Origin of the sequence: Methylobacterium sp. (assembly GCF_028290105.1) — a bacterium.
Lineage (GTDB): Bacteria > Pseudomonadota > Alphaproteobacteria > Rhizobiales > Beijerinckiaceae > Methylobacterium.
In genome coordinates, this window is the sequence record NZ_JAQGKL010000224.1 from 1 (window position 1) to 41,083 (window position 41,083).

The following is a 41,083-nucleotide window of genomic DNA, read 5'->3' on the forward strand; positions in this document are numbered from 1 at the left end:
GCCTTTTCCATGCGCTGCTCGGTCTCCCCGGCCAGTGCCTGCAGGCCCTGGCGCTGGGGCATCTGCATCACCGGATCGAGGGCACGGATCGCGCGGTACAGGCTTGCGGCGGCCGTGGCCCCGAGCAGGGGCGCGACGATGAACAGCCACAGCTGGCCGATCGCCGCCCAGCCCGCGAACAGGGCCGGGCCGATGCTGCGGGCGGGATTGACCGAGGTGTTCGTCACCGGGATCGACACGAGGTGGATCACCACCAGTACGATGCCGATGGCGAGCCCCGCGAAGCCTACCGGCGCCTTGAGGTCGGTCGAACCCAGGATGGTGAGGACCAGAAGGCCTGTCAGTACGAACTCGGCGATGAAGGCCGCCGTCAGGTTGTAGTGCCCCGGCGAGCGCAGGTCGTAGCCGTTCGAGGCGAAGCCCGTCGCAGCGGCGTCGAAACCGGGGTGCCCCTGGGCGATTAGGTACAGGATGGCGGAGGCGACGATGGCGCCGAGGATCTGGGCGGCGACGTAGGCCGGAAGCCGCCCGGCCTCGAACTTCCCGCTCAGCGTCAGGCCGAGGGTGACGGCCGGATTCAGGTGGCATCCCGAGATCGGGCCGAGGGTGTAGACCATCGCCACCAGGACGAAGCCGAACGAGAGGGCGACGCCGGCATAGCCGATGTGGTCGCCCGCAAGCACCGCGCTTCCGCAGCCGCAGAAGACCAGGATGAAGGTGCCGACGAACTCGGCGATATACGGGCGCATCAGCGGTCTTTCCTCGTTGTGGGTCGCGGGGCGATGTCGGTTCGAGCGGTCGGCTCCCGCCTGTGCAGAAGCGTCTCGACGGCGAGCAGGATCAGGCCGACGGAGAAGGGATTGCGGCGGACGGCATCGCGGGCGGCCATGACGACGGCATCCACGACTCTGCTCCGGTCGGCCGGCGGAAAAACAGGGTCCGGCATGAAGTCGTCCTCGGTCTTGAGGCACATTCCAAGGTGCGAAGGCGTCAGCGATCGCAGCTATCCGTCATCGCCCGACCCTTAAGACTTTCGGCTACAGTCTACGATCGAACGACGTTCATAAAAAATCTTCCGAATGACTCTGCTTTGGAAGGACTCGGCTATGGAGGGACTTGGCGATGGGAGCATTTGGCTATCGTGCCTGCCGAGTAAGTGGCCAAAGTCCCGTCTTCCGCAATGATGCAGACATACCAGGCGGACGATTTTTTTGACCTAGCGCTTCGCAGGCCAATCGGCAGCCGACGCGGATGGTATCGGCAAGACTGGCGGCGCGGACATACGAGGGTCTCTAGGACACGCGCAGCATCGGCCCGCGCTTCATGGAGGCGACCGCGACGGACCTGCCCAGCGGACCGCCGGACCTGCCCTTGCACAACCGGAACCGAGCGCGCATCCCCATGGCGTGCCGCGCACGAGGACGTGGCACATCCGTGTCGCCGGTCGCAGATCCGCGACCGGACGCGATGCCGCCGGAGGGACGACCGTGACGACGCTGTACGTGAGCCATCCCTCCGCCCTCGACCATGCGATGCCCGAGGGGCATCCGGAGCGCGCGGACCGGATCCGCGCCGTCGAGCGGGCGCTGGAGGACGAGCGCTTCGCCGGCCTCGTGCGCGGCCTCGCCCCGAAGGCGGGACCGGAGGTTCCGACCCTCGTCCATCCGGTGCCCTACGTGCAGGCGATCATCGCGGCGGCGCCCCGCGAGGGCTATGTCCAGATCGATGGCGATACGCTGCTCTCGCCGGGAACCCTCGAGGCGGCGTTCCGCGGTGTCGGTGGCGCGGTGCATGCCGTCGACGCGGTGATGGCGGGCGAATGCACCAACGCGTTCGTGGCGATGCGTCCCCCCGGCCACCACGCCGAGCGCATGACCGCGATGGGCTTCTGCGTCTTCAACAACGCGGCGATCGCCGCGCGCCACGCCCGCGAGGTGCACGGGGCGACCCGCGTCGCCGTGGTCGACTGGGACGTCCACCACGGCAACGGCACCCAGGACATCTTCTGGGACGACAAGTCCGTGATGTATGCCTCGACCCACGAGATGCCGCTGTTTCCCGGCACCGGCGCGGCCTCGGAACGCGGCAACCACGACACCATCGTGAACCTGCCGCTCCACGCGGGCGACGACGGCGCCACCTTCCGCGAGGTCTTCACCGCCGGCATCCTGCGCCGCCTCGACGCCTTCGCCCCGGACCTCGTCATCATCTCGGCGGGCTTCGACGCGCACCACCTCGACCCGCTCGCCCATCTCGAACTCACCGAGGCGGATTTCGGCTGGGCGACCCGCCGGCTGATGGAGGTCGCCGACAAGCATGCGGGGGGCCGCATCGTCTCGGTGCTGGAGGGCGGCTACAGCCTGAAGGGGCTCGGGCTCTCCGTCTCCGCGCACGTGGATGCGCTGATGGGGCGGTGAGGGTGTCCCTGGTTCACAACGAGCAGACGAAGCTGACGGCGACCTGGCTCAACGGGATCGCGATCGCGTCGATCGCTGTGGGCGGCATCGCCCCGTTCGTCGCGGCGATCCTGGGCACCTCGGGGTTCGTGCCGGCTTTCGTCACGGGGGTGACTTGGTTGACGATCGGAGCGGGCCTACATTGGATGGCGAGACGGATCTTGCGGAGGTTGATCGAATGACGGGCACGGAGATCTATGCCTTCTTCATCTCGCCGCTGCTCGTCGGAGCCGTGTGCCTGCTGATGATCTGGCTGACCGGCCGCGAGGATCGGCGCAACGCGCCGAAGCCCTGACCGGCTCGCCTCACCCCTCCAGCCGCTCGTCCCCCAGGAACTCGATCCCGAAGCCCGACAGGCCGACATAGGCCCGCGACGAGGTCGCGAGGTTGCGGATCGAACTGATGCCGAGGTCGCGCAGGATCTGCGCGCCGAGGCCGACCTCGCGCCACTGCGCCACGCGCTGGGCCTCCGAGCCCTCCTCCGGGAAGGGCTTGAGCGGCACGCCGGCCGTCCCGTCGCGCAGGTAGACCAGCACCCCCCGGCCTTCCTCGGCGAAGCGGCGCATCACCGCCTCGATCTGGCGCCCGCCCTCGATGACGTCGGCCACCACGTTGGACCGGTGCAGCCGCACAAGCACGTCGGTGCCGTCGCCAATGCGGCCATGCACGAAGGCGAATTGCTGCACGGTCTCGAACGGCGTGGTGTAGGCGTAGCCCGTCATCTCGCCGAACTCGGTCTTGACCGGGAAGCTGCCGACCCGCTCGACCAGCGTTTCGCGGGCCTGCCGGTAGGCGATGAGATCGGCCACCGAGACGCGCTTCAGGTTGTGCAGCTCCGCAAAGGCCGTGATCTGCGGCCCCTTCATCACGGTACCGTCGTCGTTGGCGAGCTCGCAGATGACGCCCACCGGGGGGAGGCCCGCGAGCTTGCACAGGTCGACCGCCGCCTCCGTGTGGCCGGAGCGCATGAGCACGCCGCCATCCTTGGCGATCAGGGGGAAGACGTGGCCGGGCCGGACGAAATCGTCCTCGCCCATGTTGCCGTTGGCCAGTGCCCGGACGGTGTTGCAGCGCTGCTCGGCGGAGATGCCGGTGGTCAGCCCGTGCTTCACGTCCACCGTGACGGTGAAGGCGGTGCCGAGCGGCGCGTCGTTGGAGGCCACCATCGGGTCGAGGCGCAGGCGCCGGGCCTCCGCGCGGGTCAGGGGCGCGCAGACGATGCCGCAGGTGTTGCGGACGATGAAGGCCATCTTCTCCGGCGTGCAGAGCGAGGCGGCGACGACGAGGTCGCCCTCGTTCTCGCGGTCGTCGTCATCGGTGACGACGACGATCTCGCCGCGGGCGTAGGCCTCGATGGCCTGCGTGACATGGGTGTGTGGCACTGGACGTCTCTGGGATGAGCGGCTCGGGAAGCGACGGGCGCGCGTGGGTTCAGACCCGCGCGCCGACCTGCCCCCGATGGCGCAGATAGTGATCGGCGAGCACGCACGCCATCATGGCCTCGGCCACCGGCACGGCGCGGATGCCGACGCAGGGGTCGTGGCGGCCCTTGGTGACGAGGTCGACGTCGCGGTTGTCGCGCGTCACGCTCATGCGGGGCGTGAGGATGGACGAGGTCGGCTTCACGGCGAATCGGCAGACGATGGGCTGGCCGGTGGAGATGCCGCCGAGCACGCCGCCGGCGTGATTGGCGAGGAAGGTCGGGCCCTCGGCGTTGCCGGAGCGCATCTCGTCGGCGTTCTCCTCGCCGCGCAAAGCGGCGGAGGCGAAGCCGTCGCCGATTTCGACGCCCTTGACCGCGTTGATCGACATCATCGCGGCGGCGAGGTCCGCGTCGAGCTTGCCGTAGATCGGCGCGCCGAGGCCGGGGGGCACGCCCTCCGCCACCACCTCGATCACCGCCCCCACCGACGAGCCGCTCTTTCGGATTTCGTCGAGGTAGGTTTCGTAGAACGTCGCGCTCTCGGGGTCGGGGCAGAAGAACGGGTTGGCGTTCACGGCCTCCCAATCCCAGCGCGACCGATCGACCGCGTGCGGCCCCATCTGCACCAGGGCGGCGCGGATGATCACGCCTTCGGGAAGGACCTTGCGGGCCACCGCCCCGGCGGCGACCCGGGCGGCGGTCTCGCGGGCCGAGGAGCGCCCGCCGCCGCGATAATCGCGGATGCCGTACTTGGCCTCGTAGGCGTAATCGGCGTGGCCCGGCCGGTAGCTGTCGCGGATCTCGGAATAATCCTTCGAGCGCTGGTCGGTGTTCTCGATCTCCAGCGCGATCGGCGTGCCGGTGGTGAGCTGGACGCCCCCCGTGCGGTCGTCGGCGAACACCCCCGACAGGATGCGCACGCTGTCGGGTTCGCGCCGCTGCGTGGTGAAGCGCGACTGGCCGGGCTTACGCCGGTCGAGTTCCGCCTGGATGTCCTCGGCCGAGAGGGCGAGCCCGGGCGGGCATCCGTCGACGACGCAGCCGAGGGCCACCCCGTGGCTTTCGCCGAAGGTGGTGACGCGAAAAAGGTGACCGAACGTGTTGTGCGACATGGCGCCTCCGCTCTAGCGCGGGTTGGCCCGGAGGGCCAGCGCGGGCGCATGCCGCGCCCGGAGCGCGCTCGTGCGCCAGGACACGCCGCGTCCCTCAGGCATCGGGCCGGGCCAGGACGCCGCCGGTGGTCGGTTCGCGGACCCCCGTGGTCGACGGGAACGTGATGGGCAGGCCCTTCAGGGAGCGCACGGCCAGATGCGCGAAGGCCTGCGCTTCGAGGTAGGCCGAGGACCAGCCGATGGCGTCGGCGGTCGTGATCTCCGCGCGCAGGTGGTAGTTCAGCAGCCGCACGAGTTCGCCGTTGCGGGCTCCGCCCCCAGCCACGATCCAGCGCGCCGGAATCTCGGGGGCGTGGTCCAGGGCGCGGGCCACCGCGCGGGCCGTGAAGGCGGTGAGCGTCGCCGCTCCGTCCTCGGTGGAGAGCTGGCCCGCGAGCTTGTGCGAGAACCAGTTGCGATCCAGCGACTTCGGTGGGCGACGCGCGAAGAACGGGTGGATCAGCAGCCAGGCCAGGAGCGGCTCGTCCGGGCGCCCGCGCGCGGCGGTGCGCCCGCCATCGTCGAGGGGGCGGCCGGTGCGCTCGCGCATCCAGTCGTCGATGAGCGCGTTGCCGGGCCCCGTGTCGAAGGCGATGACGTCGCCGTTGGCCGAGATGATGGTGGCGTTGGCGACCCCGCCGATGTTCAGGATGCCGAGCGCCCCCTCGAAGCCCGACGCGCGCGCGAGCGCCTGGTGGAACACCGGCACCAGTGGCGCGCCCTGCCCGCCGGCCAGCACGTCGGCGTGGCGCAGGTCCGAGACCACGGCGATGCCGAGGCGGCGGGCCAGGGCCGCGCCGTCGCCGATCTGAACGCTCATGCGCTGGTCCGGCCGGTGAACCACCGTCTGTCCGTGGAAGCCGATCACGTCGATGTCGGCCGGCGACAGCCCGTTGTCGGCGAGAAAGCTCTCCACCGCCTCCGCATGGGCCTGCGTGACGAAATCCTCGGCCTGCGCGAGGCAGCCCGGCCGGTCCTCGCGGGCGCTGACGCCTTCGGAATCGATCAGCGCCTGGCGCAGCAGCGCGCGGTCCTCGTCGGTGTAGCCGCGATAGCCCGTGGGCCCGAGGGGCTCGAGATAGCCGTTGTGGCTCTGGACCACCCGCACGGTCTCGCCGTCGGTCTCGATCAGGGCGACGTCGACGCCGTCGAGGGACGTGCCGCTCATCAATCCGATCGCGCGCATCATCGTCATGCCGTGCCGCCCCCGTGCCTTTCGGTGCGCGGGATGCTACGAGCCGCCACCGATGCGATTGTGTTCCGCGAGCTAGCACGCGGGCGCGGCCCTTGTCCCGCAAGGCGCCCTGCCCGCCGGCCCGCCAGACGAGACGGCTTTGCCCTCCATGTCCGCCCAGACCGACGAGACTGCCCCCGCCACCGCGCCCGCCCTGGCGTCGGACTTCCTGCGCATCCTGCAGGAGCGCGGCTTCATCCATCAATGCTCGGATCTTAGCGGGCTCGACGCGGCGCTAAAGGGCGACCGGATCACCGCCTATATCGGGTTCGACTGTACCGCCGCCTCGCTGCATGTGGGCTCGCTGGTGCAGATCATGATGCTGCACTGGCTCCAGGCCAGCGGCCATCGGCCGATCGTGCTCATGGGGGGCGGCACCACCCGCATCGGCGATCCGACGGGCCGCGACGAGGGCCGCAAGGTGCTCAGCGCCGCCGACATCGAGACCAACAAGGCCGGCATCGCGCAGGTCTTCGCCAAGTTCCTGACCTTCGGGGACGATGCCGCCCTGATGGTCGACAACGCCGAGTGGCTGTCGAACATCAACTACCTCGACTTCCTGCGGGATGTCGGGCGCCACTTTTCGATCAACCGGATGATGTCGTTCGACAGCGTGCGCCTGCGCCTGGAGCGGGAGCAGGAGCTCTCGTTCCTCGAATTCAACTACATGCTGCTGCAGGCCTACGACTACGTCGAGCTCAACCGGCGCTACGACGTCACCCTGCAGATGGGCGGCTCCGACCAGTGGGGCAACATCGTCAACGGCCTCGACCTCGGCCGCCGCATGGGCACGAAGCAGCTCTTCGCCCTGACCACGCCGCTGCTGACCACGGCGTCCGGCACCAAGATGGGCAAGACCGCCGCTGGCGCGATCTGGCTCAACGCCGAGATGCTGAGCCCCTACGATTACTGGCAGTTCTGGCGCAACACGGAGGACGCCGATGTCGGCCGCTTCCTCAAGCTGTTCACGCTGCTTCCGATGGACGAGATCGCCCGGCTCGAATCCCTGGCCGGCGCCGAGATCAACGAGGCCAAGAAGGTGCTTGCGACGCAAGCCACCGCCCTGATGCACGGCCGCGAGGCGGCCGAGGCCGCCGCCGAGACTGCGCGGAAGACCTTCGTGGAGGGCACGGTGGCGCAGGACCTGCCGAGCATCACGGTCTCGGCCGACCTGCTCGAGGACGGCCTCGGCGTGCTCTCGGCCTTCGGCCCCGATTACGCCAAGCTCCTGCCCTCCACCAGCGAAGGGCGCCGCCAGATTAAGAGCGGGGGCCTGCGCGTCAACGACGTGGCGATCACCGACGAGCGGATGGTGCTGCGCACGACCGATCTCACGGCGGACGGGGTGATCAAGCTGTCGTTCGGGCGCAAGAAGCACGTTCTGGTGCGGGTCGGCTGACGGGCCGCTCTCACGACCGCGCCTCCTACGGGAGGGGCGCCGTGGCTCGGTTCAGCGTTCCGTCTCGCCGACCGGTGCGGCGCCCACCACCCCGTCGTTTCCGCCGCCCGCGCTGAAGAGCTTGCGCAGGATGCCGGGGGCGAGCGCCGAGAGCGGGTTCACGCTGACGTCGGGCTTCGAGAGCCGGCCGGCCACGCGAAAGTTCAGGGCGAACAGGCCCTCGTTGCGCCCGCCGCCGAGCAATTGCCCGAGGATCGGCAGTTGCGAGACGACGTTGTTCAGGCCGTAGAGCGGCACGAAGGTGCCGTTGATGTCGGCGCGCTCCTTAGCCGTGTCCAGGAAGCCGTTCATCGTGAAGCCCATGGCGGCGTTTGAGATGGAGGCATCGCTGATATCGATGCGGCTCCCCGTGCGGGTGAAGATGGCCCGCAGGCGGTCGAATTCGACGTCGTTGCCGGCATTCTGCACCACGACCTTCCGGCCCTTGGCATCCGTGACCTCGCTCGTCGCCGGCCCCTGGGCGACGATGCTCGACAGCGCGGGCTCGTTGCGCAGGGCGAAGTTGCGGATCTGCACCGAGCCCGCCTGGGGGCCGTCGTTCAGCGCGCTCGTCATGATGAGCTTGCCGCCGTACATGCGCTTGTAGATGTCGGCGAACCGCAGGGTGGACCCGGCGTCCTGGGTCTCGATGGTGATGCCAGGGCCTCCGCGCTCCCCGTGCGTCACCTGGGCGTTGAAGCTCGCGCCCGTGAACTTGCCCTGCAGGCGGCCGCTGCGGATGTCGCGCCCGCGCAGGCTGACCTTCGCGCTGGCATTGGTCAGGGCCTCGCCGTTGAAGCCCGTGAGGATGCCGAGGCTGACGTCGGCCTCGATGTCCTTCGGGCTCGAATCGCGCGCCCCCTTGCCCTCCGGCCCCGTGAGGCCGCGCAGGAACGGCCGCGCATCCGCGACCGCGCCCTTCACCGTCAGGCGGTAGCCGTTGCCGTTGCGCTCGGCCTGAACGCGCATGTCGTCGCCCGCCGAGAGCTTGAGGCTGGTCAGGTCGGCGCGCTCGAAGCCGCCCTCGCCGTTCAGGCTGGCGCTGCCGCGCACCACCACCGGCGCGGCGTCCAGGGTGAGGTCGCGCAGGTCGAGCCCGCCATTCGCGCCGTCGACCAGGGTGAAGCTCATGCGCCCGGGCTTGCCGGCGGCCTTCGAGACGCCCGGTAGCAGGCCCTCGCTCGCCGCCCGGGCGAGATCCGCCTCGACGCGGATCGGCGGTTTGCCGCCGCTCGCGCGGCCGATGGGCACGTTGATGCGAACGGGAATCGTGCCCGACAACTGGGGCGCCACCGGCAGGCCCTTGCGGGCCCGCAGGGCCTCGTCGACGGCGAGCGCGACGTTGACCTCGCCGGGCTGCCCGGCCTTCGGCTGGCGCAGGTCCAGCGTGAGGGCCGAGCCCATCACCCGGCCGTCGCCCTTCATGACGAAGGCGCCCCGGTCGTAGGAGACCGTGAAGCGTCCTGCCTCCAGGCGTTCCTTTCCGAAGGCCTTGTCCACGGCGATGTCCGAGAGCGACCCGGAAATCGTCACCGGCAGGTCGGGCAGGTCGGGGATGTGCTTCAGGTTGAGCGGGAAATCGATGCGCAGGTCGGCATTGCCCTTCACCGTCGCGGGGTCGATGTCGACGCCGGTCAGGCTCTTGAACATCTTCGTCTGGAGCAGCGAGACCAGGGCGTCGGCGCCCCCGCCGAGGCGCAGGCCGATCTGCGCCGTGACGTTGTCCGGAGTGATCTTCGGGATGACGAAGGAGCCGTCCGCGATCGCCAGGGTCCGGTTGTCCGGCATCCGCAGGTCGGCGGTGACGTTACGGATGGTGGTGGTCTGGCCCGTGATGGTGCCCGTGACCCGCCCGCGCGTCAGGGGCGGCGCATCGGGCGCCACCGTCAGCGCCGCGTCCGAGACCGCGAAGTCGATGTGGACCGCGTTGTCGGGCATCGGCTCGCCGCGCGTCGCCGCGGCGAGTTCGGTCCCGCTCATGTCCACGGTGATGTCGACGCCCGTGACCTTGCCGCCGCGCAGGTTGTCCACGAGGTAGTTGCGGGCGGGCGGCGCCACGTGTTCCGGCCAGAGGCGCAGCGCCATGCGCGCCTCGGTGTCGGCGGCGACGATGCGCAGGGTCAGGCCGTCGTCGTCGGCGTTCGTGCCGAGCGTCCCGGTGATCCGCCCGTTCGCGGGGCCCGCCTTGACGGTGAAGTCGTCGATGACGACGCCGCCGGCCTTGCCGGTGAGGTGGGCCGAGACCGTATCGAGGGTGACCGGCTTGTCGGCGGGGTTGGCGCCGCGCAGCACCGCGTCTTTCCCCGCGAGCACCAGCGTCCAGGCGGAATCCGCGCCCGCCGGCGCCGAGGTCCAGGCACCGGTGAGATGGACCGCGTTTCCCGCGCCCCGATAGTCGAGGGCGTCGAGGTTCATCGCGCGGGTGGCCTCGTCCCAGCTCACCTCGGCGCTGAGGCTGTCGATGGTGACGGGGTTGAAATCCTTCTCCTCGACCAGGAAATTCCCGCCGCCGGTGCGGATCTCGGCCTTCATGGTCTCGATGCGCCCCGCATCGATGGCGACGTCGGCCTTGGCGGAGAGCTTCAGGTCGGTCTCCACCGGCAGCTTGGACTGGCCGGAGAGCAGCAGGAGATCGTTGATCGGCAGGTCGTCGAGGGTGATCGTGCCGGTGCGGCGGGTGCCGCCCGCCTCGTGCAGGTCGCCCCCGAAGCGCCACTCGCCGTGTGGACCGTCGATGCGCAGTTCGAACACGCGGGCATCGCGCACCGCATCGCGACGGAACAGGCCGTTGACGTGCTCGAACACCGCCCGCTGGCGCGCGTCGTCGTCGATCAGGGTGAGGCGCCCGTTGGTGATCCGGGCCCGGTCGAGGGCGCCGACGATGCCGGCGGAATCGAGCACCACGCCGAAGATCGATCCCACGGCGGCGGAGATCGGCGAGACGCGGCCCAGCGCCGCGTCGACGCTCGGGAGCGTATGGGGCTCGACGGCGCCGGGCTGCACCGCGTCGGAGGCCGCGAAGGCGATGCTGCCGTCGCGGTGGACGAGGGCCGTCATCTGCAGGTCGCGGAACTCGATGGCGCGGGGCTGCACCGAGAGCCGGAGGAGGTTCCAGGTGTCGAGGCTGACCAGCGCGTGCGGCGCGCGCACCACCAGCGCGCCCTCGGGGTTGCGGATATCGAGGCCCGAGACCCGCAGCGCCAGGGATTGCTCGGAATCGAGCTCGACGGCGCTGTCGCTGAGCGCGACCCGCCAGCCCGGGCCGATGCTGGCGGCGATGGCGGAGGCCACCCGCTCGGACATGCCGTCGATGCGCAGCGGACCCATGGACAGGCGGGCGACGAGGCCCCCGACGGCGAGCACGAACACGACGAGGACGGCCGCCACCAGCCAGAGCAGCGGGCGCCGCCGCCCGGCCGACCGCGCGGGTCGCGAACCTGTGGCCGTTTCCTGGTCCATCAATCCTTGTGCCGCTGGATCGGAACGTCCCCTCGGGCTATCGAGCGGCTGTCCTACGGGTTTCAGCTATCGACGCCGGTCGTTCGCCTCGGGCTGCCGGCTCCGCCTCGACGCAACTCTATTGGCACACCATCAATCGGCCGAAAGGAAGGCGATGCCCCTCGATACCGGAGATCTGGCGCCCGCGTTCACCCTGGCGGGTGCCGGCGGTGAAACAATCAGCTTGGAGGGCCTCAAGGGCCGCAAGGCCGTCCTCTACTTCTATCCCAAGGATGACACGAGCGGTTGTACCCTGGAGGCGCAGGGCTTCAACGCCCTGGCATCCGAGTTCGCGGCGGCTGACGCCATCGTGATCGGGATCTCGCCGGATTCGGTGAAGAGCCACGACAAGTTCCGGGCGAAGTACGGCCTCACCTTTCCGCTCGGCTCCGACGAGGGCAAGGCCATGCTGGAGGCCTACGGGGTCTGGGCCGAGAAGAGCATGTACGGCCGCAAGTACATGGGCGTGGAGCGCACCACGATGCTCATCGACCGCGAGGGACGCATCGCGCGGATCTGGCCCAAGGTGAAGGTGCCGGGGCACGCGGAGGAGGTGCTCGCCGCCGCGCGGGCTCTGGCCTAGGCGCGCGGACCCGGCTCGGGGCTCGGGGTGCCTTGGCGGTTCATTAACCGTGATTCGTGCAGGGTGGGTGCGTGGATCAGGTCACGCGTCCCATGCCAACTCCCCATCGTCCCCAGGCCCACAAGGCCACCCGCCCCACCGTCCCAGAGGTCTCTCGCTCGCCCCTGCGGCAGCGCCTGCTCGCCGGCGCGCTCGCGCTGGCGACACTCTGGGCCGGCGGGGCGACCTACTACCTCGTCTTCCACGACGAGGTCCTGGCGCGCTTCGTCTCGCAACAGAGCGCGATCCAGTACGATTACGAGGAGCGGATCGGCGCCCTGCGCCTGCAGCTCGACCGCGCCGCCACGGAACAGGCCGCGGCACGCGACGGCATCGCCCAGCGCATGGCCGAACTCGGCCGCCGCCAGGCCGCGATGGAAGCCCGCCAAGCGCTCCTCGCCACCCTGACGGGCGAATCCGGAGCGCTGCCGGCGCCGACGCCGACGTCCGAGGAGGCGCCAGCCGCCGAGACGCCGACCCGCGCCCTCGGCGCAAAGCCCTTCCCCACCCCATTCCCCACTCAAGACGCTCTCGAACTGCGCACCCGCGACGAGGCCCTGCCCGGCCGCCAATCGGCGCGTCTCGTCGAGACCCGCGTGGCGGCGCTGGAACGGCGCCTCGACGGCCTCGCGGAGGCGCAGACCCGTCTCCTCGACGGCATCGGCCTTCGCGCGGGTCGCGGCGTGCAGCGCCTGCGCGGCCTCGTCGCCCGCCTCGGCCTCGATCCCACGCGCTTCGAGCGGAGCCGGGAACCCGGCATCGGCGGCCCCCTCGTGCCCCTGAGCAGTGACGCCTTCGGCTTCGCGCTCCTGCAGACGCAGCGTTCTATCGCCGAGGAGACGCGGCTGCGGCACATGGCCGGGACGCTGCCCCTGCGGCGGCCCCTCTCCGGCACCATGAGCCTGTCGAGCAATTTCGGCGCCCGCCTCGATCCGTTCACGCGCGGCTACGCCATGCATACGGGCATGGACATGCGGGCGGAGACCGGCGAACCGGCCCGCGCCACGGCCGCCGGCCGGGTCACGCTCGCCGATTACAGCGGCGGCTACGGGAACATGGTCGAGGTCGATCACGGCCACGGGCTCGTCACCCGCTATGCCCATCTCTCGGCCTTCGACGTCTCGGCCGGCCAATGGGTCGAGGCCGGCGCCATCGTGGGCCGCGTCGGATCGACGGGCCGCTCGACGGGCAGCCACCTGCACTACGAGACCCGGATCGACGGCGAACCCGTCGACCCCATGCGCTTCCTGCGGGCCGCCGACGCGCTCTAGGCGCCTCGGCGATTCCGACTCTACTCGATGTCCTCGACGACGTCGGCGCCGCCATAGACGCGCTGCGCCAGGGAGGCTTCCATGAACGGGTCGAGGGCGCCGTCGAGCACCGCGTCCGGATCGGTGGACTGGGTGCCCGTGCGCAGGTCCTTCACCAGCTGGTACGGCTGCAGCACGTAGCTTCGGATCTGGTGACCCCAGCCGATGTCGGTCTTCGCGGCGGCCTCGGCGCTGGCCTTCTCTTCCCGCTTCTTCAGCTCGGCCTCGTACATGCGGGCGCGCAGCATGTTCCAGGCGGTGGCCCGGTTCTTGTGCTGCGAGCGCTCCTGCTGGCAGGCCACCACGATCCCCGTGGGAATGTGGGTGATGCGCACGGCCGAATCGGTGGTGTTGACGTGCTGGCCGCCGGCACCCGACGAGCGGTAGGTGTCGATCCGGCAGTCGGATTCCTTGATCTCGATCTCGATCCGGTCGTCGATCACCGGATAGACCCAGACGCTGGCGAAGCTCGTGTGCCGCCGGGCGCTCGAATCGTAGGGCGAGATCCGGACCAGCCGGTGCACGCCGGATTCGGTCTTGAGCCAGCCATAGGCGTTATGGCCCTTGATCAGGAGCGTGGCGCCCTTGATGCCGGCCTCGTCGCCGTTCGACCACTCGACGATCTCGACCTTGTACTTCCGGCGCTCGGCCCAGCGGCCATACATGCGCTGGAGCATGTTGGCCCAGTCCTGGCTCTCGGTGCCACCGGCGCCCGAATGGACTTCCAGATAGGTGTCGAAGCCGTCGGCCTCGCCGGAGAGCAGCGTCTCGATCTGGCGGCGCGCGGCCTCCTTCTCGACGGCGCGCACGCCCGCCTCGCCCTCCTGGATGGTGGCCTCGTCGCCCTCCATCTCACCGAGTTCGATGAGCGTGTGGGAATCCTCGAGGTCCTGGCTCAGCTTGCGGATCGCGCCGACGGCGTCGTCGAGCTGCGTGCGCTCGCGCATCACCTTCTGGGCCGCGTCGGCGTCGTTCCAGAGCTCGGGGTTCTCGGACGCCGCGTTCAGTTCCGCGAGGCGTTTTTCGACGGTATGCCAGTCAAAGATGCCTCCTCAGCAGTCCGATCGACTGCTTGGCGGCATCCGAGAGTTGTTCGATCTCGGCGCGCATCTGGTGTTTCGGGCTCGTGTGTGGGGATCTGTGGGACGGGGTGATACCGGCCAGCCCGGACGGTGTAAACGGCTGGCGCCCGCTGCCTTGCGCCGCCATACCGAACGCGCGGGGCTTCCGGCATCCCGTGCCGCGGCCTCAGCCGCGCATGACAGCGTTCGACCGAAAACACCCGGTTCGTCCTCACGCCGCGACGCGAGGCCTTTTGCCTTGGGCGTGGTTCAGCGGGAAACGAGCGTCCTACTGGATCGCCGGACGCACGAAATCCTGCGGGCCGATCCGGGCCGGGGCGAGGACGAATTCGCGCGGGCGATGACGCTTGTTCAGCGGGCCTTCCGTGACGCCGTCGCTGTAATAATCGGTCCCGGTCAGGCCGAAGCCGCCGCCGTTCATCACGTGCGGCACCGGCACGGCACGCGGATCATCCGGGATCGGGCGGCCGCTGCTCGGGCTGGTCGGCAGCACCACGGGGCCGTGGGCGCCGAGATAGAGCATCTGCGCGCTCGCCGTGGAGACGATCCCGAATCCGAGAAGGCCGGCGGCGAGGGCGATTCGCAAAGTCAGCAGCACGAAGGAACTCCGGCGGGCAGCCTGGGTCGGTAATGACGCGCCCGGTGCGACCATGGCCGAACACGGCCGTGATGTCCGTGTCCGAAGTGCCGCAATCGCCGGGTAAGCGCGCGCTGTCCCCGGTCCACTTGAGTTACACTTGAGTCTTGGAACGACGCGCCCGGCCTCAGCCCTTCGCGCGCACCACCACGGTGGGCTCGCGCAGGAGCGGCTCGCAGGTGGTGTAGAACCCGTTCAGCACGGTCGGGCGCGAATCGCAGGCGTAGCCGACACCCGGCGCGGGCGCGGGCACCGGGTCGCGGGCGACGATGGGCTTGGGCGCGCAGGCACCGGCGGCTCCGGTCAGCGCCAGCGCGACGGCAAGGGTCAAACGACGCATACGATCCTCGGAACTCGACGTAGCGGCCGCATGTCGAGGCGCGGCGCCGCACGACCCTGCGGACGGCGCGCCGCCCTGACAAGCACATCGGGCCGATCCGGGCCGCTTTGCCGGAGCCTGTCTCCCGGCCGCAACAACCGGCCGGGGCTCGCATCAGCCCGCTTTCGAGAGCGACGCCTCGGGCAGCGTCACGACGTTGTGCAGCGTCTTGTCCGCGCTGTCGAAGAAGCGGCGGATGTTGCGCGCCGCCTGGCGAATCCGCTGCTCGTTCTCGACCAGCGCGATGCGCACGTAATTGTCGCCGTGCTCGCCGAACCCGATGCCGGGCGCCACCGCCACGTCCGACTTCTCCAGGAGGAGCTTGGAGAATTCGAGGCTGCCCAGCGCCTGGTACTTCTCCGGGATCGGCACCCAGGCGAACATCGAGGCGGAGGGCGTCGGGATCTTCCAGCCGTTCTTGCCAAAGGATTCGATCAACGCGTCGCGGCGCTTCTTGTAGATGGCGCGCATCTCGACGATGCAATCCTCCGGCCCGTTGAGGGCGGCGGTGGCCGCCACCTGGATCGGCGTGAAGGCGCCGTAATCGAGGTAGGACTTCACGCGGGTCAGCGCCGCCAGAAGGCGCTCGTTGCCCACCGCGAAGCCCATGCGCCAGCCGGCCATGGAGAAGGTCTTCGAGAGCGACGAGAACTCCACCGTGCAGTCGATGGCGCCCGGGACCTCGAGAACGGAGGGCGGCGGCTCGCCGTCGAAATAGACCTCCGCGTAGGCGAGGTCGGAGAGGATGATGATCTCGTGGCGCTTGGCGAAGGCGACGAGGTCCCGATAGAAATCGAGGCTCGCCACGTAGGCCGTCGGGTTCGAGGGATAGCAGACCACGATCGCCACGGGCTTCGGGATCGAGTGCTGCATCGCCTTCTCGACCGCCGGGAAGAAGGCCGGGGTCGGCTCGGCCGGGACGGAGCGGATGACGCCGCCCGCCATCAGGAAGCCGAAGGCGTGGATCGGGTAGCTCGGATTGGGCACCAGCACCACGTCGCCCGGCGCGGTGATCGCCTGGGCCATGTTGGCGAAGCCCTCCTTCGAGCCCAGCGTCGCCACGACCTGGGTGTCGGGGTTCAGGCTCACGCCGAAGCGGCGCTTGTAATAGTTCGCCTGGGCGCGACGCAGGCCCGCGATGCCCTTGGACGACGAGTAGCGGTCCGTGCGCGGCCGCCCGGCCGTCTCGACCAGCTTGGCGATGACGTGGCGCGGCGCATCGAGGTCCGGGTTGCCCATGCCGAGGTCGATGATGTCGGCGCCGTTGGCGCGGGCCTGGGCCTTGATCCGGTTCACCTGCTCGAACACGTAAGGGGGCAGGCGCTTGATGCGGTGGAAGTCGGTCATGGCCTTCACGGTGTCCAGAAGCACGAGGTTGGCAAGAGCACGAGGGCGGAACACGGGGCCCGGGGCCGGCGCGCGACGCTGTCATCAACCCGAGACGGAGGCGTGGTCTAGACCGGATGACCCTCGGGTGGAATCCGGCCGTCTTTTGACGGCGCCGCCCTGCGCGGGGCCATCGAAGAATTCGCACGCTCCCAGAGCATCTAGCAGTTTTGTGCCGCGACGCCGAACGATATCTGGGGCGCGCCGGTCAGGGCTTGGCGCCCTCGGCGGAGCGGCCGCGGGCCTCGTTGCGGCCTCGCGCCGCCAGGAGTTCGTCTTCCAGCGCCTTGGTGCCCTCGGCCGATTTCGCCCGGATGGGCCGCGCCGGCGCCGAGACGCCGACCGGCAGGAAGTCGTCGCCGCCGCGACGCGACTGGGCCACGAAATCCGGCGTCTTCTTCGGCGGCCCGGCCTCGCCCGTGCCGTAGGCGGCACGCATGGGGTTGAGGTCGCCGGAACAGGCGCCGAGCAGGCCGGCGAGGGCCAGGGCGGCGACAAACTGAGGGTTGTGAAGCCGGGACATGGGGAAGTCGGCCGTTTGGTTGGCATGCGCTCTGGCGGAACTGCGCGATGGCGCGTTAATTTGTCGGAAACGAGGCCCACGCGGCCACGCGGCAGGCGTCGCGGGACCGACGGACGGGCGACAAGCCGGGGAGAGACGCACGCGTGACGACCGAACGGACGACACCGCTACCCGACATCGAGGCCCTGTCCCGCAATGCGAGCCTGCTGGTCGAGGAGTTCGGGCGCGCCGCCTCCCGCTACATGAAGCCCGTGGCGGCGCCGGATGCGATGGCGGTCCAGCCCGTCGAACCGCCCGAAGAGGTCAAGGACGTGGTGCGGACGCTGGGCAGCGTCGCCGAGACTTGGCTGTCCGACCCCAAGAAGACCCTGGAGGCGCAGACCAAGCTCAGCGAGGCCTTCATCACCCTGTGGGGCTCCACCTGGCATCGCCTGCAGGGGGAGGCCGCCGACCCGGTGGCGGTGCCGGAGCCGAAGGACAATCGCTTCGCCCATGCCGAGTGGTCGACGAACCCGATCTTCGACTTCATCAAGCAGAGCTATCTCATCACCTCGCGCTGGGCGGAAGGGCTGGTCGAGGGGGCCGAGGGAATCGACGAGCACACCCGGCACAAGGCGCAATTCTACCTGCGCCAGATCTCCGGCGCGCTCTCGCCCTCGAACTTCGTGATGACGAATCCCGAATTGATCCGCCACACCCTGAAGGAGAACGGGGCCAACCTCGTGCGCGGCATGAAGATGCTCGCCGAGGACATCGAGGCCGGCAACGGGCAGTTGCGCGTGCGCCAGACCGACCCCAACGCCGGCTTCGAGGTCGGCGTCAACGTGGCGGTGACTCCCGGCGAGGTCGTGTTCCGCAATGACCTGATGGAGCTGATCCAGTACGCGCCCACCACCGAGACGGTCCTGAAGCGCCCCTTCCTCATCGTCCCGCCCTGGATCAACAAGTTCTACATCCTCGACCTCAACCCTCAGAAGAGCCTGATCGCCTGGATGGTCTCCCAGGGGCTGACGGTGTTCTGCATCTCCTGGGTCAATCCGGACGCGCGTCACGCCGACAAGGATTTCGAGAGCTACATGCGCGAGGGCATCGAGGCGGCGATCGACGCCATCGGGGTGGCCACCGGCGAGAACGAAGTCGCGGCCGCCGGCTACTGCGTCGGCGGCACCCTGCTCGCCGTGACCCTGGCGATGCAGGCCGCCACCGGCAACAAGCGCATCAAGAGCGCCACGTTCCTGACCACGCAGGTCGATTTCACCCATGCCGGCGACCTCAAGGTGTTCGCCGACGAGGAGCAGATCCGCCTGATCGAGGCGCGCATGCAGAAGCGCGGCTACCTCGAGGGCACCGGCATGGCCTCCGCCTTCAACATGCTGCGGCCCAACGACTTGATCTGGTCCTACGTGGTCAACAACTACGTCAAGGGCCAGACGCCGATGCCTTTCGACCTGCTGTACTGGAACGCCGACGCCACCCGGATGCCGGCGGCCAACCACTCGTTCTACCTGCGCAACTGCTACCTCGAGAACACCCTGGCGCAGGGCAAGATGATCCTCGGAAACGTGCGCCTCGACCTGAAGAAGGTGAAGGTGCCGATCTTCAACCTCGCCACCCGCGAGGACCACATCGCCCCCGCCCTTTCGGTCTTCGAGGGCTCCTCGAAGTTCGGCGGACCCGTGGATTACGTGCTTGCGGGCTCGGGCCACATCGCGGGCGTGGTCAACCCGCCCGCCAAGCCGAAATACGGCTTCCACACCGGCGGCCCCGCCAAGGGCCGGTTCGAGGAGTGGGTGGCCGCCGCGACGGAACACAAGGGATCCTGGTGGCCCTACTGGTTCCAGTGGCTGGAGCATCAGGCCCCCGCCCGCGTTCCCGCCCGCGTGCCCGGCGAGGGCGGCCTCGCCTCCCTCGGCCCGGCGCCCGGCACCTATGTGCGCATGAAGGCGTGAGCGGACAGCCCCCGACCGGTCCCTGGACGCTTTGCCTGGAGACCGACCCCGACCCGGCCCTGCGGGCCCACATCCTGGCGCCGCTCGTCGCCTACAACGAGAGCGTGGCGCCCGATGGGAACTGGGGCCTGCTCGCCGTGACTGTGCGCGACCCCGATGGCGCCGTCGTCGGCGGCCTCTGGGGTCGCACCGGCTACGGGATGCTGTTCGTCGAATTGCTTGCGCTGGGACCGGCGCGCGGCGAAGGCCTCGGCCGTCGGGTGATGGCGCTCGCGGAAGAAGAGGCGCGCCGGCGCGGACTCTCCGGCATCTGGCTCGACACCTGGACCTTCCAGGCGCCCGGCTTCTATGTCCGGCTCGGGTTCACCGAATGCGGCCGGATCCCGGACTATCCGCCCGGTCACGACCGGGTTTTCTACGTCAAACGGTTCTGAGGCTCGGGATTGAATCGTTTTCATCCATGCCCGTCGGGCTCCTATCCGTCGGGGCAATCATCACTTCGCGATTCGGTATCGGGACGAGGTGACGCGTGACTGCGGGTCGAACGAATGGGATGGGCCCGAGGCGCGTCGTCGTCCTCGGTGGGACCGGCACCATCGGGCGTGCCACCGTGCGGGCGCTGGTGGCGCGCGGTCACGAGGTGGTCTGCTTCGTTCGGCACAGAGCCGAGCCCCGCGATCACTCGGGGTTGCAAGATCGTGGCGCGTGGCTTCCGGGTGCGACGGTGAGGATCGTGGACCTGACCGATCCCGCGTCGCTGACGCGGGATGGGTTCCGTGGCGAGGCCTTCGACGTCCTCGTCTCGTGTCTCGCCTCGCGCACCGGATTGCCCGACGACGCCTGGGCGATCGACCATCGGGCGCATGGGAACGCCTTGCACGCCGGCAAGGCTGCCGGCGTCACGCATATGATTCTGCTCTCAGCGATCTGCGTCCAGAAGCCGATCCTCGCCTTCCAGCACGCCAAGCTCGCGTTCGAGCGGGAGCTGACCGCGTCGGGGCTCGAGTACACGATCGTCCGCGCTACCGCCTACTTCAAATCCCTGTCGGGGCAGATCGATCGCCTGAAACGTGGGAAGTCGTTCCTGATCTTCGGCGACGGAAGGCTGACCGCCTGCAAGCCCATCAGCGACGACGACCTCGGGCGCTATCTCGCCGATTGCCTCGACCGGAAGGACCGGCGCAATCGCGTACTGCCGATCGGGGGGCCGGGGGAAGCCATCACGCCGAAGGCGCAAGGCGAGCGGTTGTTCGCCCTGCTCGGGCGCGAGCCCCGTTTCACGCACGTCCCCGTGCTGATGCTGGACGTGATCATCGCGGTTCTGGCCACGCTCGGTCGGTGGGTTCCGGCGCTCGCGGCCAAGGCCGAGCTCGCGCGCATCGGGCGCTACTACGCCACCGAGTCGATGCTCGTCCTCGATCCCGCCACGGGGCGATACGATGCGGATGCGACGCCCTCGACGGGGTCGGAGACTCTGTTCGACTATTACGCGCGTCTCGTCCGGGGGGATGCCGTTGCCGAGCGCGGCGATCACGCGGTCTTCTGACCGCGCCCGAGCCGCACGCCCTCAGGACAGCGCGCGCCGAACCGCAGCGAGCGCCTTCGCTCAACCCTTGTCGCGCAGGGCCTCGATCAACAGCGCCAGGGCGGGGCCCGGCGGGCGCCGGCTCGGCGTGTAGAGGTGGTAGCCGGTGAAGGGCGGGCTCCAATCCGCCAGGACGTGCAGGAGTTCGCCGCTGTCCAGGTACGTCTGCACCTGGTCCTGGGGCAGGTACGCGATGCCGAACCCGTCCAGGGCGGCGGGGAGGATCATGGCGGTGGCGTTGAAGGTGATCTGGCCCTCGACCCGGACCTTGATGGCGCGGCCCGCTTTCTCGAACTCCCAGGCGTAGAGGCGTCCTTGCGTCGGCAGGCGCAGGTTGATGCAGCGGTGCTCGGCCAGGTCCTGCGGGCTGCGCGGCATCGACCGCCCTTTGAAATACCCGGGCGTGCCGATTGCGGCCATGCGTAGGTCGGGGCCGATGCGCACGGCCGTCATGTCCTTGGCCACCGTTCCGCCGAGGCGGATGCCCGCGTCGATGCGCTCGGCGACGATGTCGGTCAGCCCGTCGTCCACGACGGTCTCGACCGCGATGTCGGGGTGATCCGGCAGGAAGCGCCGCAGGGCGGGCCAGAGCACGGTGCGCGCCGCATGCGCGTCCGCGGTGATGCGCAGCGTTCCCGCCGGCCGGTCACGCTGGGCCGCCAAGGCGGCGAGGCCCTCCTCGATCTCCGCGAAGCGCGGGCCCACCGCGTTGAGGAGCCGCTCGCCGGCCTCCGTCGCCGAGACGCTGCGCGTGGTGCGGGAGAGCAGCCGGACGCCGAGCCGGGCCTCCAGCCCCCTGATGGTCTGGCTCAGCGCCGGCTGCGAGACACCGAGCTCGGCGGCCGCCCGCGTGAAGCTGCCGGCGTGCGCCACCGCCACGAAGGCGACGAGGTCGTTCAGGCTCTCGCGCATCATTCATAAGACCTGCTCATGAGCCCATGTTCATTCCCGCATCTAATCCGGGACGCGCCCCGGCGCTAGCTACCGTCGCAACCCGCTCCCGCGCGCCGATCGCGCCGGGGCGCCCCTCGCGACGGACCCCACGACCATGCAGATCAAGCGCGCCGGCTCGCAGCCCTCGGCCAAGGGCCCGGAGGATTGGTTCACCGGGACGGTCCGGATCGACCCCCTGTTCAGCCCCGAGGACCCGGCCCGGACGGGCGGCGCCCTCGTCACCTTCGAGCCCGGCGCCCGCACGGCCTGGCACACCCACCCACTCGGTCAGACCCTGATCGTCACCGCGGGCTTCGGCCGGGTCCAACGCGAGGGCGGCCCCGTCGAGGAGATCCGCCCCGGCGACGTGGTCTGGTTTCCGCCCGGCGAGAAGCACTGGCACGGCGCGGGGCCGACCACCGCCATGAGCCACATTGCCATTCAGGAAGCGCTGAACGGCAGCCCCGTCGACTGGATGGAGAAGGTCGACGACTGCCAGTACGGCGCCTGATGGGAACGGCCGACTGCACGGACCGGAAGATCCGACCCGGAAGATCCGACAATGACGAGAGCCGTGGCTGAAACCATGAAAGCTAAGCCATGAATCCCAACGAAGCCTGCGCGGACACAATCGCCATCGGGCGCGCGATCCCGGCGCGCGGATGGGGCGCGGTGTTCGCCCTGACGCTCTGCGTCGCGACGCTGATCGCCTCCGAGTTCATGCCCGTCAGCCTGCTGACGCCGCTCGCCGCCGACCTGCGCATGACCGAAGGCCATGCGGGGCAGGCCATCGCCGTTTCGGGCCTGTTCGCGGTCCTCACGAGCCTCGTCATCGCGTCGGCGACGCGCGGGATCGACCGCCGCACCGTCCTCTTGGCGCTTGCCGGGCTGATGATCGCCTCCGGCCTGATGGTGGCGTTTGCGCCGAATGCCGCGATCTTCATGGCCGGGCGCGCCCTCGTGGGCATCGTCATCGGCGGCTTCTGGTCGATGTCGACCGCGACGGTCATGCGTCTCGTGCCGGAGACGGAGGTTCCGCGCGCCCTGGGCCTGCTCAATGGCGGCAATGCCCTGGCGACCACGGTGGCGGCGCCGCTGGGCAGCTTCCTCGGGGCCTATATCGGCTGGCGGGGTGCCTTCTTCTGCGTCGTGCCGCTGGGCGCACTGACGCTGGCCTGGCTCTTCGTCAGCCTGCCGTCGATGCCGTCCGACCGGCGGTCCCAGAGCGGCACGGTGTTCCGGGTCCTGCGCCGGCGCCAGGTGCCGCTCGGCATGCTCGCGGTGGCACTGTTCTTCCTCGGGCAGTTCGCGCTCTACACCTACCTGCGTCCGTTCCTCGAGACGGTCCCGCGCGTCGACGTGGCGACGTTCTCCCTGATCCTGTTCGTCACCGGCGCGGCGGGGCTCGTCGGCACCTACCTCATCGGCTTCCTGCTGAAGACGCGCCTCTTCAGCCTGCTGATCGCGATGCCCCTCGCGATGGCGGCCATCGCCATCGCCCTGACGCTGGTCGGCGGCTCGACCGTGGCGTCGGCGGTGCTGCTCGCCGGATGGGGCCTCGTCGCCACGGCCGCGCCGGTGGCGTGGTGGACCTGGCTGAGCCGGGCGCTGCCCGACGAGGCCGAGGCGGGCGGCGGATTGCTGGTCGCGGTGGTGCAACTCGCCATCGCGCTCGGCGCCACCCTCGGCGGCCTCGCCTACGACGCGAGCGGCTACCGCGCGACCTTCGCGGTCAGCGCCGCCGCGCTCTGTGCCTCCGCGCTCGCCGCCACCCTCGCCTGGCGCCAGGGCCCGCGCGCCTGAACCCACCGCTCCCTGCCAGACCGACGCCGAGGAATGCCGCATGCAGATCAGCTTCGAGAACAAGGTCGCCCTCGTCACCGGCGCCGCCATGGGCGTGGGGCTGGCCACCGCCCGGATGTTCGCCGAGGCGGGCGCGTCGGTCGTCCTGTCCGACCAGAACGCGGAGGCGCTGGCGGCCGCCACGGAGGCGTTGAAGGCGGCGGGCCATCGGGTGCTCGCCGTGCGCTGCGACGTCAGCAGGGCGGAAGAGGTGGACGCGATGGTCCGGCGCACGGTCGACACCTACGGCCGGCTCGACGCGGCATTCAACAACGCCGGCATCCAGATCCCGCCCAACGCCGTCGTGGACGTGCCGGACGCGGATTACGAGCGCGTGATGGCGGTCAATCTGCGCGGCGTCTGGAACTGCATGAAGGCCGAACTCCGGCAGATGCAGGCACAGGGCAGCGGCGCCATCGTCAACTGCTCGTCCATCGGCGGTCTCGTCGGCAACCCCTACCTCGCCGCCTATCACGGCACGAAATACGGCGTCATCGGCATGACCCAGAGCGCGGCGCTCGAATACGCCGCGCAGGGCATCCGCCTCAACGCGGTCTGCCCCGGCACCATCGACACGCCGATGGTCGCCAGGATGGTGGCCGAGCGCCCCGAGGCCATGGCCGACATCATGAGGAAGCAGCCCATCGGGCGCCTCGGCCGGCCGGACGAGATCGCCTCCGCCGTGCTCTGGCTCTGCAGCGACGCGGCGAGCTTCGTCCTCGGCGTCGCCCTGCCGGTGGACGGCGGCTACACCGCGAACTGACGGGGCGTCCGATGCAACGCATGATACACGCCGCCAGGCTGTTCGCAGGCGCAGCCTTCGCCCTGGCCTTCCAGGCCGAGCCTCACGCCGGGCCCGCTCCGCCCTCCCCCACAGGCCCGAAAGCGCGTGTCGTGCCAGGTATCCAGATCCGGCTCGCCGGCACGGACGGCGAGAGCGTCGAGGCGATCCTGGAGGAGAGCGCGGCGGCCCGCGACTTCCGCGCGCTCCTGCCCCTCACGCTGACCCTGACCGACTACAACGCCACCGAGAAGATCGCCGACCTGCCACGGCGCCTGTCGATGGAGGGCGCCCCCGTGAGCATCGACCCGGAGCCGGGAGACCTCGCCTACTACGCGCCCTGGGGCAACCTCGCGATCTTCTACAAGGATTTCGGGACCTCGCGCGGGCTCGTGCGTCTGGGCCGCTTGAGCCGCATCCCCGACGCCTTCCGGCGGTCCGGCCCGGTCTCGGTGACCATCGAGGCCGTGCCGTGAGCAGGGGGCGCCTGGGACGGCGGCGCCTCGTCTGGGCGGTGTTCGCCCTCGCCTGGCTCTCCGGCTCGGGTGCCGGAGCCCTGGCGGCGGAGGCGCCCGGCGCATGGGCCGTCGATGCGGCGACGCGCGGGCCGGTCCCGATCCCGCCCGGCGAGCGGGACCTGCCGAGCGTGGTCGCCGAGCCGTGGTTCCGGGTCTCCGACGACGGGTTTCCCCTGGAGGGTCCGTCCTTCGACCGGGCCGGCGACCTCCTCTTCACCGACGCGGGCAGCGGACGCGTGCTGCGCCTGACGCCGGACAAGCGCCTGTCGGTGGTTCTGCCGGCGAACACGCTGAACCTCGGCGGCCTCGCGATCCACCGGGACGGCCGCATCTTCGCCGCCGGCACCGGCGGCTTCACGCGCGGCTCCGTCGTCTCCATGCGGCCGGACGGCTCGGATCTGCGTACTATCATCCCGCCGGAGGCAGGTTACGTCGTCAACGACCTCGTCTTCGACGCGCTCGGTGGCTTCTACTTCACGGATTTCCGCGGCACCTCCACCGATCCGAAGGGCGGCGCCTACTATGTCGCCCCCGATCTTCGCACCGTCACTGCGGTGCTGCCCCACCTGGCGCTGGCCAACGGCGTCGCGCTGAGCCCGGACGGGCGCACGCTCTGGGTCACCGAGTTCGGCCGCAACCTCTTGCACCGGGTCGATCTCGCCGACGCCACCACGCCGAGCGCGCTCGGCACCGCCATTCCCTACCACTTCACCGGTCCGCCGCCGGATTCGATGCGCATCGACGCCGACGGGAACCTCTATGTCGCCCTGTACGGGCAGGGCCGGGTGCTGGCGTTCAACCGCAACGGCATCCCGATCGGGCAGGTGCTCCTGCCGGGCCGTGACGCCGGCCACAACCTGCGCTCCACCAGCCTCGCGCTGAAACCCGGCACCGACGACCTCTTCGTCGTCACCAACGACGGCGACGGCGGACAGGGCTCGGCGATCTTCCACGCCAAGGCCTTCGCCAAGGCCCTGTCGCTCTACTCGCACCACTAACCGCCCGCCCGGCAACGCGCACGGAAAGCATCCCCATGACCAAAACCACTCCGATGCCGCAGGCCCGCCCGGAATCGCGCGTGGCCATCTGGCTGCGGCGCGGCGTGGCGGCGCTCTTTCTGGTGGTCGGACTCGGTCTGGCCGCAGGGGGCGCGATGCTCGCATGGGTCGGGGGCTCGCCCTATTACTTGCTGGCGGGCGCCGCCGTCATGGCGAGCGGCGCTCTGATCGGGCGCGGCGACCGGCGCGGCGTCACGGTCTTTGCCGCTCTTCTCGTCTGCACCACCGGCTGGGCGGTCTGGGAGGTCGGCTTCGACGGCTGGCAGCTGCTGCCCCGCCTGTTCGCCCCCTTCGCGCTCGGCCTCGCGCTGCTGCTGCCGGCCGTGGCGCGGGGTTTCCAACGGACTCCCGACGCGCCGCGCCGCATGGGTTGGCCGGCCTTTGCCGGGGCGCTCGCCCTCGCCCTGGTGGCGGGAAACGTCCTGCACGCCGCCGGCCCCGAGGCACCGGCCGAGCCCAGCCTGCGCCGTGGCCTCGCGGACCGCGTGCCGGAGCGGCTGGCGCAGCCGCTCGCCCGGATCACCCGCGAGGACTGGCCGGCCTTCGGCAACGACCAGGGCGGCACGCGTTTCAGCCCGCTGGCGGACCTGACCTCGGCGAATGTCGGCCGGCTGGAAATCGCCTGGGAGGCCGAGACCGGCCCCGACACTCCCGGCCCCGCCACGGCGCTGGAGGCGACGCCGATCATGGTCGCCGACGCCCTGTATCTCTGCGACGGCCACAACCGCGTCCTCGCCCTCGATGCCGAGACCGGGCGCGAGCGCTGGCGCCACGACATGTCGAACGGCGTGCCACCCTCCGGCAAGCCCTGCAGGGGCGTCGCCCATTACCGGATGCCGGACGCGACGGGCGCCTGCGCCGCGCGCATCATCGCGGCGAGCCAGACGCCCGAGCTGATCGCCCTCGACGCCGGGACCGGCGAGCCCTGCGCCGAATTCGGCCAAGCCGGCCGCGTCGACCTGCGCGAGGGCCTGAGCGCCTATCCCAAAGGGCAGTACTACGTCAGCTCTGCCCCGCAGATCATCCGTGGCAAGGCCGTGGTCGGCGGCGGCATCCCCGACGGCCAGTTCTGGGGCGGCCCCTCCGGCGTGATCCGCGCCTTCGATGCGCGCACCGGCGCCCTCGCCTGGGCCTTCGATGCCGGGGTGCCCGACCGGATCGGCGCGCCCCCGGCCGGCGAGACCTACACCCCGTCCTCGCCCAACAGCTGGGCGCCGATCAGCGCCGACGAAGCCCTCGGGCTCGTCTACCTGCCCATGGGCAACGCCACCCCCGACAATTTCGGCGGCCTGCGCCGGCCGTTCGACGAGGCCGTCTCCAGCGCGGTCATCGCCCTCGACGCCGAGACGGGGCGCCTGCGCTGGCGCTTCCAGGCGACGCATCACGACATTTGGGACTACGACACGCCGGCCCAGCCGACCCTCGTCGACATGGCGACCGCCAGCGGGGTCCGCCCCGCCCTGATCCAGCCGACCAAGCGCGGCGAGATCTTCGTCCTCGACCGCGAGACCGGCCAGCCGATCAAGCCCGTGACGGAGGTGCCGGCTCCGCAGGGCGACATCGGCCCGGGCGAGCGGCTCTCGGCCACCCAGCCCGCCTCCCTCGACCTGCCCGCGCTGCGCGGCGCCAGCCTTCGCGAATCCGACATGTGGGGCGCGACGCCCCTCGACCAGATGCTGTGCCGCATCCTGTTCCGGCAATCGCGCTACGAGGGGCACCTCACCCCGATCACGCTGGGCAAGCCCGTCCTGATCGATCCGGGCTCGGTCGGCGGCGTCAACTGGGGCAGCGTCTCCCTCGATGCCGAGCGCGGCATCATGGTGGCGAACTGGATGCGCCTGCCCGACCGGGTCGAACTCGTCACCCGCGCCGAGGCGAACCGGCGCAAGCTCACGCTCTCCGACGGCCAGGGCCCCGGCGGCGACGCCGCGCGCCCGATGCTGAACACACCCTACGGGGCCTATGGCGGGCTGTTCCTGTCGCCGCTCGGGGTGCCCTGCACCGCGCCGCCCTGGGGCCTCATCGCCGCCATCGACCTGTCGAGCGGGCGACTGCTCTGGTCGAAGCCCCTCGGGACCGCCCGCGACACCGGCCCCTTCGGCATCCCGTCGATGCTCCCGCTCACCGTGGGAACGCCGGTCTCCGGCGGCTCCGTCACCACACGGGGCGGCCTCGTCTTCGTCGGCGCCAGCATGGACCGCACCGTCCGGGCCCTCGATTCGGCGACGGGGCGCGAGCTCTGGCAGGCGCGGCTCCCCGGGGGCGGCAACGCCACGCCGATGACCTACCGCAGCCCGGCGAGCGGCCGGCAGTTCGTGGTGATCGCGGCCGGCGGAAAGCCGCCGCTCGCCATCAGCCTCGGCACCAAGCTCGTCGCCTACGCGCTGCCGCGCTGATCCGCGCCGCGTTCCGTCGATGGCTCGAAGGGCGGACAGTCACGCGCGGCGGCGCAGCGCCTCGGCCAGGATCGTGAAGGCCGGGGTCGGCTGGCGCCGGCTCGGATAGTACAAGTGGTAACCGGGAAAGGGCGCGCACCAATCCTCCAGCACGCGCACCAGCTTACCCTGGGCCACCGGTCCTTCGACGAGGTCCTCTGGCAGGTAGGCGAGGCCGATGCCGGACAGGGCCGCGCTGCGGATCAGGTGGAGGTTGGTGAAGGCGACCTGGCCTTCGACCCGCACGGCGAGTTCCTGCCCGTCCCTCTCGAATTCCCAGGGGAACACCCCGCCGCGCGTGGGCCGCCGCAGGTTGATGCAGCGATGCCGGGTCAGGTCTTCGGGGTGATTGGGACGGGGGCGATCCGCGAAGTACGTGGGTGCGCCGACGATGGCCATGCGCAGGGGCGGCCCGATCCGCGCCACGACCATGTCCTTCTCGACATGCTCGCCGATCCGCACGCCCGCGTCGAAGCGCTCCGCCACGATGTCGGTGAGCGACTGCTCGGTGACCACCTCGACGTGGATGTCCGGATAATCCGGCAGCAGCGTTGCCAGGACCGGCCACAGGATCGTTTCCGCCGCGTGCTCGGGGGCGGTGATGCGCAGGTTGCCCGCCGGCTTGTCCCGCATCCCCGTGAGCGCCGCGAGCTCGACCTCGATCTGCTCGAATTGCGGAGCCACGATGCGCAGCAGGCGCTCGCCCGCCTCGGTGGTCGAGACGCTGCGGGTGGAGCGGTTCAGCAACGGCTGCCCCAGGCGCGCCTCGAGGCCCTTCAGGGCGTGGCTCAGGGCCGACTGGGTGACGCCAAGCCGCGTCGCCGCCCGGGTGAAGCTCCCTTCCTGCGCCACCGTGGCGAAGGAGAGCAGGTCGGTCAGGTTCTCACGCACCGGCGATGGCCTCGGGTGGCGCGGCCGATGGCAGGATGCCGGCATCGCCGCTTCGGGAAGCGACCCTGCCACAGCGAGGCCGTGCCGTCCGCTTCGATCCTCACACCGCCACGGCGGCAACGCTCGCCGGCGGGCGGCCGCGGCGCGCGCTCACCGTATTGCCCACCGAGGCCACGACGATGCAGGCGATGGCGAGCCATTCGGTGAGGGTCAGGCGCTCGCCGAGGAGCGCGAAACCGGCGAGCGAGCCGATGGCGGGCTCGAGGCTGAGGAGCACGCCGAAGCTCTGCTTCGACAGGCGCTTCAGCGCGACCATCTCCAGCGTGTAGGGCAAGGCGCTCGACAGGGCCGCGATGCCGAGGCCGAAGGCGAGGGTTCCCGGATCGAGCAGGGCCGCGCCCGCGCTGGCGATCCCGACCGGCATCACCACCAGGGCCGCCACCGACATCCCGATGGCCACGGCCCGGCCGCCGTGGAGATGGCCGAGGCGCTGTCCGAACACGATGTAGAGCGCCCAGCACAGGGCGGCCCCGAGCGCGCAGGCGACGCCCACCGGATCGAGCGACGTCGAGAGGCCGCTCACGGGCAGCAGAAGCGACAGGCCGAGGACGGCACAGCCGATCCAGACGAAGTCGACGATCTTTCGGGATACCGCGAGGGCCAGGACCAGCGGGCCCGAGAACTCGATGGCGATGGCGAGGCCGAGGGGGATCGTCCGCAGGGACAGGTAGAACAGGAGGTTCATGGCGCCGAGCACCGAGCCATAGAGCAGCAGCGTGCGCCGGTCGGACCCGGTCAGGGTCAGGCGCCAGGGGCGCCACAGGGCGACGAGGATCACGGCCGAGAGGCCGACCCGCAGGGCGGTGGTGCCCTCGGCGCCGATCGCGGCGAAGAGGTGCTTGGCGAACGACGTACCCACGCCGAGCGACACCATGCTGCCGACGAGCGCCAGCACGGGCACGAGGCTCTCCGCGACGCCGCGCGGGGCGTCGGGAGCGTCAGGGGCGCGCGACATGCGGGGTGCCCTAATCCTGCGGCGGCAGGATCGTGCCGCGCCGCGCCTCCAGGGTCTGCCAGAGGATCAGGGCGGGCAGCCCCAGCACCACGTCGGGCACACGCTTGACCAGCGACAGGGCGAGCGCGGTGCCGGCATCGATGCCGAACAGGCCCCCCAGCAGGACGAAGCCGCCCTCCTGCACGCCGAGGCCGCTGGGGACCGGGAAGGCCGCCGACTTGATGGCCTGGCTCAGGGCCTCGATGATCAGGATCTCGGCGAGCCCGACCGAGTGGATTCCGATGCAGGCCAGGGCGATGCCGATCTCCACGGCGCCGAGCAGCCAGGCCGCCGCGTGCAGCAGGATCGAGGCGGAAAGGTTACGCCAGCGTGCGGGCATCCAGACCGCGTCGAGGGCATCGTAGACGCTGCCGCCGGGCGCCGGATCGGCGGGTTCGTGGCCGCGCAGGACGCGGCGGAACCACGCGAATCCCCGCCGGGCCGCCGCCCGCATCGCGGGGCTGCGCTGCGCCAGGACGAAGGCGGTGAGCAGGAGGGCGGTGACGGCGAGGGCGCGCAGGACCCAGATGGCGAGCCCGTGCGCCGCCTCGCCGCTGACCTGGAGCAGGAGACCGACGCCGAGAAGCGCGAAGCCGGCCTGGGTGCCGGCCTGGAACAGCATGTCGACCATGATCGAGGCCGCCGCCAGGGCGCCGGTGGCGCCCCAGAAGGTCAGGAGGCGACCGCCAACCACCTCGCCGCCCACGGACGCCACGGGGAGCAGCACGTTGATGCCCTCGCGCACGAAGCGCAGGACCACGAAGGCGCCTGACCCGGCGCGCCCGATCCCCGGAACGCCCCGGATGGTCTGGCCCCAGGCCATGCCGCACAGGAGCAGGATGACGATTCGCACGAGGACGATGCCGGCGAGCCCAAGGGCGCCGACCCGGCCGAACGCGTCCGCGATGGCGGTCAGATCGTTCGTGGCGACGAGCCAGATCCCGAGCGCGAGGCCGAGCAGTGTGCCGACGAGGGGCAATCGGCGCAGAACGGCGCGGCCGATCCCCCGCGCGGGGCTAGTGGGTTGGGCGGAGCCGGGCATCGTGTCGGTCAAGGCTCTCCCCCGTCGCGGCGGCGGGCGCCTCAGGGCACCCGTGTCCGGATCAGATCCTGCGTTAGGGCGCCTTTGGGGCCGAAATCGGGGAAGAGCGCATCGATCGTCTGCTCGGGCGTGGCGGCGGGATCGAGGAGGTGGATGCGCTGCTTGGCCAGGCTCTCGGCGGTGGCCACCGCCAGGGCCCGTTTCGGACAGGGGCCGAGGCAGCCGACCTCGACCACCCGGGGCTTGCCCACAAGACGTCCCTCGCGCTCGCGCACCTCCAAGGCGCGCTTCAGACCACGGCGCAGCGATCCCTTCTTCAAGCCCTGCCGCTTGGCGCATTTCGCGCAGACCAGCACGAGTTCGGAGAACTTGGTCCTGGCCATGCGGATTCGCGCCGGCCGGGGTGCGGTCGCGTCCTTGCTGTTCCCGCCCTTGCTGTCCATCGATCCCCCGAGTCCCGACCATGCCACCCGGCCTCCCCGAGGGGGTACGGGGAAAGCGGCGCCTTAAAAAGGGCCGAAAAACACGGGATGCGGCGGGACAACGGCAGGGTGTCGAGAGGGCTCCGAGGGCGTGACCATTTGCATCGTCGTTCGTTCCGAGCAGGATCGCACCGCGTGGCAGTGAGCGCCTGCCGGCCCTGGTCACGCCGAGCCTCGGGAATTTGAAAGACATGAAGGTCGACGAGGTCAAGCAGACGGACCGCCTGCGCGGGGTGATCGACCTTGCGCTGCGCTCCGTGCCGGATCTGCGACGCAACGCCGAGACGATCGATCCGGTCAGGCAGAGCCGGGTGCCGACGCTGCTGCGCGAGGCGCGGGAGCGGCTGGACTGGCGGCGCCTGCCGGGCATTCGCCCGCCCGCGTCCCGGCCCAAGAACATCATCGCGAGCGTGCTGAAGCAGTTCGCCGTCTTCGTGCTGGTGCCGACCGCGCTGGCGGCGGTGTATTTCTACGTCTTCGCGTCGGACCAGTACATCGCGACCGCTCAGTTCGCCGTACGCGGCAACGTCGAGCCCATGGACGACAGTCCGGGCGGCAGCTACGCGGGCCTGATCCAGAAGCACAACTCCCAGGACAGCTTCATCGTACGGGACTACGTCCAGAGCCAGACCCTGGTGTCCGAGGTCGAGAAGAGCCTGAACATCACGAAGATGTTCTCGCGCAAGGATGTCGACTTCTGGGAACGCTACGATGCCGACGATCCCATCGAGGATCTCGTCAAGTACTGGCGCAAGCGGGTCACGACGCGCATCGAGGTCATCTCCGGCATTGTCTCGCTGACCGTACGTGCCTTCACCCCGGAGGACGCGCTCGCCATCGCCAAGGAGGTGGTGGCCCGCAGCGAGAATCTGATCAACCAGATCTCCCGGCGCGCCCAGGCGGACATGCTCGTGCATGCCGAGGCGGACGCGGCCAAAGCGCAGGAGCGCCTGCGCAAGGCGCATCTGGCACTGCAGACGTTCCGCAACCGCTGGGGAATCATCGACCCCATCAAGTCCGCCGAGGCGACGCTGACGACGATCGGCACCCTGCGCAAGGATCGCTACAAGGCCGAATCCGACCTCGCGGTGCTGCGCGGCTCCAGCCTCGACGAGAAGTCCCGCAGCATCCAGACCCTGGTCACGCTGATCGCGGCCCTCGACCAGCAGATCAAGAAGCTGACCGACCAGCTCACCACCGACGGCGCCGCCGGGGCGGACGCGGCCAACAACATGACGCGGGCGCTCCTCGAATACGAAGCGCTCCAGGTCGAGCGGACCATCGCGGGAAAGCTGAACGAATCGGCCAACCTCATGGTCGACCGGGCGCGCATCGCGGCCGGCAAGCAGCAGATCTACCTCGCGACCTTCGTCGAGCCGGCGCTGCCGGGGGACAGCCTTTATCCCCTGCGCGGCCACGCCCTGATGGTTGTGTTCTTCTGCAGCCTCGTGATCTGGAGTTCGATCGCGCTGATCATCGCCGGTATCAACGACCAGCGCCTCTGATCATCGAGAAGGCCGCGCCAGCCGGCGCGGCCGATCCCGTCCCCTGCCCCCCGGGTCTTTCGTCCAGAGACATGTCCGAGTTCAGCAACCTGATCGCCCGCGCCGTGAACCCGGCGATGTCGCGCGCCGAGCGGGAGACCGTCTACGGCGTCGTGAAGCAGGCGGTCGAACGGCTCCAGGCGCGCGACGGCCTCTCGCCGGACGACCCGCGCATCGCCCTGCAACAACACCTCGTCGAGGAGACGATCCGCGACATCGAAGCCGACATCGCCCGGTTCGTGTCCCTGGAAAAGCTGGAACGCGCCCACTCGGTTCAGATGGCGGCCGAAGGCCTCGGGCCGCCAAATTCCTGAGCGGGATGCGCGCCCGGCTCAGCCGTAGGCGGCGGCCGCCCGCGCGCTGCCGGGCTCGGCCACCGACAGGCCGGCATCCACGTATTCGTTGAGCTTGTTGCGCAGGGTCCGGATCGAGATCCCGAGGATCTTGGCGGCATGGGTCCGGTTGCCGAGGCAATGGTCCAGGGTGTCGAGGATGAGGTCGCACTCGACCTGCGCCACGGTTTGGCCGACGAGGCCCCGGGTCGCGGCCTCGGCCACCCGGGCGGCGCGCTCGGCGGGGCCGGCCGAGACCGGCGCGATGCTGTCGCCCTCGGGCGTAAGGATCGCATCCGCGCCGATCTCCGAGCCCGAGGCGAGCAGCACCGCGCGGTGCAGGGTGTTCTCGAGTTCGCGCACGTTGCCGCGCCACGGGTTGGCCCGCACCAGCCCCTGCGCCTCAGCGCTGAGGGGCCGCACCGGCACCCCGTTCACCTCGGCGTATTTCCGGGCGAAATGGGCGGCGAGTTCGAGGATGTCGGCGGGGCGCTCGCGAAGCGCCGGAAGGCGCAGGTGGACCACGTTGAGCCGATAATAGAGGTCCTCGCGAAACGTGCCCTTGCGGACCTCCTCGACGAGGTTGCGGTTCGAGGTGGCGAGCACGCGGATGTCGACCTTCACCGGCGCCGTGCCGCCGACGCGGTCGATGACCCGCTCCTGGAGGGCGCGCAGCAGTTTCGACTGCAGCCGCACGTCCATCTCCGAGATCTCGTCGAGGAGCAGCGTGCCGCCATGGGCCTCCTCGAATCGGCCGATCCGCCGCGCGACCGCGCCCGTGAAGGCGCCCTTCTCGTGGCCGAACAGCTCGGATTCGAGCAGCGCCTCGGGGATCGCCGCGCAGTTCACGGAGACGAAGGGCCGGTTGGCGCGGTTCGACTTGCCGTGGACGTGGCGGGCCAGCACCTCCTTGCCGGTTCCGCTCTCGCCGGTGATGAGCACCGAGGCCTCGGAGCGCGCCACCTGCTCGGCGAGCTTGACCACCTTCTCCATGGAGGCGTCGCGCCAGACGAAGGCACGGCCGTCCTCTGAGACCGCCTGCAGCACCGCCGCGATCAGCTCCGGGTCCGGCGGCAGGGGGATGTATTCGCGCGCGCCGGCCTGGATCGCCGCCACGGCCGCCTTGGCGTCGGTGGCGACCCCGCAGGCGATGACGGGGGTGCGGATGCGCTCGTCGGCCAGTGCCGTGACGAGGTCGCGGATGGCGAGGCCGACATCCATCATGATGAGGTCGGCGCCCTTGGCCCGCAGCACCGCGAGGCCCTGCGCGAGGCTTTCCGCGTTGGTGACGGCCGCGCCCCGGTTCATGGCGATCTTGGAGGCGGTGATCAGCTCTCCGTTGAGCCGTCCGATGATGAGAAGCCGCATGGCGCCGTGTCTCCGTCAGGGCTGGGCTTCGCGCGAAGCGCGACGGCCCGAAAAAATGGTCTGGGGCTCAGTGGTCGCTCTTGATGATCTCGGTCATCGTCACGCCGAGTCGGTCCTCGACGAGCACGACCTCGCCGCGCGCCACGAGGCGGTTGTTGACGAAGATGTCGATGGCCTCGCCGACCTTGCGGTCGAGTTCCAGCACGGCGCCGGGCTGCAGGCGCAGCAGGTCGCCGATCGGCATGCGCGAGGAGCCGAGCACCGCCGAGACCATCACGGGCACGTCGAAGACCTGCTCGAGGTCGGAGGCACTCTTGGGCGTGGTCGGCGTGTCGCGAATCGACTCGGTTCCGAGCCCGTCGAAGGAGGCGTCGTTTCCGTTGAGTTGCGGCAGGCTGAAATCGTCGGACATGGGGAGCTTTTCCGGATTCGATCGATCAGGTGGGGATGCCGACGGCATCGAGAACGGCGGCCTCGATGCGGGCGCGGTCGCGCACCACACCGCCATCGGCCCATTCCATGCGGGCGTCGCCGGGGGCCAGATCCGGTTCGCCGATCACGACGAGGCGGCCCTCGAAACCGCGCTCGCGGGCGAGACGCTTCACCAGGGCCTCCGCGTCGTCGATGAGGCTCTCGTGGACCCGCACCACGAGGTGGGGCACGCCGCGAAGGTGCTGCAGAGCGGCGCGGGCTGCGTCGCCGATGGCGGCCAGGGGATGCGCGTCGAGGGCCTCGCCGGCGATCTTGCGCGCCAGCGCGACGGCGAAATCCATCGCCTCGTCCTCGCGGGCCCGGTCGCGGGCATCCGACTGGCCGATCAGGCCGGCGGCGGCGAGGCCGAGCCGGGTAATGGCATCGGACAACCGCGCCTGGATCTGCTGCTCGGCCAGGGACTGGCCCTCGCGCAGGCCGCGGGCATGGCCCTCCGCCTCGGCGCGCGCCACGGCTTCCGCCTGGGCGGCGGCTTCGCGGGCGTTCGACGGGTTGTCCGCGCGGGGGCGGAAATCGGTGTCGAACAGGAAGCGACGCGCGTTCAATAGACCAGCTCCTCCTCGCCGCTCGACTTGGCGATCATGATCTCGCCCTTCTCGGCCAGCTCCTTGGCGAGTTCCGTCATCTTGGCCTGAGCCTCGTCGACGTCCTTCAGGCGGATGGGCCCGAGGGATTCCATCTCGTCGGTGATGTTCTTGGCCGCGCGGGTGGACATGTTCCGGAGGAAGAACCCGCGCACGCGCTCGTCGGCGCCCTTCAGGGCCCGGCACAGGGTCTCGTTGTCGATCTTGCGCAGGAGGGTCTGCACGCTGCCGGCATCGAGCTTGAGGAGGTCCTCGAAGGTGAACATGAGCTGGCGGATCTTCTTGGCCGAGCCCCGGTTGGCCTGGTCCAGGGCCGTGAGGAAGCGCCCTTCCGTCTGGCGGTCCAAGGCGTTGAAGACGTCGGCCATGAGTTCGTGCGCGTCGCGCCGGGTGGTCTGCGCGATGGTCGAGACGAACTCGACGCGCAGGGTCTCCTCAATGTGTCGCAGGGCCTCCTTCTGCACGGTCTCCATCCGCAGCATCCGGTTGAGGACGTCGATGGCGAAGTCCTCCGGCAGGATGGTGAGCACCTTGGCGGCGTAGTCGGAGCGGACCTTGGAGAGCACCACCGCCACGGTCTGCGGGTACTCGTTGCGCAGGAACGAAGCCAGGATCTCGGGGTCGATCTGGGTCAGGCTCGCCCAGACGCGCTTGCCGGAGGCGCCCTTGATCTCCGCCATGATCGCCGAGACCTGGTCGGTGGGGAAGATCTTGAGGAGGAGCGACTCTGTCCGCTCGAAATTCGACGTGATGCCGCCGCCCGTCGACAGGCGGGAGACGAAATCGACGATCAGCCGCTCGACGGTCTCGGCTTCCAGGGAGCCGAGCTGCACCATGGCGTGCGAGACGAGCTTGACCTCGTCCTCGTCGAGCATCTGCCAGATCGGAGCGCCCTCGCTCTCGCCGAGCAGCAGCAGCAGGGCAGCGGCACGCTGCGCGCCGGTCATGGCGCCGAAGGCGCCGTTGCTGCCTTTTGCGAGTTCCGCCTGAATGTTCAGTCCGGAGGACATGGCTCTAGCGCCTTACGCGGTTTGGACGGGGACGGGCGGGCATCAGTTCTCGTGAATCCAGTTGCGGAGCACTTCGACGGTCTCGCTCGGGCTGGCGCGGACCATGTCGACCACGCGCTGGACCGTTTCGGCCTGGACCTTGCCGTTGAGCTGGGCGAAGTCGACGAGGCGTGCGGTCGGGTTGTCGGGCGGCACCAGCATCGCCTCGGCGCCCGCCGTGGCCCCGGCCGGGCCGGCCCCCGAGACCAGGGCGATCTGGATCGGCTCGGAGGTCAGCACCTTCTTGAGCAGCGGACGCACCACCGCCATCAGGACGATCAGCGTCAGCATGGTGAGCACGGCGAGTTCCACGATCCGCATCACCTCCTCCTTCGAGGGGGCGAGCATCGACTGGATCAGGCTCGGCTCGACGAATTCGGCCTGGGCGGGCATCTCGGCAAAGCGCAGGTTGACCACTTCGACCTGGTCGCCGCGCCCCTTGTCGAAGCCGATGGCGGTGCGCACCAGGGCGGCGATGCGGTCGACCTCCGCCGCCGGGCGGGCCTGGTAGACCGGCTTGCCGTCCGGACCCGGCACGTAGGCGCCGTCGACGACCACCGCCACCGAGAGGCGCTTGACCCGACCGCCCTCGGCGACCTCGGTCTTCGTCACCCGGGAGATCTCGTAGTTGGTGGTCTCCTCGTTCTTGTTCGTCGTGTCCTTCTGGGTCGGGGTCTGGCCCGGCTGGTTGGCGCCGGGCAATTCGTTGCCGATGCTGACCGCACCCTCGGTGCCGCCGGTCAGGGAATTCTCGCTGCGGGTCTGGGTGGAGCGCACCACCCGGCTCTCCGGATCGTAGCTCTCGGAGCGGCTCTCGATGCGGTTGAGGTCGAGCTCGGCGCTGACCTGGACGCGGGCGCGTCCCGAGCCGACGATGCCGGCGACGATCTCCTCGATCTGCGAGCGCAGGCGTCGCTCGATGCCGACCTGCTTCTCCTCCATGCCGGCGCCGGTCTCGGCCTCGGCGCCGCGCGCGCCGTCGGCCAGCAGGCGTCCGCGCTCGTCCACGATGGAGACCCGCTCGGGCTTCAGGCCCTCGACGGCGGACGCCGTCAGGTGTCGGATGGCCCGCACCTGCGAGGGATCGAGATCGCCCATCAGCTTGAGCACGATGGCGGCGCTCGGGGTCTCGCGGTCGCGCTCGAACAGGCGGCGCTCCGGGATCACGAGGTGGACGCGCGCGGCCTGGACCCGGCCGATGGCCCGGATCGAGCGGGAAAGCTCGCCTTCGAGCGCCCGGAGGTGGTTCACGTTCTGGACGAAGTTGGTGGAGGAAAAGGCGTCGCCCTTGTCGAAGATCTCGTAGCCGACGCCGGCCGCGCTCGGCAGGCCCTTGCCGGCCAGGTCCATGCGCAGGCGCGGGAGGTCGGCGCGCGGGGCCATGATGGTCTGGCCCGCGTCGCCCTTGGTCTCGTACTTGATGCCGCGCGCGTCGAGATCGCGGATCACGGAGGAGGAATCCGACATCGACAGGTCGGCGAACAGGACGCCCATGTCGGGCTTCGAGACGCGCAGGATCACGAAGGCGAAGAACCCGATCAGCGTCATCGTGACGGCGGCCATGGCGGCCAGACGCGCCGGGCCCAACTTGGTCACGAGATCGAGGACCGGTTTCACGAAACGACGCACCCACCCGAGCCGCGGCGACGGACCCTCCGCGCTCGCTCGGCAAAATTTGCCCGGGTCGTGGTTAGCGTGACGTTAACAAATCCACACGAGACCGGATGGAAGACGTCTCGACAGGGGCGCGAAACGCGAAAGCCGCGCCCAGGCGACCGGGCGCGGCTTTCGATGCGAAGAGGGACCATCCGGGACACGGGGTCGGCCCGGCGGCCGTCGTCTCAGTGTCGGTAGTGCTGGATGCGCGTGGTGCGCAGGCCGGCCAGACCGTGCTGATCGATGGAGAACTGCCAGCTCAGGAATTCCTCGGTGGTGAGGGTGTATCGCTGGCAGGCTTCCTCCAGGCTGAGCAATCCGCCCCTGACGGCGGCGACCACTTCGGCCTTGCGACGGATCACCCATCGCCGCGTGGTGGTCGGCGGAAGATCCGCAATGGTTAACGGACTTCCATCAGGCCCGATCACGTACTTCACTCTCGGGCGGCTTGGTTCGGTCATGATACGCTCTACAACTCGACTGACCTGTCGAAGTTGGAAGCTAGTTGTATCCACTTAAGATATCTTGAAGCGGATCGATCGGATTGGATTCGCCCTGTTCGTCATGTGGACAACCCTGTGCCGATGTCCTGAACGGTGGAGACTGGGACCCGCGATGTGCCGAGCAGAAGCACCGGTTCCGATCCGCTGAGATCGACCCCGTTCACCGTCCCGCTGACCTTGGTGTCGACGGCGATCTTGGTGCCGGTGGCGTCCACCGCGTCGACCTTGATCGAATAGGTGCCGTTGGCGGAGGTGAAGCCGCTGGAGGAGCGCCCGTCCCAGGCGAAGCTCTGCGCGCCGGCGGCGAGCGCCTTGGTCTGGGTGGCCACGACGTTGCCCTTGGCGTCGCTGATCGTCAGCGTCGCCTGGGTGGCGGCCCGGGCCGGCGTCAGCGTCCAGGTGGCCGAGCCGTCCTTCAGGGCTGTGGACTTGCCGTCCGCCGTGATCGTCTGGCCGATGAAGCCGGTGGCGGAGGCGGCACTCGACGATTTGGCGTTGGTCAGGATCGAATCGAGGCGGTCGTTCGACTTCAGCTGCTGCTCGACGCCCGCATATTGCACCAGCTGCTGCGTGAACTGGTTGGTGTCCATCGGGTCGAGGGGGTTCTGGTTCTTGAGCTGCGTCGTCAGCAGGGTCAGGAACTGCGTGAAGTTGCCCGCGATCTCCTTGGAAGAGGAACTGGCGGACGCCGCACTGGCTGTTGCCGTACTCGTGAGGCTGGTGATGCCGGAGGCCATGGGATCGGTTCCTCAGATGCGGATGTCGAGGCCGCGTCCGCCATAGAGGCGCAGCGGCACGGCGGACGGAATTGGCTGGGTGTCGGTGAGGGTGTCGCGGCGGGCCTGGCCCTGGGCTCCGGATTCCTGCCGCCCCGAGCCCGCGCCGGATTGTCCGTCACCGCGCAGGCTGAGGCTGATGCTGCCGTCTGGGGCATCGAGGCCGGCCTGGGACAAAGCCTGCTGCAGGCTGCCGGCATCCCGCTGGAGCAGCGCCAGGGTCTCGGGCCGGTCCACCACCAGGGTCGCCTGGACTGCGCCGGTGTCCTTGTCGATCGCCAGGTTGACCTCGATGCGGCCGAGCTCCTTCGGGTCGAGGCGGATCTCGAACGTGTTCGTGCCCGCGAGCGAGCGCAGGCCGATGGTCATCGGCACCGCCCCGAGGGGCACCGGCGCGGGAGCGGGGGCGGCGGGGCTGGCCGTGGCCGCCTCGGAGGCCCTCGCCGTGGGCGTGGCCGGGGCGTGCAGATCGGGAGGGGACGCCCCATCCGCGACGGGTGCGAGGGCGGCGGCGAACTCCCCGTCGCGTTTTTCGCCGCCGGCTTTCACGCCCGCACCTTCGCCCGGCCCGGAGACGTCACCGGGGCCGGTGCCCGCGTGGACGTGTAGCGCGAGGGCGGCTCCCGCGACGGCCTGGGCCTCTCCGGCGCCACCGGCGTCAGCGGCGAGGGCGGGCGTGGTCTTGCCAGCCGTCGCCCCGGCGGCCGGTCCTGTGGGCAAAGGCGGCGTGGCACCCTGGAGAATCGTCAGCGGGACGACCGAGACCGGCGTTCCGGCCAGATCGGTCTCGCTCGCTTTCGCCGCGTCGTCCGAGCCATCTGCGTCCTGCGAGCCTTCAGCGTCCTTCGACGTCTGCTCCTCGACGGATGGCGCGGCGGCCTGCGCCTCGGTACGTCCCGACGGGTCGGTGTCCGGCTGCGGCTCCTTCGCGATGGGATTCGCTTCCGGCGGCTGGCTCGCGGATGCGGGTGTAGCGTCCTGGCGAGGGCCTGCGGGGGGCCGGGTGTCGCGCACGTCCGATGCGACCCGACGCGACGCGGCTTCCTGCGCCGTGGTGGCAGGCCGGGGGG

General features: G+C 70.1%; 39 protein-coding genes. 15 read left to right on the plus strand and 24 right to left on the minus strand.

Annotated features, from left to right (window positions below; genetic code table 11):
• Positions 1-749, minus strand: a 749-nt coding sequence (gene aqpZ, locus JWQ05_RS15870) for an aquaporin Z (RefSeq protein ID WP_299660218.1), incomplete at its 3' end; no start/stop codon positions are given.
• Positions 749-904: a hypothetical protein gene (locus JWQ05_RS15875; protein WP_299660221.1), complete on the minus strand. Its 156-nt coding sequence runs from the start codon at positions 902-904 to the stop codon at positions 749-751. The genes JWQ05_RS15875 and aqpZ, both read right to left, overlap by 1 nt.
• Before the next feature lie 583 nt (positions 905-1,487).
• Between JWQ05_RS15875 and JWQ05_RS15880 the strand changes: the two genes are divergently transcribed.
• On the plus strand, positions 1,488-2,417 hold the full coding sequence (locus tag JWQ05_RS15880; RefSeq protein ID WP_299660224.1) for a histone deacetylase family protein: 930 nt from the start codon (positions 1,488-1,490) through the stop codon (positions 2,415-2,417).
• A gap of 344 nt (positions 2,418-2,761) precedes the next feature.
• On the opposite strand, the gene ribB is transcribed toward JWQ05_RS15880, so the two are convergent.
• The 3 genes from ribB to JWQ05_RS15895 form a co-directional block, all read right to left on the minus strand.
• The gene (gene ribB / locus JWQ05_RS15885; protein ID WP_299660227.1) at positions 2,762-3,838 is read right to left on the minus strand and encodes a 3,4-dihydroxy-2-butanone-4-phosphate synthase; all 1,077 of its coding nucleotides are present in this window, start codon (positions 3,836-3,838) and stop codon (positions 2,762-2,764) included.
• A gap of 49 nt (positions 3,839-3,887) precedes the next feature.
• Positions 3,888-4,991, minus strand: a complete 1,104-nt coding sequence (aroC, locus tag JWQ05_RS15890; RefSeq protein ID WP_299660230.1) for a chorismate synthase — start codon at positions 4,989-4,991, stop codon at positions 3,888-3,890.
• A 94-nt stretch (positions 4,992-5,085) separates the two neighbouring features.
• Positions 5,086-6,225 (minus strand): anhydro-N-acetylmuramic acid kinase, encoded by a 1,140-nt coding sequence (locus tag JWQ05_RS15895; RefSeq protein ID WP_299660233.1) that lies wholly within the window; start codon positions 6,223-6,225, stop codon positions 5,086-5,088.
• Positions 6,226-6,373: 148 nt separating this feature from the next.
• Here JWQ05_RS15895 and tyrS point away from each other — a divergent pair, with 148 nt between their 5' ends.
• The gene (gene tyrS, locus JWQ05_RS15900; protein ID WP_299660236.1) at positions 6,374-7,663 is read left to right on the plus strand and encodes a tyrosine--tRNA ligase; all 1,290 of its coding nucleotides are present in this window, start codon (positions 6,374-6,376) and stop codon (positions 7,661-7,663) included.
• Between the two features lie 51 nt (positions 7,664-7,714).
• Here tyrS and JWQ05_RS15905 read toward each other — a convergent pair whose 3' ends face one another.
• Complete coding sequence (locus JWQ05_RS15905) at positions 7,715-11,161, minus strand: DUF3971 domain-containing protein (protein WP_299660239.1); 3,447 nt, start codon at positions 11,159-11,161, stop codon at positions 7,715-7,717.
• A 154-nt stretch (positions 11,162-11,315) separates the two neighbouring features.
• Between JWQ05_RS15905 and JWQ05_RS15910 the strand changes: the two genes are divergently transcribed.
• Together JWQ05_RS15910 and JWQ05_RS15915 are read left to right on the plus strand one after the other, a co-directional pair.
• Positions 11,316-11,783, plus strand: coding sequence for a peroxiredoxin (locus JWQ05_RS15910; protein ID WP_299660241.1), 468 nt, complete (start codon positions 11,316-11,318; stop codon positions 11,781-11,783).
• Positions 11,784-11,875: 92 nt separating this feature from the next.
• Positions 11,876-13,093 (plus strand): M23 family metallopeptidase, encoded by a 1,218-nt coding sequence (locus tag JWQ05_RS15915; RefSeq protein ID WP_299660243.1) that lies wholly within the window; start codon positions 11,876-11,878, stop codon positions 13,091-13,093.
• Between the two features lie 20 nt (positions 13,094-13,113).
• Here JWQ05_RS15915 and prfB read toward each other — a convergent pair.
• From prfB to JWQ05_RS15940, 5 genes are all read right to left on the minus strand, one after another.
• Positions 13,114-14,242, minus strand: a protein-coding gene (prfB, locus tag JWQ05_RS15920; RefSeq protein WP_299660246.1) for a peptide chain release factor 2 whose coding sequence is annotated in 2 segments (ribosomal slippage) — positions 13,114-14,172 and positions 14,174-14,242 — 1,128 coding nt in all. Because the reading frame shifts where the segments join, the coding sequence is not laid out codon by codon here.
• Between the two features lie 240 nt (positions 14,243-14,482).
• A complete protein-coding gene (locus JWQ05_RS15925; RefSeq protein ID WP_299660247.1) occupies positions 14,483-14,812 on the minus strand; it encodes a hypothetical protein in 330 nt (109 codons plus the stop codon).
• A gap of 166 nt (positions 14,813-14,978) precedes the next feature.
• A complete protein-coding gene (locus tag JWQ05_RS15930; RefSeq protein WP_299660248.1) occupies positions 14,979-15,191 on the minus strand; it encodes a hypothetical protein in 213 nt (70 codons plus the stop codon).
• 153 nt (positions 15,192-15,344) lie between these two features.
• The gene (locus JWQ05_RS15935; protein ID WP_299660249.1) at positions 15,345-16,577 is read right to left on the minus strand and encodes an LL-diaminopimelate aminotransferase; all 1,233 of its coding nucleotides are present in this window, start codon (positions 16,575-16,577) and stop codon (positions 15,345-15,347) included.
• A gap of 247 nt (positions 16,578-16,824) precedes the next feature.
• Positions 16,825-17,139 carry a hypothetical protein gene (locus tag JWQ05_RS15940; RefSeq protein WP_299660251.1) on the minus strand — a complete coding sequence of 105 codons (315 nt, stop codon included), beginning with the start codon at positions 17,137-17,139 and terminating at the stop codon, positions 16,825-16,827.
• Positions 17,140-17,282: 143 nt separating this feature from the next.
• Between JWQ05_RS15940 and phaC the strand changes: the two genes are divergently transcribed.
• The 3 genes from phaC to JWQ05_RS15955 all read left to right on the plus strand — a co-directional run bounded on the left by phaC (position 17,283) and on the right by JWQ05_RS15955 (position 20,634).
• Entirely contained in the window at positions 17,283-19,088 is a 1,806-nt protein-coding gene (gene phaC, locus JWQ05_RS15945; protein WP_299660253.1) for a class I poly(R)-hydroxyalkanoic acid synthase, read from the plus strand.
• Positions 19,085-19,522 carry a GNAT family N-acetyltransferase gene (locus JWQ05_RS15950; RefSeq protein WP_299660255.1) on the plus strand — a complete coding sequence of 146 codons (438 nt, stop codon included), beginning with the start codon at positions 19,085-19,087 and terminating at the stop codon, positions 19,520-19,522. The genes phaC and JWQ05_RS15950 overlap by 4 nt, the downstream gene beginning before the upstream one ends.
• A 119-nt stretch (positions 19,523-19,641) precedes the next feature.
• The gene (locus JWQ05_RS15955) at positions 19,642-20,634 is read left to right on the plus strand and encodes an NAD(P)H-binding protein (protein ID WP_299660257.1); all 993 of its coding nucleotides are present in this window, start codon (positions 19,642-19,644) and stop codon (positions 20,632-20,634) included.
• Positions 20,635-20,694: 60 nt separating this feature from the next.
• On the opposite strand, the gene JWQ05_RS15960 is transcribed toward JWQ05_RS15955, so the two are convergent.
• Complete coding sequence (locus tag JWQ05_RS15960) at positions 20,695-21,588, minus strand: LysR family transcriptional regulator (protein ID WP_299660259.1); 894 nt, start codon at positions 21,586-21,588, stop codon at positions 20,695-20,697.
• Between the two features lie 133 nt (positions 21,589-21,721).
• On the opposite strand from JWQ05_RS15960, the gene JWQ05_RS15965 reads away from it, so the two are divergent.
• The 6 genes from JWQ05_RS15965 (at position 21,722) to JWQ05_RS15990 (ending at position 28,201) form a co-directional block, all read left to right on the plus strand.
• Positions 21,722-22,117 (plus strand): cupin domain-containing protein, encoded by a 396-nt coding sequence (locus tag JWQ05_RS15965; protein ID WP_299660262.1) that lies wholly within the window; start codon positions 21,722-21,724, stop codon positions 22,115-22,117.
• A gap of 89 nt (positions 22,118-22,206) precedes the next feature.
• Positions 22,207-23,409, plus strand: a complete 1,203-nt coding sequence (locus tag JWQ05_RS15970) for an MFS transporter (protein ID WP_299660265.1) — start codon at positions 22,207-22,209, stop codon at positions 23,407-23,409.
• Between the two features lie 40 nt (positions 23,410-23,449).
• The gene (locus tag JWQ05_RS15975; protein ID WP_299660268.1) at positions 23,450-24,211 is read left to right on the plus strand and encodes a glucose 1-dehydrogenase; all 762 of its coding nucleotides are present in this window, start codon (positions 23,450-23,452) and stop codon (positions 24,209-24,211) included.
• Between the two features lie 131 nt (positions 24,212-24,342).
• A complete protein-coding gene (locus tag JWQ05_RS15980) occupies positions 24,343-24,705 on the plus strand; it encodes a cyclophilin-like fold protein (RefSeq protein WP_299660272.1) in 363 nt (120 codons plus the stop codon).
• Positions 24,702-25,745, plus strand: coding sequence for an SMP-30/gluconolactonase/LRE family protein (locus JWQ05_RS15985; protein WP_299660274.1), 1,044 nt, complete (start codon positions 24,702-24,704; stop codon positions 25,743-25,745). Before JWQ05_RS15980 ends, JWQ05_RS15985 begins: the two co-directional genes overlap by 4 nt.
• A gap of 35 nt (positions 25,746-25,780) precedes the next feature.
• The gene (locus JWQ05_RS15990; RefSeq protein ID WP_299660277.1) at positions 25,781-28,201 is read left to right on the plus strand and encodes a pyrroloquinoline quinone-dependent dehydrogenase; all 2,421 of its coding nucleotides are present in this window, start codon (positions 25,781-25,783) and stop codon (positions 28,199-28,201) included.
• A gap of 39 nt (positions 28,202-28,240) precedes the next feature.
• On the opposite strand, the gene JWQ05_RS15995 is transcribed toward JWQ05_RS15990, so the two are convergent.
• From JWQ05_RS15995 to JWQ05_RS16010, 4 genes are all read right to left on the minus strand, one after another.
• Positions 28,241-29,131 carry a LysR family transcriptional regulator gene (locus tag JWQ05_RS15995; protein WP_299660280.1) on the minus strand — a complete coding sequence of 297 codons (891 nt, stop codon included), beginning with the start codon at positions 29,129-29,131 and terminating at the stop codon, positions 28,241-28,243.
• Positions 29,132-29,231: 100 nt separating this feature from the next.
• Positions 29,232-30,146, minus strand: coding sequence for an EamA family transporter (locus JWQ05_RS16000; RefSeq protein ID WP_299660283.1), 915 nt, complete (start codon positions 30,144-30,146; stop codon positions 29,232-29,234).
• Between the two features lie 10 nt (positions 30,147-30,156).
• Positions 30,157-31,227 (minus strand): lysylphosphatidylglycerol synthase domain-containing protein, encoded by a 1,071-nt coding sequence (locus JWQ05_RS16005; RefSeq protein WP_299660321.1) that lies wholly within the window; start codon positions 31,225-31,227, stop codon positions 30,157-30,159.
• 41 nt (positions 31,228-31,268) lie between these two features.
• Entirely contained in the window at positions 31,269-31,610 is a 342-nt protein-coding gene (locus tag JWQ05_RS16010; RefSeq protein WP_299660286.1) for a (2Fe-2S) ferredoxin domain-containing protein, read from the minus strand.
• A gap of 290 nt (positions 31,611-31,900) precedes the next feature.
• On the opposite strand from JWQ05_RS16010, the gene JWQ05_RS16015 reads away from it, so the two are divergent.
• A complete protein-coding gene (locus tag JWQ05_RS16015) occupies positions 31,901-33,214 on the plus strand; it encodes a capsule biosynthesis protein (protein ID WP_299660290.1) in 1,314 nt (437 codons plus the stop codon).
• A 71-nt stretch (positions 33,215-33,285) separates the two neighbouring features.
• Entirely contained in the window at positions 33,286-33,567 is a 282-nt protein-coding gene (locus JWQ05_RS16020; protein ID WP_299660293.1) for a hypothetical protein, read from the plus strand.
• Between the two features lie 18 nt (positions 33,568-33,585).
• Here the strand turns inward: JWQ05_RS16020 and JWQ05_RS16025 are convergent, their stop codons facing one another.
• The 8 genes from JWQ05_RS16025 to JWQ05_RS16060 form a co-directional block, all read right to left on the minus strand.
• Entirely contained in the window at positions 33,586-34,953 is a 1,368-nt protein-coding gene (locus JWQ05_RS16025) for a sigma-54 dependent transcriptional regulator (protein ID WP_299660295.1), read from the minus strand.
• A 67-nt stretch (positions 34,954-35,020) separates the two neighbouring features.
• A complete protein-coding gene (gene fliN, locus JWQ05_RS16030; RefSeq protein WP_299660297.1) occupies positions 35,021-35,365 on the minus strand; it encodes a flagellar motor switch protein FliN in 345 nt (114 codons plus the stop codon).
• 25 nt (positions 35,366-35,390) lie between these two features.
• Positions 35,391-35,990: a FliH/SctL family protein gene (locus tag JWQ05_RS16035; RefSeq protein WP_299660299.1), complete on the minus strand. Its 600-nt coding sequence runs from the start codon at positions 35,988-35,990 to the stop codon at positions 35,391-35,393.
• Positions 35,987-37,039, minus strand: a complete 1,053-nt coding sequence (gene fliG / locus JWQ05_RS16040; RefSeq protein WP_299660302.1) for a flagellar motor switch protein FliG — start codon at positions 37,037-37,039, stop codon at positions 35,987-35,989. Before fliG ends, JWQ05_RS16035 begins: the two co-directional genes overlap by 4 nt.
• 42 nt (positions 37,040-37,081) lie before the next feature.
• On the minus strand, positions 37,082-38,695 hold the full coding sequence (fliF, locus tag JWQ05_RS16045; protein ID WP_299660303.1) for a flagellar basal-body MS-ring/collar protein FliF: 1,614 nt from the start codon (positions 38,693-38,695) through the stop codon (positions 37,082-37,084).
• Between the two features lie 224 nt (positions 38,696-38,919).
• Positions 38,920-39,195, minus strand: a complete 276-nt coding sequence (locus JWQ05_RS16050) for a DUF1153 domain-containing protein (RefSeq protein WP_018044452.1) — start codon at positions 39,193-39,195, stop codon at positions 38,920-38,922.
• A 101-nt stretch (positions 39,196-39,296) separates the two neighbouring features.
• Positions 39,297-39,974 carry a flagellar hook capping FlgD N-terminal domain-containing protein gene (locus tag JWQ05_RS16055; RefSeq protein WP_299660315.1) on the minus strand — a complete coding sequence of 226 codons (678 nt, stop codon included), beginning with the start codon at positions 39,972-39,974 and terminating at the stop codon, positions 39,297-39,299.
• Between the two features lie 12 nt (positions 39,975-39,986).
• The coding region (locus JWQ05_RS16060) for a flagellar hook-length control protein FliK (RefSeq protein ID WP_299660318.1) at positions 39,987-41,083 on the minus strand (1,097 nt) is incomplete at its 5' end.

Bases quoted from the DNA above. Each gene is read 5' to 3' on its own strand.
- tyrS (WP_299660236.1), top strand. From the start codon at position 6,374: ATGTCCGCCCAGACCGACGAGACTGCCCCCGCCACCGCGCCCGCCCTG.
- JWQ05_RS16005 (WP_299660321.1), bottom strand. From the start codon at position 31,227: ATGCCCGGCTCCGCCCAACCCACTAGCCCCGCGCGGGGGATCGGCCGC.
- JWQ05_RS15955 (WP_299660257.1), top strand. From the start codon at position 19,642: ATGGGCCCGAGGCGCGTCGTCGTCCTCGGTGGGACCGGCACCATCGGG.
- JWQ05_RS16020 (WP_299660293.1), top strand. From the start codon at position 33,286: ATGTCCGAGTTCAGCAACCTGATCGCCCGCGCCGTGAACCCGGCGATG.
- JWQ05_RS16055 (WP_299660315.1), bottom strand. From the start codon at position 39,974: ATGGCCTCCGGCATCACCAGCCTCACGAGTACGGCAACAGCCAGTGCG.
- JWQ05_RS15965 (WP_299660262.1), top strand. From the start codon at position 21,722: ATGCAGATCAAGCGCGCCGGCTCGCAGCCCTCGGCCAAGGGCCCGGAG.
- JWQ05_RS15970 (WP_299660265.1), top strand. From the start codon at position 22,207: ATGAATCCCAACGAAGCCTGCGCGGACACAATCGCCATCGGGCGCGCG.
- JWQ05_RS15975 (WP_299660268.1), top strand. From the start codon at position 23,450: ATGCAGATCAGCTTCGAGAACAAGGTCGCCCTCGTCACCGGCGCCGCC.
- JWQ05_RS15935 (WP_299660249.1), bottom strand. From the start codon at position 16,577: ATGACCGACTTCCACCGCATCAAGCGCCTGCCCCCTTACGTGTTCGAG.
- JWQ05_RS15960 (WP_299660259.1), bottom strand. From the start codon at position 21,588: ATGATGCGCGAGAGCCTGAACGACCTCGTCGCCTTCGTGGCGGTGGCG.
- JWQ05_RS16015 (WP_299660290.1), top strand. From the start codon at position 31,901: ATGAAGGTCGACGAGGTCAAGCAGACGGACCGCCTGCGCGGGGTGATC.
- JWQ05_RS16000 (WP_299660283.1), bottom strand. From the start codon at position 30,146: ATGTCGCGCGCCCCTGACGCTCCCGACGCCCCGCGCGGCGTCGCGGAG.
- JWQ05_RS16025 (WP_299660295.1), bottom strand. From the start codon at position 34,953: ATGCGGCTTCTCATCATCGGACGGCTCAACGGAGAGCTGATCACCGCC.
- JWQ05_RS16010 (WP_299660286.1), bottom strand. From the start codon at position 31,610: ATGGCCAGGACCAAGTTCTCCGAACTCGTGCTGGTCTGCGCGAAATGC.
- fliG (WP_299660302.1), bottom strand. From the start codon at position 37,039: ATGTCCTCCGGACTGAACATTCAGGCGGAACTCGCAAAAGGCAGCAAC.
- aroC (WP_299660230.1), bottom strand. From the start codon at position 4,991: ATGTCGCACAACACGTTCGGTCACCTTTTTCGCGTCACCACCTTCGGC.
- JWQ05_RS15905 (WP_299660239.1), bottom strand. From the start codon at position 11,161: ATGGACCAGGAAACGGCCACAGGTTCGCGACCCGCGCGGTCGGCCGGG.
- JWQ05_RS15940 (WP_299660251.1), bottom strand. From the start codon at position 17,139: ATGTCCCGGCTTCACAACCCTCAGTTTGTCGCCGCCCTGGCCCTCGCC.
- JWQ05_RS15895 (WP_299660233.1), bottom strand. From the start codon at position 6,225: ATGACGATGATGCGCGCGATCGGATTGATGAGCGGCACGTCCCTCGAC.
- JWQ05_RS16050 (WP_018044452.1), bottom strand. From the start codon at position 39,195: ATGACCGAACCAAGCCGCCCGAGAGTGAAGTACGTGATCGGGCCTGAT.
- fliN (WP_299660297.1), bottom strand. From the start codon at position 35,365: ATGTCCGACGATTTCAGCCTGCCGCAACTCAACGGAAACGACGCCTCC.
- JWQ05_RS15990 (WP_299660277.1), top strand. From the start codon at position 25,781: ATGACCAAAACCACTCCGATGCCGCAGGCCCGCCCGGAATCGCGCGTG.
- JWQ05_RS15910 (WP_299660241.1), top strand. From the start codon at position 11,316: ATGCCCCTCGATACCGGAGATCTGGCGCCCGCGTTCACCCTGGCGGGT.
- JWQ05_RS15915 (WP_299660243.1), top strand. From the start codon at position 11,876: ATGCCAACTCCCCATCGTCCCCAGGCCCACAAGGCCACCCGCCCCACC.
- JWQ05_RS15930 (WP_299660248.1), bottom strand. From the start codon at position 15,191: ATGCGTCGTTTGACCCTTGCCGTCGCGCTGGCGCTGACCGGAGCCGCC.